Source organism: Kibdelosporangium philippinense (assembly GCF_021390435.2).
GTDB lineage: Bacteria > Actinomycetota > Actinomycetes > Mycobacteriales > Pseudonocardiaceae > Kibdelosporangium > Kibdelosporangium philippinense.
On the sequence record NZ_JAJVCN010000004.1, the window covers coordinates 1,037,349 to 1,095,019 of the forward strand.

Sequence of the window (57,671 nt, forward strand, 5' to 3'; positions counted from 1 at the left end):
AGCTCGACCAGCCTGAGCAGGCGTTGATGAGCGTCGCGCACGGTGTGCAATTCGGCGACCTGCCGATCGAACGCGAGCTTCACGTTGCGTCGCAACGCTTCGTTGAGAACTTCGGTTTTTGTTGGGAAATAATGGTGAATCGTGGCTGTGCTTGTTCCGCAGGCTTTGGCGATGTCGGCGACTCGCACGCGGTGGTAACCGCGTTCGGCGATCAACTGCCACGCCGTTTCCAGTATGCGGCGGCGTGGTTCGAGGTCGGTTGGCACTCGGATCGAGCGCGCGGCAGGCGCCGGGATCGCGGTCACCGTCTTGGCCTCGTCGCTGCGCTGCGCCGGACGCCTTCGGCCTGCCCACTCACCATCGATTTTCGGATCAGTTGGGCTGCCGTTGGCACGTCCGGAGTGCTGGCAGCGATCGTCGCGACAACGATGACAACCCGGTCGGAACCTGAACAGAACAACGGCAAGATTGTTGTGCCGCAAGCTGAAGAGATGAATGGCTACTTTCCGTCACGCGACGACGAGAAACGGCCGACCGTGTTCATCCCGGTCGTCCCGCCGGTTGCGGCGACGTCGGCGACATCGACGGTCCCGCCGCCGCCCAAGCAAACCCCGCCACCGCAGCCGAAGGAAACCCCGCCGCCGACGCAGCAGCCGACGCCGCCCAAGGCCGAACAACCGTCCTCTCAGGACTTTGACTGGGCCTACTGGTACTACTACAACAGCCAGCGCGACGGCGACCGCTACAACGACGGATACCGCAGGGATCGCGACCGGTACGACGGCAGGCGCCGCTAAGTCGGTTAGAGGTGTATCCGGACGGGGCGGCCGGTAGGCATCACGAAGCCCGCTGCGTGGGGGCGCCGGTCATGTCGGGGAGGATCCGACGCCACCACGCAGGGCACCGCCCATCGGGCGGCCACCTCTTGGCAGACAGACCATCGTCCCGGGTTCCGGAACGACGTCCGGCTGATTTCGGTGACGGTAGCACTGGCTGAATCGGGCTCCACACCGGCCCACGATTTCCACTTGGTGAAACGGTTTGCTGTGAGCGGGTAGCTTCTGCAGGTATGGAACAGGCCACGTGGACACGGGTGGAGGCGGGGCAGGGGGTTCCGCTCGACCTTATGACGGCACGGTTCGTCCGGCATGTCTTCGCGCCGCACGCGCACGAGGAGTTCGCGATCGGCGCGTGCACCAGCGGCCTCGAAGTGATCCAGATCGGCGCGCGGCAGTACGTTTCCGGTCCCGGTGACATCGTGGTGGTCGAGCCGGGTGAGACGCACACCGGCGGCGCCGCCACACCTGGCGGGTTCGCCTATCGCGTGCTTTATCCACAGTGGACAAGCTTGTCCGATACGCAAATCCCGCATTTCCCGGTACCGGTCATCCACGATCCCGAGCTGGCCGAGCAGATCCAGCGCACGCACGCGTTGATCACCCAGTGGCAGGACCCGTTGGAAGCCGAATCGCGTTTGTCCTGGGTACTGACCCAGCTCGTCCAGCGGCACGCGGGCGGCGCGAAGGAAATCAAGCACATCAAAGCGGGCAACGAGGTCGCGCGGGTCACCAAAGACCGCTTGGCCGATCGCTTGCTTGACCCGCCCGGCCTGCACGAAATCGCCGCCGAGCTGGGGTTGTCCCGATTTCAGGTGTTACGCGCGTTCCGTGAGACGGTCGGCATGCCGCCATTCGCCTGGCTCTCGCAGTACCGCGCCACGAGGGCAAGGGCACTGCTGGCCGCTGGTCACCGCCCCGCGCAGGCCGCGGCGCTGACGGGCTTTGCCGACCAGGCGCATCTGACGAGGTGGTTCCGCCGTGTTTTCGGCGTCACACCTGGCGCTTTTCGCAACAGCGTTCAAGACGTCACCGGGCTCAACCGGCGAAGCTTGCTCGGTGACACGTAAAGGGTGGATTCTTTTCGGCCTGATGGGCGTGATCTGGGGACTGCCGTACCTGATGATCAAGGTGGCGGTTGGCGGCGTGTCCGTGCCCATGATCGTGTTCGCCCGCACGGCCATCGGCGCGGCGGTGCTGTTGCCGCTGGCCGTGCGCCGAATCGACTGGGGTGTGCTGCGCAGGCACTGGAAACCGCTTCTCGCGTTCGCCGCGACCGAGATCATCGCGCCGTGGTACCTGCTTGCGGACGCCGAACGCCATTTGTCCAGTTCGTTCACGGGGTTGTTGATCGCGGCCGTGCCGACGATCGGCGCCCTGCTGGTGACCATGCGTGGCGAGCGGCTCAGCCCGGCGCAATGGGTGGGCCTCGCGGTCGGCTTCGGCGGCGTCGCGCTGCTCGCTGGCCCGAACCTGGGCGGCGGTGACGCTTGGTCAATCATCGAAGTCCTTTTGGTGACAGTGGGTTACGCCGTTGCGCCGATCATCGCCGCGCGCAAACTCCAGGAAGTTCCAGGACTCGTCCTGGCCACGGTTTCCCTGGGCATCGCGGCGATCGTGTACCTACCGCTGGCGATCGCGAGCTGGCCACACCAGATGCCGTCGACCGACGTGCTGCTCGCACTTGGCGGCCTTGCCTTGATATGCACGGCCGTCGCGTTCTTGTTCTTCTTCGAGCTGATCCGTGAAGTCGGGCCGTCGAAAGCATTGGTGATCACGTACGTCAACCCGCTCGTCGCGGTGGCCGCGGGCGTGCTCGTGCTGAACGAGCAGCTGACGACGATCACGATCGTCGCTTTTGTCCTGATCCTAAGTGGATCGGTACTGGCGACTTCGCGTGCGAAGAAACGAATACCGGCAGCCGTGACTCAGTAGAACCGCCGCAGCTGCGGCCAGATCACCGACCAGGGCGCCGTTGTTCTGTCGCACAACGTGATCGGTGTGCCCTGTTCCTCGTTCTGAAGGCCGATGCCGTTGTCGTTCTCCTCGACGACACGGCATCCGGCCAGCAACGACGACTGCGTCGGCTGTCCACCCACGACAAGAACGGCGCCAGTCATGCTGTCCGAAGGAGGTCCCCAGTCCCAATAGGACATATGACCGGAGTGTGGCTGTGGCAAAGTGTGTCGTGGTCCAAAGTGCTCGATCGCCCCGGCCTGACCATAGTTACTCGTGAAGATCACTGACGTGGCGCGCCGTTCAGCGGGGATCTGTGTCCACACTCGAGCGACGTTCGACGTCAACTCCGGCCAGCCGACCTGTTCGCCTTGTTCCTTGTTGATGGCCAGCACTGGACCGTTCAAACTGGACGGTGGCAATGCTGGCAATCCGGTGAGTAACGCCAAAGTCACGCTAGTAGCGGCGAGAACACCGACAACGGACCGTCGAAGTCCGTTTCGGAGCCAGTTCAATACAGGTTGGACACCCGCCGGAATCAACAACAGCAGCAACGGAATCGAGTAATACGGCTTCCCGCCGACAACCAGCAACACCACGCACACGACCGGATAACTCGCGGCCAACGCCCGCGCCCACCGTAACGAAGGATCACGCCACAACCGGACAAGCCCGGTGATCCACACCGCCGCGCCGACCGGTGTCAAGTAGACCAGCTGCATGGGGACGAACAAGATCCGGTTCTCACCGCCGTCGTCCTCGCTGATTCCAGATGCGACAGTGAGCATCGGGAATTCGTTTGCCGCCTGCCACACCATGATTGGCGCAACGATGACGAGCGCGACCCCGACACCCGCAGCCAGCCACCACGTCCGCAGCACAGCACGCGGCCCAAAGGTCAGAACGCCAACCGTCAAACCGAAGACCAGTAGCAAGATCAGCCATTTGTTGGCCATGCCGATCCCGATGACCGCGCCGATCGCAACCCACCAGCGCCCGTCACCAGTCCGCAACAGCCGTAAAACGAACAATCCCAGCAACGACCAGATCAGCATGTCGATGGTGGTCGTGGACAGCATATGGGACACCGCGACCACGAACGGCCCGAGTGCGGCCACTGCGGACGATACCCATTGGACAGTGCTGTTGCCGCCCAGTTCCCTTGCCACGTAAGCGATTACGATGATCGTGGCGACGGCCGCGAGTGTAGCGACGATCCGCAACCCAAACGGCGTTTCGCCGAAGATCGACGTGCTCAGCCGTGCCAACGAGGGCGTGATCGGCGGCTGGTCGGTGTATCCCCAGTCAAGATGCTTACCGGCAGCGACGAAGTACAGCTCGTCGCGGTGGAAGCCATACCGGCCGGACAGCGCGGTCAGCACGACGAGCTGCACCGCGGCGACCAGACCGACCTGCCGCCAAGCGAGCGTTTGTGTGGTCATGACTTTGTGAGTCATCAGAGACCTCCCCAGGTCCGCGCAGACTATCGGCGTGTCGCCGGAGTGCGGGATGTGTTGGCGGCTACTACCGTCGGATCGTTATCCAACGAGGGGAGCACCATGACCGACGTCGACATGACCGAGCTTGCCACGAAGAACGGTGGATCCCAGCCGCTGCGCGGTTACCTGGCCAAGCCGTCGGGCGACGGGCCGTGGCCGGGAGTGGTGGTGATCCATGAGGCCTTCGGACTCAACGACGTCGTGCGCAGGCAGGCAGACCGCCTGGCCGAGGCAGGTTTTCTGGCGTTGGCGGTCGACCTCTACAGCGCGGGCGGAATCCGTAAATGCCTGGTCTCGACGATGATGGCGCTGACAAAGGGCGAAGGCCGCCCGTTCGCCGACATCGAGTCCGCCCGCGAATGGCTGATCGCGTCATCGGACTGCGCAGGCAACGTCGGCGTGATCGGCTTCTGCATGGGCGGCGGGTTCGCACTGGCCACAGCCAACTCAGGATTCGACGCGTCCTCGGTGAACTATGCGTTCCTGCCGCGTGACCTGGACACCGCGCTGGCGGGCGCGTGCCCGATCGTCGCCAGCTATGGCGGCAAGGACCTGCCGTTGCGCAGCGCACCCGCCAAGTTGGAGCGCGCTTTGACCCGCGCTGGCGTGACACACGACGTCAAGCAGTACCCGACGGCCGGTCACTCGTTCCTGAACGACAGCGAGACCGGGCCGCGGCCGATCCGCGTGCTCATGCGAGTCACCGGAATGGGGCCGGAGCCAGCGGCCGCGGCGGACGCGTGGCAGCGGATCGAGACTTTCTTCGACGAGCACCTCCGGTGATGATGAGCCATGGCTGATTGGGAAGACGTACGCCGGATCGCGCTGGGCTTACCGTCGGTCGTCGAATCGACATCAGGATTCGGCCACATCCAGTGGCGCGTGAAGGACAAGTCGTTCATCTGGGAACGACCGCTGCGCAAATCCGACTACGAAGCTTTGGGCGACAGCGCGCCGGACGGGCCGATCCTGGGGGTGCGGGTCGCCGATGTCGGCGTGAAGGAGGCGCTGATCGCCGCAGACCCGGGCGTGTACTTCACAACGCCGCATTTCGACGGGTATCCGGCGATCTTGGTCCAGCTGGCGGAGATCCCGGTGCCGGAGCTGGACGAGCTGATCACGGAGGCCTGGTTGGATCGGGCGCCGAAACGGATGGCCAAGGAGTTCCTCGCCGAGCACTGACGAGGTCGACCGCTCCGGCGTGTCATTGAAACCAGGGGCACCAAGTCTCCCTGAGATGGCCGTGACCAGCGCAGACACCGAAACTGTCGTACCCCTTGGTAACGTAAAAATCAGGGGTCCCCCTGGCGAATTGCTGTTGCAGTCAGGGCTGCCCGTTGGAGGGCATTCGCGTGCACGGCCCGGGTGGGTCGCTCGCGCGCGAGGGCCGGTAGGTCGTTCGCACGCGCGGGCCAAACTGAGATGTCGGACCCCTGCGCTACCGTAAAAACAAGGGCTCCCCTGATGGCGGGCTTTGTCGGGTGGAAGATGGTGTTCGGGCGCCGGGAGCCGGGCGGTTTGCGGAGGTCGCGAACCGGACCTCTGGCTGGCGCGGGCGCCCTACCGGGACTGAGGCCTGACACAGTGCCAACCGGACCGATCGCCCGGATCTGGCCACCAATCGCACCTGAGTCCCTGGGACAGACTGGCGCTTGATCACCAGCGGGGTTCGCGGCGGCTGCGAACAGCCGATTCGCGCGCTGACCCGGCAGCGCGGCGGCAGATGGCGGATGGTGCTGATCCACATTGCGTGATAACCATCGAGTGTTGACAGACCGCGACGACCGGCGCACGATACGCCTGCGCTGCAATCGTTTGCTGTGGTTGGCTGGACAACGCTGCCGGATGCCCGCCCCCCGACAACGTCGAGGAGAACCCGCGATGCGAGACAAACCCGCCCGGCTCAGGCTCTTTGCCCTGATCGCGAGCGTGGCACTGGTGGTGGCCGGTTGTAGCGGCTCAAGCGACGGCGGCGGCGGCAGCGGCCCGATCGTGATCGGCACATCCTTGCCGCTGACCGGGCAATTCTCGCAGCCCGGCGGCGAGGCCAAGCGCGGTTACGAGATCTGGCGAGACAAAGTCAACGCCACCGGCGGCCTGCTCGGCAGGCAGATCGACCTGCGCGTCACCGACGATGCGAGCAGCCAGGACACGATCATCGCCGACTACACCAAGCTGATCACGCAGGACCGCGTCGACCTGCTGCTCGGCAGCTTCTCGTCCCTGCTCAACTACGCGGCCTCGGCTGTGGCCGAGCGTAACCAGATGCTCTACGTCGAGCCTGCGGGCGGCGCGCCGAACATGTTCACGCGCGGCTTCAAGATGCTGTTTTTCACGCAGCCCGCGACTGCACCGCATCACGCGGACGGCATCACGGCGTGGATCAAGTCGTTGCCTGAGGCGCAACGCCCGAAAACGGCCGCGTTCATGACGCAGGACGACCCATTCACGCGTCCGGCGATCGAATCCTTGCAGCAGCAACTGGAGGCGGCCGGGTTGCGGACCGTCTACTCGGAGATCTACCCGGCCAACACCACGAACTTCCAACCGATCGTCGCCCAGATCGCCGCGCAGCAGCCGGACATCGTCGCACAGGGCGCGCAGTTCGAGGACGGCATCGGCGCGGTGCGCGCGCTAAGGCAGGTCGGGTTCTCGCCCAAGATCCTGTTCCAGACCAATGCGCCGGGCAACGGCAATCAGTACAGCAGCGGTGTCGGGGAGAACGCGACCGAAGGCGTTTTCTACAGCACGAGCTGGAGCGAAACCGCAGCGACACCGCTGAATGGTGAGTTCGTCGCTGAGTATCGCAAGCGCTTCAACGCTCCGCCGACGGAGGACGCGGCGGACGCGTTCGCGGCGGGCCAGGTGTTGCAGGCGGCGGTGACCAATGTCGGCAAGATCGACCAGGTGGCGCTGGCGGACTGGCTGCGGGCCAACGAGGTGCCGACCATTCTCGGTCCGCTGAAGTGGGCTGCAAACGGCGAACCGCAAAGCACGTTCATGCTGGCTCAGTGGCAAAAGGGCAAGGTTGAGGTTGTGTCGCCGAAGGAGGCCGCGACCACGCAGAACATTGTGTTCCCTAAGCCGGCGTGGCCATGACCCAAGCTCTGCAAACGATCGCATTAGGTTTGCTGATCGGCGGGGTGTATGCCCTGATGACGGCGGGACTGACCCTGATGTTCGGCATCATGGGCATCGTCAACGTCGCCCAGGGCGCGTTCCTCGTACTCATCGCCATGCTGACGTGGAAAGCCTGGCAGCTGACCGGAATCGACCCGATCCTGCTCGCGTTGGCCACGACTCCGCTGATGTTCGGCGTCGGCTGGGTGCTGTACCGGCTGGTGATCGTGCGCGTCCGCGGCACGACACCGGCAATGTCCATGTTGCTCACGTTCGGTATCGCGCTGACCATCGAAGGTCTGCTGAACATCACCGCGGGCAACTACTTCCGGTCGGCGACACCGTCCTATTTCGCCGAATCGTTCCACATCGGATCGATCGTCCTGCCCAAGGCGCAGGTTTACGGCTGCCTCGCGGCATTGCTGGTCCTCGGCTTGCTGTACCTGGTGCTCAATCGCACGTGGACCGGACGCGCGATCCGGGCTACCGCACAAAACCCTTCAGGCGCAGCGCTTGTCGGAATCGGTGCCACCTCGGTCGCCTCGCTGTCGTTCGCGATCGGAGCGGCGACAGCGGGCACTGGCGGGTCCATTTTGGCCGTGCTGTATCCGTTTTTCCCGGCCTCGCACTATGAATGGATCGCGAAGCTACTTGGCATCATTGTCCTAGGTGGAATGGGTTCGCTGCGGGGTGCGTGGGTCGGCGCGATCATTCTCGGTCTCGCGGAGACTCTCACCGCGACCTACGGGTCGCCGCGATGGTCCACTTTGGTTTTCTACGCGGTGATCCTGCTTGTTTTGCTGGTCCGTCCACATGGGCTGTTCGGCACCCGGATGCGTGAGGATGTCGCCACGTGAATCGCCGTGTAGCGCAAGGGATTGCCGCAGTCGCTTTAGGAGCGATGATCGCGTTTCCCTTCATCGCGCCGGATGCCACGTACGAGCACACTGTCATGCTTCTTGCGTTCCTCGTGGCCATTCAGTCCATCAGCTGGAACAGCATCTCGGGGTTCGCCGGGTACGTCTCATTGGGACACAGTGTTTTCCTTGGCATTGGCGCGTACACTGCGGGAATTCTGTCCACCCAATGGGAAGTTCATCCGCTGCTGCTGGCGCCACTGTCCGGTGTGGTCGCTGTCGTGATCGCGCTGCTTGTTGGCAGCGTTGTGTTGCGCGCCAAAGGGCCCGCGTTCGTGATCATCACGATCGCCATGCTGCTGTTGTTCCAAGTGCTCACGGTCAACCTTCCGGCGCTGACCAACGGATCCGACGGCATCACGCTTGAGCTGCCGACGTGGGGCCGTGACGTCGGCAATATCCCGTTCTACTTTATGTTCCTCGGCCTGATGGTGATCACGTTCGCTTTCAGTGCGTGGATCCGGCGCACGAAGTTCGGCACCGGACTGGTCGCGATCCGTGAGGACGAAGGAAAAGCCGCAGCCATCGGAATTCCAACCACGCTCTACAAGAACCTCGCGTACGCGGCCAGCGCGTTCTTCATCGGCGTCGCGGGCGCCGTCTACGCGTACTTCTTGACCTTCCTGAACCCGTTGGGCGCCTTCAACATCCTGACGAGCGTCACGATCGTGCTCGCTGCGCTCGTCGGCGGCAGGGGAACGTTGTGGGGCCCGGTGATCGGCGCCTTCATCGTGTCGTTCGCCAGTGAAGCCGCGACTGTCTACGGTGGCGGGACGCAAAGTCGCCTGCTGCTCTTCGGTTTAGCGCTCGTAATCATCGTGCTTTTCCTGCCAGACGGACTTCTCCCGGTCCTGCAACGGCTGCTTACCAAGCGCCGCAAGGTCAAGTTCACCGATCACGCTGGCGCGTTGGAACGAGGCCCGGTCGAAGTTGTGACGCGCGAGCCGATCGAGCCGAAACCCGGGCCGTTGCTGGAAATCAGGAACGTCCACAAAGCATTCGGCGGCCTGAAAGCGGTCGACGGCGTCGATCTGACTGTCCCAGCAGGATCGATCACCGCCCTGATCGGACCGAACGGCTCCGGCAAGACAACGCTGTTCAACCTGATCACGGGAACGGGCGGCGCCCATACCGGCGAGATCTGGTTCGACGGGGAACGTATCGACAAACTCTCGCCGTGGACAAGGGCACATCGCGGTCTCGGTCGGACGTTCCAGGTGACCAGGCTGTTCAAGAGCATGACTGTGCTGGAGAACGTGGTCGCGCCGCTGGAATCCTTCTCGCCGCGCGTGCTCGCTTCGGGCGCGGTCTCGGGGCATGAGGCCGATCGTGCGCGTGAACTGTTGTCTTTTGTTGGTCTGGGGCGGTTTGAGGCCGAGCAAGCTGGGGCTTTGTCGTACGGCCAACAGAAACTGGTCGAACTGGCGCAGGTGCTGATGCTGGAGCCGCGGATGGTTCTTCTTGACGAACCCGCTGGCGGGATCAACCCTGGTTTGGTCGACCGGATGGCCGAGATCATCAGGGCGGCCAACCGGCAGGGCATCACGTTCCTCGTGGTGGAACACAACATCCCGATGGTGCTTGACTTGTGCGACCCGGTCTTCGTACTGGCCAGGGGGTCGGTGATCGCGTCAGGGCCGCCTGGCGTGATCCGCAACGACCCTGCCGTGCTGGACGCGTACCTCGGCGAGGTGACCAGCTGATGCTGACATTGGCAGGCGTTTACGCTGGTTACGGTGGGGGCGACGTCTTACAGGGGCTCGACCTGAGCGTCGTGCCCGAGTCGGTGACGTGCGTGCTCGGCCCGAACGGCGCCGGAAAATCGACGGTTTTGCGTGTGGTCAGCGGGTTGATCAAACCGCGCGAGGGAACGGTGTCGCTGGAGGAGCAGCGGATTGACGAACTGAGCGCGCCGGACATATTGGCCAAGGGGATCGCGCAGGTCCCTCAAGCGGGCGCGTTGTTCCCGCGCATGAGCGTGCGTGAGAACGTTCTGATGGGCGGTTATCTGATTCGTCGGCAACGGAAGTTGTTGGAGGAGCGGTATTCGGCGGTGGCCGAACTGGTTCCGTTGATCGCCGAACGGTCGAATGCGCCTGCGGGCAACTTGTCCGGCGGGCAACGGCGCATGGTCGAGATTGGACGCTCGCTGATGCTCGATCCCGCCGTGGTGCTGCTGGACGAGCCGTCACTCGGCCTGGATCCGAAAAGCATTTCCGCGGTGGCTGGGCTGATCAACGGCATGCGCGAGCGCGGCAAGACGGTGTTGCTGGTGGAGCAAAACGTCCGGCTAGGGTTGTCGCTGTCGACGCATGGGGTGGTCATGGAGGGCGGCCGGGTCCGGCTGCACGGGACCGCCGAAGAGATCACCAACCATCCGGAGATCGCTTCGCTGTACTTGGGCGCCTTGGAGCCCAACGGTTAGGAACGCGGCGCCGCCGTTGATTCCCTGAGAACCAGCGTCGCGGGCAGCGTGATCGACTTCGGCGGCAGATCCGGGTTCGCGAGGCGTTCCAGCAGCATTCGTGCCGCCTCCGCACCGATTTGGTAGTGCGGCACGTGCACTGTGCTCAGCGGCGGCGTCAGGCGATCGACGAACGGCATGTCGTTGAAGCCAACCAGGCTGATGTCGGTGGGGCACTGCATCCGGCGCTCGGAGAACACATCCAGACAGCCGAGCGCGATCATGTCGTTGGCCGCGACAATCGCCGTCGGGCGCTTGCCCGCCTCGAACATCGACCTCGTCGCCCTGGCGCCCTCGACCTCAGTGAACTCCTGCGCGGTCACCAGAAGACCCGGGTCGAGCTCAATGCCCGCGTCATCAAGCGCCTGCCGGTACGCGCGCTGACGCGTGCGCCCTGTGGACGTGTGCTGCGGACCGCCGACGTGCGCGATACGCGTGTGCCCGAGCTCAATCAAATGACGGACCGCCATAGCGATGCCGTCATGATCGTCGCCCGTGACCGACGGAATGTCCGACTGATCCACGCGCCGGTTGACCATGACCATCCGGACGCCCTGTTGGTGCGCCTCGACGAACACGTTGTCGTCACGGCGCGCGGTCGCGATGATGACGCCGTCGACCTGACGAGCGCGCAACGTGTCGAACAGCGTGCGCTGCCGTTCGAGGTCGTTGTCGGTGTTGGCGATCAGCGTGGTATAGCCGGAATTCGCCAGCACGTCCTCGATCCCGCGCACGATCGGCGGGAACAACGGGTTGGTCAGGTCAGGCAGCAACACGCCGACAGACATCGAGCGCGAGGTTTTCAGGCCGCGCGCCATGGCGTTGGGCTGGTAGCGCAGTTCACGCGCGGCGGCTTGGACACGACGCATCGTTGCGGGGTTCACCAGCGAGGACGTCGCGGGGTTGAGCGCTCTCGACGCCGTGGTGACGTGCACTCCAGCGCGTTGAGCGACCTCTTTGAGGGTAGGAGAGTTCGTCATACGGCAGCACCCGGCTTCGACGGAAAACGATTGCATAAGCAGATTAACACGACGAATGGCCATGCTGACCTGCCGTAATCGAGTGGCGTGCGATGGCACGATGGTGCTGTGGCTCAGATCGTGATGCGCGCGGCCCGGCCCGACGAGGCGGACGCGCTGGGGGAACTGGCACTGCGTTCGAAGGCGTACTGGGGGTACGACGAGGAATTCCTGGAGTCCTGCCGTGCCGAGCTGACGGTCAACCCCGGCGCCCAGCACGTCGTCGTCGCCGTCGATGGCGACCGGCTGCTGGGTTTCTACAGCATCGATGGTCGTGCGCCCGAAGGCGAACTCGCCCATATGTGGCTTGACCCGGACGTGATCGGCCAGGGTCTGGGCCGCAAATTGTGGGAGCACGCTCTCGATTCGGCGCGGGCGGCTGGATTCACGGTGCTGCTCATCGACGCCGAACCCAAGGCCGAGGGATTCTACCTGGCGATGGGCGCGGTCAAGGCCGGCGAGACGCCGTCCGGGTCGATCCCAGGCCGGATGCTGCCATTGCTGCGTATCGACCTGCTGACTCCGTTGCTGGAGGCATACGACCGGCATGTTCGTCCGTCGGAATGGGCCGACCTGGAGGACGAAGCCGAGGTGACGCCGGATGGCCCGATTGTGCGGATTGCCGGGCGGCGCCAAGGATTCATCAGCGTGCCGCGTGACGTATCCGATGTGGACGTGGACGCGTTGATCGCCCGCCAGCGCGACTTCTTCGCGGCCCGAAACCAAGGCGTGGAATGGAAAACCCGCGCACACGACCTGCCTGCCTCGATGCCTTCCCGGCTCCGCGCGGCCGGTTTTGTGCCGGAGGACAAGGAAACCGTGATGGTCGGGGCCGCGGCCAAGTTTGCCGTCGATCCGGTGTTGCCGCACGGCGTGACCATCCGGCAGACCTCTCTGGACTCCGACATGCGCCGGATCGAGGCTTTGAACGTCGGTGTGTGGGGCTCGGGCGTCGATTGGCTGGCCGATCTGCTGATCCAGCGCAAGAACCAGTTCACCGTGTTCGTGGCCGAAGCCGGCGGCGAGGTCGTCTCGGCCGGGTGGATGATGCCCAAGCCGGACAAGGAATTCGCCGGCCTGCTCGGCGGCACGACAACGGCCGCGTGGCGTGGCCGCGGGATCTATCGAGCGCTTGTTTCTTACCGAGCGCTTGCTGCTGTGCGCATGGGCATCCGGTATCTGTCGGTCGACGCGTCCGAGGACAGCCGCCCAATCCTGGAACTCCTCGGCTTCACGCCGATCACGACCACGACGCCGTACGTGTGGACCCCTCCGGCGTGAAATTGCCATGCGACGATCGGCTCGGCGCGAAAGACTGAAGCATGTTCAAAATCAAGCTCCCGATCCGCGTCGACGACATTGACCTCAATGGGCACGTCCGCGGGGCGGTGTATGTCGCTTACGCCGACCACGTCAGGTGGCAGTGCCTGGTCGAGGCCGGTGTCAACCCGCTGGACCTGCACACTGGCGGCATCGGGCCGATCAACCTGCGGACCGAGATCGACTTCCGCAGTGAACTGCTGATGGGTAGCGATGTCGAGGTGAGTTGCGAGTTCATGTGGGGCGAGGGCAAGACGTTCACCGTCGAGCAGCACATGCACGGCGAGGACGGCGCGCTGGCCGCGACCGTGCGCAGTGTGTCGGGACTGCTGGACCTGACGTCTCGGCGCCTGGTCGCCGACCCGGCCAAGCGTTTCCTGGAGTTGGCGGTCAAGCCGGAACTGATGGGTCTGCTGTGAAGAATTCGTAGCCGTGGCCGTCGGGATCAAGGACGTACACCCCGCGGCCGCCGCCAAGGTGGTTGATTTGGCGATCCCATCCACCCACATGACCGGATCCGTAGGCGATCTCGGGCGATCGAGCCAAGTGCGCCAGTAACGTGTTGAACTTCTCGTCGTCGACGAGGAACGCCCAATGGCCTGGGTGCGCGCCATGCCGGTCATCGAAGTCCAGCGTCAGACCGTCGTTCACCCGCAGCGGGATGAACGGCCCCACTGGCGCGCCAATCTCCAGTCCCAGCAGGTCAGCCAGGAATCGCGCGGCCGCCAGCTTGTCCGTGACCGGGATGATCGTGTGGTTCAGGACGATGCTCACGTGGCCTCCAATGCGTGTGATTCACACGTATTATAGGTGCGATTTGCACACGATGTAGGCTGTGGCATGGTGAGTGACGCCGATGGCGGGCCGGCGTTGTTCCGGCTCGTGCGATTTTGGTCTAGACGCTGGAGTGCGCGCGCGTCCGCGGAAGTGACCGGCGAGATGCGGCATGTGCAGCACATCCAGGCGGTCGAGGCCGTCCAGACCGCGAGTCAGGGCGGCGAAGCGACGGTGAACGCGATCGCGCACCAGCTCGGTCTCGACCACTCCGGTGCGAGCCGGATGGTCAGGGATGCCGCCGAAGCAGGGTATCTGGTGCGCACTGAGTCCGAAAAGGACAAACGACGAACGGTTGTGCGGCTTACCGAATCCGGTGAGCAGTTGCTTGCGGGCGCGCGGAATTGGCAGCGCCGCGTGTTCGATGAGTTGACCGAGAACTGGGAGGAACAGGACAGGGCCCAGTTCGCCGGCTATTTGCGGAGGTTGGCCGGCGAACTGGGTGTCTGAGGGTTACGGCCTAACAGTGACGCTCTGGCCGGGGCGCAGGCGAATGTTCTTGCGCCACGAGCCGAACTGCACCACGGTGTCGGTGCCGGTGGTGCTGTGGATGGTCGCGCTCGTGACCTTCCCGTCGCGCCAGGAGACGTCGACCGTGAAGCCGCCGCGTGCGCCGACACCGGTGATCTTGCCTGTCTTCGCCCACTGCGTTGGCAACGCTGGCAGCAGCTCGATCAGACCGGGCCGCGAGTACACCAGCATCTCGATCATCGCCGCGGCGCCGCCGAAGTTGGCGTCGATCTGGAAGATCGCGTAGCTACCCTGGCTGTACATGTCGAACAGGTTCGGCGCGGTGCCGTTCGAATTGCTGACCGACGGGCGCATCACGGTCTGGATCAACTGGTACGCGCGCTCAGAGTCCTTCAACCTTGCCCAGCACAGTGCACGCCACGCGCACGCCCAGCCGAAGCTGTCCATGCCGCGTGCGATCAGCTGCTGGCGCACGCCTTCCACCAGCTCCTTCGGGCTGGTGTCGTTCTTGATCCGGTCGCCGGGGAAGAAGCCGATCAGGCCGGACAGGTGCCGGTGGGTCGTCTCGCCGAGGTTGTCCGGGCTCATCCATTCCTGCAGCCAGCCGGACTTCGGGCTGACCTCGGGCATGTACAGCTTCTCCTGCAGCCCGGCGATGGTCTGCGCGTACGCCCGGTCCATGTTCAGGATCGTGCTCGCCGCACGGAAGTGCTCGAACAGGTCCCAGCACAGTTCCTGCGCGTAGGTGATGCCGATCGCGTCCTGCGGGCCGTGCTCCGGCGACCAGTCTTTGTCGGCGACCAGCTTCTGGCGCACCGGGTCCATGATCAGGCGGTGCTCCCAGAACTCGCACGCGCCCTTGAGCAGCGGGTAGATCTTCGCCAGGTACGCGCGGTCCTGCGTGTACTCGTAGTGCTCCCACAGCGAGTTGCAGATCCAGGCGTTGCCGCCGGAGTTCCACCACCAGCCGGAGCCGCCGTAGATGTTCGTCGAGTACGCCACCGCCCAGCCGCCGACTTTGCCGGAGCTGTTGCGGAACCTGTTGCGCGGATCGAGGAACAGTTCCTGCGTCGTCTTGGTCCAGCCGGGCAGCTGCGCGACGCAGTAGTCCGCGAATGGTTCGAAGCAGTCCGACAGACCCGCGCGGTCGGAGAGCCAGTAGTTCATCTGGACGTTGACGTCGGTGTGGTAGTCGGCCATCCAGTCGGGCGTGTTGTTGTGCACCCACAGGCCCTGCAGGTTCAGCGGCAGGTTGTCGCGTGAACCGGTGATCATCAGGTACCGGCCGAACTGGAGGTAGCTGGCTTCGAGCTCAGGGTCGGCGGCCGCGCCCGGCGTGCCGCGGACGACCAGTCGCGACCAGGTGTCCATCGACTTCTGCCGACGGGACGACTGTCCGAGGTTGACCGTCATGCGGTTGTACAACGACTGGTAGTCGCGGACGTGCGTGGCGAGCAACGCGTCACCGGACGCTTTGAGCGCCTTCGCCGCTTTGTCGCGCGCGATCGCCAATGGGTCGGCGGCCGCGTTCATATATCCGATTTCGTATCTGGGGATGTAGTTCGTTCCGCCGCTGATGACGATGACGACTTCGGCGCAGTCGGTGAACGTGACCTGGTCGTCCTTCAGCCCGATCTGGCCGCCCTTGCTCATCGCCTGGACTACTGCGGCGTACTTCAGGCCGTTGTCGAGTTTGCCGCTGATCGTGCCGTTGACGGTCGGCTCGTTGTGCGTGCCCGTGAGCGAGATGGTTCCGGTGTGCGTGCCGCGGCCGTTGCGCGTCAGGCGCATGACGATCACGTCGTCCGGGTGGCTCGAATAGACCTCGCGCCGATATTTCGTGCCTTTGTACTCGTAGGTCGAGGTCACGATGCCGTTGCTGATGTCCAGCGCGCGGCGGTACTTCGTGATCACGTTCGGCGTGTGCTCGGGGATGGACACAGCGGCCTGCGTCAGCACGTTGAACGTGCCGAAGTGGACACGTTCGTACGGGAACTGGCCGTCGTTGTCGAGCACGTCGTTCTTGTCACCGGCCCACAGCGAGACATCGGTGACGTAGAAGGAGTCGCTCGCGGGATTGCCTCCGACGAGCGCGCCTAACCGGCCGTTGCCGACGGGCAGGCCCTGCTCGATGATCCGGCTTTCGACCGCGGGCGCGAGGTGGAAGAAGGTGGTGGCGTCCTCATCGGACACCAGTTGGACCGAAGCCGGACGGTCGACGACCTCGGCCTGGGCGGTGAATGTCCGCAGCCCGCCGATCGCGGCTCCGGCGCCGAGCGCGCTGCCGGCTTTGAGAATGGTGCGGCGGGTGTGCGACATCGAACAACCCCAATCAGATATCGGATATCAGATACGATATGGATCGGATGATGTCACTGTGGTGATCGGGCCGTCAACGGTCAAACGTCGTAACTCTATGTCCCAATCTGGACAGATGTGATCGTAACCGATCACAACCGGTCTGTACTGGCTTGTTTGAGTCAAACCTGCCAAAGATCCAGGTAGATGGCTTGTTTTCGATGCATAAAAACCTCCGAGTCGGGCATCCGGAGTGTACAAGGCGGTTCCCTACCGACCGGTCGGTCATCGGGTCAATGTCGCCGAATCCAATACGCTTTGACTTATATAAGTGCGGGCCGTTTTAATGGACGGCATGCATGCGTTCGATGTGCTCGGAGACCCGGTGCGGCGCCGGATCCTCGAGCTGCTCGCCGACGGGGAACGGGCCGCCGGTGAGATCAGCGCGGTCGTGCAGGAGGAGTTCGGCATCTCGCAGCCGGGCGTCTCCCAGCATTTGCGAGTGCTCAGGGACAACGGCTTCGCGACCGTCCGCCCGGACGGCACTCGACGGCTCTACTCGGTGGATCCGGAACCGCTGAAGCAGATCGACGTCTGGCTCGACCGTTATCGACGGTTCTGGACCCAACGCCTCGACGCGCTGGGCACCGAGCTCGCGCGCGGCAAACGCGAACGCCGCGTTGCGGACGACAGGCAACGTCAGGCCGACAACTAGACTCCCGGCAGCCGTTCCAGGGAGGTACCGCCGTGCCACCGGTCAACCAGCAGCGCCGCGATGCCCTCGCGGACGCCGCCATCGCGATCGTCGCAAGTGAAGGCAGCCATGGGCTGTCGCATCGATCGGTTGACGAAACGGCCGCAGTGCCCCGCGGCACGACGTCGAACTACTTCCGGTCACGGGACGCGTTGCTCGAAGCGACCGTAAAACGCCTCGTCCATCTGCACTTCGCGTGGATCGAGGAGTTGCGCGCCAAACGCGAAGGCGAACTCGACCGCGTCGCGCTCATGGAGATCCTCGCGCAGGTCCTCGACGAGTCGGTGACCGTCCACAAGGACCGGTACCGCGCGATGATGGAACTTCTGCTGGAGGGCACAAGGCGGCCTGAGCTGCACGCGACTCTGGTCGAGACGTTCACGACCGGCGTGCAACTCGTGCACGACGCGCACCGCGCCGACGGTCTCGAATCGACCGACGAACAGATCCACCTGCTGCGGGTGATCTACGTCGGAACCCTGTTCAGCTTCATTGTGCTGCCGGAGACCCTGCAGACCATCGGTGCCGCCGAGACCACGATGACGTTGCTGAACACGGTCCTGAAGCAGTGACGGCTTTGACCGCTGACCCGTTCCGATATCAGATCCGATTTTAGTCGGCGACCGGGAACTCGGCCCGGACACCCAGCAGGCGCACCGGTTTGCGCAATTCGAACAAGTCGAGCACCTCAAGTGCGGCACGTTCGATCTCCGCCGGTTCACTACTTGGCGACGGCAGCGTAATGCTGCGCGTGTACGTCAGGAACGGCGCGAATCTAACCTTCACCGCGACGCGCGCCGCCGGGCGGCCCTCGTCGGCGACATCTTGGGCGACGCGTTTCGCCAGATAGGATATTTCAGATCTGATATTGGCGTAGTCGCTGATGTTCTCCTGGAACGTCACTTCGCGGCTGCGCGACTTGGCCACGTACGGCGTCGCTTCGACATTCGGGTCACCGGCGCCCAACGCGAGCGTCCGGTACCACGGGCCCATGTTCGGCCCGAACCGTTTGGCCAACGTGTCCGGATCCGAACGCGCCAACTGTTCGACCGTTTCCAACCCCAGTTCGAGCAGCTTCTTGGTCGTCTTCGGACCGATGCCCCACAGCGCGTCCACCGGCCGTTTGGCCATCACGGCCACCCAGTTGTCCCTGGTCAGCCGGTAAACGCCGGCTGGCTTCGCGAAACCGGTGGCGATCTTCGCGCGCAACTTGTTGTCGCCGATGCCGACCGAGCACGACATGCCGGTCTTCGCCGAGACCGCCTCGCGAATGTCAGCCGCCAGCAATTCCGGATCCTCGGTGCGCGCGCCGACGAACGCTTCATCCCAGCCGATGACCTCGACGATCACGGGAAACTCGCGCAATGTGGCCATCACGCGTTCGGACACTTCTTCATACGCGGGAGCGTCACTGGGCAGGAAGATCGCGTCCGGGCACTTTTTGGCAGCCGTCCGCAACGGCATCCCCGAATGCACGCCGAACTCCCTGGCCTCGTAGGACGCCGTGGCCACGACTCCGCGTTGCGTCGGGTCGCCCGTCCCGCCGACCACGACCGGCTTGCCCTTCAGTTCAGGGTGGCGCGCGATCTCGACCGCCGCGAGGAACTGGTCGAGATCGACGTGCAGTACCCAGTCAGCCATGGGCATGCGGTCAGTATCGCGTGATCACCCCGCGTGCCGCAGGAACAGCTGGCCCATCGCGCGGACGTAGTCCTTCAGTTCTGGCGGCTGGACCACCTCGAACTCGGCGCCGATCACGCCGACGACCATCGTCGGCCACTCGAACGAGTCGACCTTCATGATCAAGCGGCATGTCTCGTCGGTGATCGGCTCGACGGTTCCCCAATGCGCCACGTTTTCCTTGACCGTGCTGGCCGGAGCCTTGATTTCGAAGATCGCCTCGTACTGCGTCGGCCGCTGGTTCAATCGATCGCGGACGAACGCACCCGCGTCGCCGCCCGGCAGGTCGCGTTGCCGGAACCGCGCACCGGTCGGTTTCGGGTCGACCATCCGATCGGCTCGGAACGTTCGCCAGTCGTGCCGTTCCACATCCCACGCGACCAGGTACCACCGGCGCCCCAACGAAACCAGCCGATGCGGTTCGACGTGCCGCTTGGACTCGTCGCCGTCATACGTGGTGTAGCCGAATCGCAGACGTTCGTCATCACGGCAGGACGACGCGATCACCGTCAACGACATCGCGTCGACGGTCGCGTTCGTGTTGGCCCCGCCCCAGAACGTCGGCACGGTATAGCTGCGCAGCGCCTCGACCCTGCGCCGCAGCCGTGGCGGCATCACCTGGATAACCTTGGTCAACGCCCGCATGGACGTCTCTTCGATGCCGTCGACCGCGCCGCCCGCGGCTGTCCGCAATCCGACCGCGATCGCCACCGCTTCTTCGTCGTCGAGCAGCAACGGCGGCATGGCCGCGCCTGACTGAAGTTGGTATCCACCCGCGACGCCCCGGTTGGCGTCGACTGGGTAACCCAGCTCCCGCAACCGGTCGACGTCGCGTCTGAGTGTTCGTTGACTGACCTCGAGCCGGTCAGCCAGTTCGCTGCCCGGCCAGAACCGATGGGTCTGCAACAGGGACAGCAGTCGCAGCATCCGTGCACTTGTGTTCGCCATGGATTCAGATTCCCATCCGTTGCGGTCAGAAACTGACCTGAATGGATTCTAGCGTTGTCCCCATGACCGAAGCGATGATCGAGACAAGCGGACTGACCAGGCACTTCGCCGTTCGCAACGAGACGGTCGAGGCCGTCAAAGGGCTCGACCTGCGCGTCGAGACCGGAGAGATGGTGGCGCTGCTCGGGCCGAACGGCGCGGGCAAGTCAACCACCCTGCGGATGCTCACCACGCTGCTGGCGCCCACGTCGGGCACCGCGCGGGTGGCGGGTTTCGACGTCGCGACCGAGCAGCGCGGCGTGCGCAGCCGGATCGGGTACATCGGCCAGGGCAACGGCGCCGGGCACACCCAGCGCGGCCGTGACGAACTGGTCAGCCAAGGCCGCGCGTACGGCATGAGCGCTTCCGCGGCGCGAGCCCGAGCGGCCGAGCTGATCGAGTCGCTGGACCTGGCCGCGGTCGCCGATCGCGTGGTGTCCAACCTATCCGGTGGTCAGCGCCGTAGGCTCGACATCGCGATGGGCCTGATCCACGCGCCTGCGTTGCTGTTCCTCGACGAACCGTCGACCGGTCTCGACCCGCAGAACCGCGCGAACCTGCAGGAACACATTCAGCGCCTGCGTGCCGACCACGGCACGACGATCGTGCTGACCACGCACTACCTCGACGAGGCCGACTCGTTGGCCGAGCGGGTGATCGTGATCGACCACGGCCGCGTGATCGCCGACGACACACCCGCGCGACTCAAAGCCGAGCACGCCAGCGACCGCATCACCTTGACGTTCGACAACGCCGAGCAGGCCCATCGTGTGACCAAGCACCACGCACTCGGCATAGCCGAAGGCGCGACCGTGACCCAATTCGGTACTCAGGTTCTGCTCGAAGTGGACGGTGGCGCGCAGATCGCGCCAAAACTGCTGCGCAGCCTCGACGACGCGTTGATCGACGTTGCCAGCATCGAGGTCACCCGGCCGACGCTCGACGACGTGTTCCTCACCCTGACCGGCCGCAGCCTGCGTGAAGACGTTTCTGTGAAGGAGAACAAGGCATGACCACCATGACCATGAAGACCAGCCTCGTCACCGACGTTTTCACGGTGTTCGCCCGTGAGTTGCGGCCGGTGCTGCGCAACCCGTTCTCGGTGATCTTCACGATGGTCCAGCCGCTGTTCTTCCTGGCCCTGTTCGCGCCATTGCTACCAGGAGACTCGTCGCTGCAGTGGTTCGTGCCCGGCATTGTCGTGATGTCGTGCCTGTTCGGCGCCTCGGCAACCGGCTCGAACCTGCTGTATGAGATGCAAACCGGTTCGCACGAACGAATGCTGGTCTCGCCGTTGCGCAGGCCCGCGCTGATCATCGGCCGGGCGCTGAAGGAGATCGTGCCGATGCTGGCGCAGACGACGCTGCTCGTGCTGGTGACGATCCCGTTCGGATTCACGCTGAATATCGCGGGAGCCTTGATCGGCTTGGTGATCTTGGCGATCTTCTGCGTCGGCCTCGGTGCGCTGTCGTACACCTTGGCGTTGGCGTCGAAGGACCAGGAGTGGATGTTCTGGGGCGTGCAGCAGACATTGTTGTTCCCGCTGTTGCTGCTGGCCGGGATGATGCTGCCCATCGACAACGGACCGGAATGGCTGCAGACCATGGCGAAGTTCAACCCGCTGACCTACGTGGTCCAAGCGGAACGCCTGCTGTTCAACGGAACCATCGCGTCGGGAACGGTGCTGGCCGGTTTGGTCGCCGCGGTGGTTGTCGCGGTCGTCGGTCTGCTCGTCGGTACCCGCGCGATGCGCAAGGCCTGATGGAAAACGCGCCTGTCCTGGGGGTCAGGCGCGCTTTCTCATGACCACATTCCGCGATGCAGCGCCCACCGGGAAGCGGCGCTGCGCAGCGCCATTGTCATCCGGTTCGTGTGCGCGTCCACTTTGGCCTGCCAATACCGCGTCTGCGCGACCGCGAAAAGGTCTATCGCCTCGGGACTTGCCAGCGCCCAACTCGGCACTTTGGCCGCCCACTGCTCCGCGACGTGCGGTGGGTGTCCGCTGTAGACAAGCCACACCACCCAGCACGCCGCGTCGAGCCACGCCGCGCCGCGCGTCGCCCACGGCCAGTCCACCACGTGCACGCCGTTGGCGTCGGTGAGCAAGAAGTTGCTCGGGTTCATATCCGAATGCACCAGCGCGTCACCAACGAACGCCGCGGCATCAGACGGATCGTCCAGAAACCGGCACCACCGCGCTCGCGCCGTCTTGAGCTTGACGCCGTCGGGGCACGCAAGCCGTCCCATCGCCGTGATGCCGTCGACGATCAACGGCAAATCTCGCGAACTTGGGCCGTAATCGGCGGCACGTCCGGCGATGTGGTCGAACCCGATCAGATCCCAGCCGCCCGCCACGATTCGCCAGCGAACGCTCGGCGCCAGGGGAGCGAGGTGCGGGCCGATCGCGGCTTCGACGTCCTGCGTCCACCGTTCCTGGTGATCCAGCCGCATGCCTTTGACGAAAATCCGGCCGCTCGCGGTGTCGAGGGTCGCGGCCAGTTGACAGCTGTATCCCTCGGGCGAGCACATCACGCGGCCGACTGGTCCGGTGCGCTCGGCGACGGCAGCGACTACGTCGTCGGGCAGGTCATCCCACTCGTAACGTGTCCCCGGTTTCGGCGCGCCCATGGTCGCGCAACATACCGGACCGACGCCAACTTGTAACGCTCTGTCCCGACAGTTGGTGAACCCTTGGCCGATTTGGAACCAGGTATCCGATATCAGATATCGGATATACCCCGCATTCTGTCATGGTCCGCGGCTGTGGAGTCGGACTGGTAGTCGAGGGCTGCGGCGCCGTTGCTGTCCTCGCCAGATGCAACTGGCGCTCAAACTGCGGTCCTGAATGTCGGCGCTTGCGCATCCTCATGTGTTTGCCAGCCTCGACCTGTGGTCCCCATGTCTCAGTTCGGCCGCGCGATTTGCGCGTCTTGAAATGCGGTTTCGTGCTCTCCTTCGGGCGTCTCGCCGTTTGCGCTTCGCGTGTCCGGGCGTTCGCCGCGTTGTTGGCAACCGCGCCGCCTCTTGACTCCCGCCCTCTCTGCCTCTGTGTCAGACCCGTTGACAGAACTGATCTGGTAGTTGGCTGCGTACGGCCATGCGGTTCTGCTGATCACAAGCGACCTCGTTGAGATGGTCACCCTGGCGGATCGCATCGCGGTGATGTGCGGCTTCCATGTGTGCGGCGAAGTCGCGAACGACCACGTCTACGACTCGGTCGGCCGCAAGGTGATGGGCCTGATTCACGCGGACGCGCCGACATGATCCTTCGCGTCGACCTGACGGGTGGGCTGTCCACGACAACCGACGGCTCACTCGGAGTTCGTCTGCTGCTTGAGGAAACACACCCAAAGGTGTCGGCTTACCATCCAGCTCAACCAATCGTGTTCGGCATCGGACACCGCGCGTTGGCCATGCCCCGCTTCACCCTGACCGCGAAATCACCCCAATCGGGCGGAGTCGCGGAGTCCAGAGTGGAGGGACCATTCGGGCCTGCGCTCGGCCACACCGGTTTCGACGGCATCGTGCTGACGGGTCGGGCCGCTCGGCCCTGTTACGTCCTGATCGAAACGGTCAGGCAAAGGTGATCGACGCCGCGGATCTCTGGGGCCTCACCACCAGTAAGGCGACCGATCTGCTTGCGGCCCGGCACGGTCCGAAAACGCACGTGGCCGCGATCGGCCCGGCGGGAGAGAACCTCGTCCGGTTCGCGAGCCTGGTCACCGATCGCGGATACCCCGCAGCGCGGATGGGCGCGATATTCGGCGCGAAGCGTTGTAAGGCGGTCGCCATCGTCAACGACGACGAGCGCCCGATCGTCAACCCCGATGTCACCAACGACTACATGGCGCGCGTCACGACCAATCCGTTGACACGAAGCCAACTCGAGCCACCCGGTTTTGGCACGTGGCCTGCCGAAGGCGTAGTGAGGCCTCGCCTCGGACCGTCGAGCGGGTGGCTGGTCTGGTATAGCCGCTGCGGGTAGGAGCATCCTCACCTCCGTAGTTGTGGTGATGGAGGCGGGTTATGAGCGCGCATGTGGTGACGGTCAACGATGTGCTCGACGGGCATGTCGCGTTGGACATCCAGTGTCTGGACCGGATCTATCTCAATGCCTACGTGCCGAAGTTGCAGACCAGTGCGCAGGTGGTGGCGTTCCTGTCGGGTCACTTGGGGTATCCGTTCCCGTCTCCGGCGTTGTTCAAGCAGTTGGGTGACCGGTTCCGTCGTGCGGTGTCGGATTTCGCCGAGGCCAACGACATCCCGTGGGTGAAGTTCGGCAAGAACGACGTGGGTGGCAAGTTGGAGTTGATGCGTCCGCACCTGGACCGTCAGGCCGCGACTGGCCGGTCCGGTGTCGCGGCGATCGGGGTGGCACAGGAGTTCCAGCGAGTCTGGACCGCCTACGAGCGCCAAAGCCCGGTCGGGGCGGTGCAGTGGTGGTTCACCAAGGCCGGCCGGCGGGTGTCCTGTTACTACTTTTACCTGTGGGACATCGATTTCGGTCCGGCGTTCATCAAGGTGTGTACCTACTTTCCTTATCCGGCCAAGGTATGGCTCAACGGGCATGAGTGGGCCGAATGTCAGGCCGAGCGGGCCGGGATCGGGTTCACCGCACTGTCCAACGGCTTCGCGGCCACCGACGATCCGGTGGTGCTGCAAGCGATCTGTGACCGGCTCGGCCCCGGCGTGATCAATGTCTTCCTGCAACGCTGGTTCGCGCGGCTGCCACTGCCGTTCACCACCACCGATCGGGACGCCGGGTACTGGTGGGAGACCTCGATGCGGCAGATCGAGACCTCCCGCACGATCGTGTTCGACGCACCCCGGCATGCCCGCGGGTTCTTCGAGGCGCTCATCGCCGACAACCTCGATCTCGGTCGCCCGCACAACATCGAGATCATCTTCAACCGGCGTATCCGGCGCGACACCCAGGGGACGTTTCGCACCGCGATCGACCGCCGGGACAACGGCGGGGTGCTGGTGAACGTGTTCTCCAAGCACTCCCGGATCAAGCAGTACCTCAAAGACGGCCGGGCGATGCGCATCGAGACGGTCGTCAACGCCCCACGGGATCTGGGCTGCAATGCCCGGCTGCCCAATCTGGAGGAACTCTCGACGAAGGCGCGTGCCTGCAACCAGCGAATCCTGGATGCTGAACGTGTCGGTCAGGGTTGCGTCCTTGCGAGTCCAGCCTTTGAGCGGATCGCGCACCCCTCCGTGGACGCGGAGGGGCGCAGGACCCCGGCCCTGCGGTTCGGTGATCCTCGGGTCATGGCCCTGACCGGCGCGCTGTGTCACACCCTGCTCGCGGCAACCGGCTTCACCAACAAGAACCTGCGTGTCTTGATCGCCGGGCTGCTCGGCAGCGACTACCGCCCCGGACAGATGACCTACGACCTGCGCCGGCTGCGCCTGGCCGGGCTCATCCGCCGCCTGCCACACAGCAACCGCTATGTCCTCACCGAGGACGGCCTGCGCATCGCCGTGTTCTACACCAAGATCTACAACCGGCTGCTCGTTCCGCTCACCGCTGCCGACCAACCCCAGGCCCCGCCCGAATTACGCCAGGCCCTACGCATACTTGACCGCCACGTGGACGGCTATGCCGACCGGGCCCGGCTCACACCCGCAGCCTGAAACTTGACACGGATGTGAAGAAGCCTGCGACCAAAGATCACTAGGTGCAGATAAGCACATCGGATCAAAAGCGAGGCCCAGCAAGGAAACTCGTCACCGAGCTTGGCGATCTGGGCCGTCCGGCTCACGTGCTGAATTGTATGGGCCTCCGTGCCGAGGAATCGCGGGCACGGCTGAAGAAGTCGCGACTGTGTCGCGACGAGGCCGCCAGCACTGGCCGTCGCGCCATCGATACCTGGCTGCCGATTCACGACTGGACCGAAACCCAGGTATAGCAACGCATTCGCGCATCGGGTGTCCCATATCACCCGGCACGCGACCAGGGTATGAGCTGCCTGTCGTGCTCGCTGTGTGTGTTGACGAGCCGCAAGGATCTCGTGCGCGCCGCGCAACTGCGCCCGGAACTGGCCGCCGAGTACGCTGAACTGGAAACCGAGATCGGTCACCGGTTTCGCAACGATATGTCCATGGCGGACATCATTACGGCTGCGGAGCAGGCCGACACGGTGACGGTCTCCGACGACCAGCACCAACCACGCTGCCTGAAGCCCGCTCAGTGACAGGCCCGGCTAGCCACTCATGCGGAACCTGCGCCTTCAAACTTCTGCTCTGGAGCCGAACCCCGAAGTCGCATCAACTATCAAAGAAAGGGGTTTTGTCATACCCGAAACAGCCAACAACAACACCGTGCTGGACCTGTGGCACGAGGTGAAGCACCTCCTCGAAGGCATCTCGCGCGGACTGAAGTGGGCCGCGCACGAGAACCGCCAAGCAATGGAGCGACACCCCACCGAGCGTGACGTTCGGTACCACAGCTTTCCTTTGCTTCAGGCAACACACAACCTCATGGCCACGGAGTTCGTGTACCGATCCCACTGCCGCGAGATCTTGGAACGTCTGGCCAACAGCGCGGACACACGGCCGGGCACGGCCGCAGAGGTGTGCTGCATGTGCTGCCAGATCAGCCTCCGGACTCCGCTGAGGTCAGAGGCCGCCGGCCAGTACCTGCGCCTGCGCATGTGGACCGCTGCGTTCCCAGAACAACCAATGTTCGTCGAGCCCAGTGAGCATCACCTTGGAGGCTCCACAATCGACGAACTCGAAGCAACCGTGCGCCGCAAGCTGACCGTCAAGGACCGAGCTCTCACCGACGTCACCTGCACCGGTGAACACGACGGCGAGATCGTCCAGTGCAAATACGCCGGAGCCTGACCATCACGGTTCCCGGCCCGCCGGCCTGACCACACCCATGCTGACCGGACTTTCCCTTAACAGAAGCATAAATCAACCATGGAGGATGACATGGAAAGGAGCGCACCTGACGCCTCCCCGCACGTCGACACAACACAGACGCGCAGCGAGTCCATGAAAACCGTTCTGCTGCCCTGCGTTTGGTCGTACGGCATGGCTGCCGATTCAACGGTTATGGTGGCACCTCTCTGCTGTCGCAGGAATCCGTAACCCCCGTCGGCTCGGCGCGTGCGCCGTGTGCCCTTTTCTGGAGGATCTCGACTTTGCTCATGTACAAGACGTCACCGATCAGGGCGCTTGGCGCGCCGGGACTTGGCGGTGATGAAGCCCAGGTGCTGCGTCGTGCTGGTGTGGGTGACGGGCTGCCGTTCGTGCTCGGCCCTGACGGTTCGTACGACCTGGAGTTGAATCGGTTCGTGCGCGAGTTGGAGGGGTGGGGTGTGCGTTCGGAGCACTCGAAGGAGGCGTACGCGCGGGATTTGATGCTGTTCGGTCGTTTCCTCCACGAGCACCGTGGCGGGCGGTCCATTTGGGACGCTGAACAGGATGATCTGCGCGCCTACAAGCGGGCGCGGCGGCGGACGAAGGGCTTCACGGTGTCCGCGTCGACGTGGAACAGGTTCATCGTGGCGCTGGACAAGTGGGTCAAGTGGGCGATGCACGAGCAGCTGATCGACGCTCAGCCGTTCCGCATGGTGGAGAAGACGGTGCTGACGCCCCGCGGGCTGGCGCGGTGCATTTCAACGCCGAGCGTGAGGTCGAGGACGGGACCGGGCGGCTGCGGTTCCTGGCCTACGAGGACTACCTGGTGTGGCGGGACGTGTGGTTGCGGGGCAGCTGCCCGACGGCTCGCCGGATCCGAGTTGGCGTGGTCGGCACGGGCGAGCGCAACGGGGTCTTCGCTGACCTGTTGGTGTGCACCGGGATGCGGTTGCGGGAGGGGCCAGCCTTCTGGTCGGTGAGGTGGGGCCGCTGGCGGCGTGGCGTCCGACCGGAAACTTGAATCTCCCGGGGACGATCACCTAGCGCAGTCGGCCCCGGACGTTGTTCGTGTCGCGGCAGGGTCCTGCGCGATTTACACCATTACGTCGATATCGAACGCGACGAGTTGGTCGCACGCCGCCGCGCTGCCGGGCCTACGTTCGTGGGGACGGCTGGATCGCTGTTCGTGCCGCGGGCAGGTCGGCGCTTGACCTTCGTCGATGATGCAGAACTGCGACATTGTCAGGACGTATCGGAGACAGTCGTGCAGGAGTCTCGGTATTGCGCGCCGACGCGGAAGATGTCGCGAGACTCAGTACGTGCCCTCGCCATCGTCGTCGAGGCGTTTGGGTCCAAGGTGGATTGAGTTCGCTCCGTCGGCCTGGGTGATGCCGTTCGCGGCGGTGATTTCCCGGTGGTGTTGTCCGTTTCCGGCTGTTGAAGCGCTGGGGATGGGCGCAGCGAGGGGTGGTGGCACAGGTGATCGAGATATAGGTGCGGATCCGTAACTGCGGCGAGGTGCGGCTGTCAAAGGAGGGAATTAAAGTGAACGTACGCACGGTGACAGCGGCGGATCTTGGGCGCGTCCATGTTGTCGGGTGCGGCGGGGTGGGGATGAGCGGCCTCACGGAGATACTGCTGCGTAGGGGTTTCTCGGTGTCCGGTAGTGAACGATGCGACTGGCCATCGGTGGCGCGTCTGCGTGCATTGGGCTGCGTTGTCCGTTCGAGTCACGGCGAGTCTGCTGTGGACGATGCGGATACCGTGGTGTACTCCACGGCCATTCCTGACGATCATGTAGAACTTGTCGCTGCCAGGCGGCGCGGCTTGCGCGTGCTGCACCGCGCCGAAGCGCTCGCGGCCGTCATGACCGGCTATCGGAGTGTTGCCGTCACGGGGACACACGGCAAGACCAGTACCACTGGCATGTTGGTCACCGCGCTGCGGTACAGCGGGATCGATCTGTCCTTCGTGATCGGTGGCGACTTGGTCGGTCGCGGGTCGGCCGCGCACGGGCGAAGCGATCTGTTCGTGGCCGAAGCCGACGAGAGCGATCGGTCGTTTCTCCAATACACCCCGCACGCTGCGGTCGTGACCAATATCGACTCCGACCACCTGGATACCTACGGCGACATGGCCGGCCTGCAGGCTGCGTTCCTCCAGTTCTGCGGTCAGGTCCAGCCGGACGGTTTCGTAGTGACTAGTGCCGACGACCCGCACTGTCGCGCGCTGACCATGCTCGCACGGACGGAGGGGTTGACCGTGTACACCTATGGGCAGCGTGAGGACGCGGACCTGCGGGTGTCGGGCCTGTCGTCATCAGCGACCAGAACTCGCTACCGCGCAGATCTCGACGGCACACCGTTGGGCGAGGTCACCGTGCCGGTTCCCGGCACGCACCTCGGTCTCAACTCAGCCGCCGCGTTGTTGACCGCCGCCCGGTTGGGCCTCTCCGCGGAGAAAGCGATGGAGGGCTTGCGGACCTACCCGGGTGTGGGCAGGAGGTTCGAGCTCAAGGGCGTCGCTGGTGGTGTGAGGGTTTACGACGATTACGCCGGCCACCACGCGGCGCTGGCCGCCTCTCTGCGCACACTGCGTCACGTGGCGGGCAGCGGCCAGCTGATCGCTGTGTGCCAACCCTGTGGCACCTTCCGGACCCAGCACTTTCAGGCCGAGTTGGCTGCGGCGCTCGCCCTGGCTGACCAAGCGATCGTCATGGAGGTGTTCGACCGTACCGCGGCCAACGAACGAGGTCACCACGGAGCTGAACTGGCACAAGCAGTCCCCCTCGCAGCCGAGGCGAAGGCATTCACTGGTGACTGGTCCGACACGCTCGGGGAAGTGGCACGCCGGGCGCGCCCCGGCGACTTGGTCGTCACTCTCGGGGCGGCCCCGATGTCGGTCATGGCCGACCAGGTGCTCGACGCCCTTCGCGTGCGTGGGCCGGGAGGGTACCAATGACGTGTTGGTGGAACAGGGCTGGACAGGCGAGGACCAGCTGGGAGGATCGGCGGGCTCAGTCCTCGACCGAGTTGAGGCGCAGCCTCGCGGCCGACGCGGCATCTGTCCGGGACTTTCCGGTCGCATGCCGGTCAGCTTCTACCCCTGTGGTGTACGAAGTACGGCGGCCGGATCAGGCGGTGCGCTGTGTCAGCAGAGGCTGTGCCGCTGTCAGCGTGGTGACCGAAAAGCGTTGGTATCACGGCAGCCGTGAGGATCTTGCTGCGGTCCGCGCCGCAGTGGAGGTACCGGTCCTGCGACGGGACCTCGTCTTCTGCGAGTACCAGCTGTTGGAAGCCAGGGCCTACGGCGCGGACGCGATCTCACTGGTGCATGCCGCCCTGACCTCCGAACGGCTGGCCGAACTGTATGGGCTGGCCCTGCGGTTGAGCATGACACCGCTGGTGGAAGTGCACGATGAACGTGGCGCACGGCTCGCGGCCGAGCTGGGCGCGCGGGCGGTCTATCTCGACTTCACCGACCCTGCAGCCCAGGCCAGGGCAGCGGCGTTGCTGCCTCCCACGACGGTCACTCTGGCCGAGGCGGGAGCCGAAGTGGTCCTGCTCGGTGGAAGCATGATCGGCGATATTGTAAGGAGGGAGCCGTGAAACAGGAGCCCCGCTTACATGCGGTTACCTCTACAGAGCGCATCGCCGGACCAGCGGAGAGTCCGACGGAAGCCCTGGAGGTGGCCGAGCGGACGGTACTGGTGGCCGGTGCGGGGATCACGGGCTGTTCGGTCGCCCGTGTCCTGGGCGCAGCCGGTGCCCGGGTCACCGTTACCGACGATGTCGCCGACCGGCTCACCGTCCTCGCGGACGTCCCTGGTGTCACGCTTGCCGTCGGGCTCACCGAACCGCCGGAGAATACCGACTTGGTGGTCACCAGCACGGGCTGGCGGCTCGACAGCCAGCTATTCGTCGCTGCTGCTGCGCGCGGGATCGAGACGATCGGTGAGGTCGAACTGGCCTGGCGTATGGCGGCCGAACTAGCTGACCCGCCGACGTGGTTGGTGGTCACTGGCACCAACGGCAAGACCACCACTGTAGGCATGCTGGAAGCGATCCTGCGGACTGCCGGGGTGGACTCGATTGCGTGCGGCAACATCGGGCTGCCGGTAGTGGAGGTGCTCGGCGCCGGGTATCGAGTGCTGGCGGTGGAACTGTCCAGTCACCAGTTGCATTGGTCGCCCTCAGTGCGGCCAGCGGTCGGCGCGCTGCTCAACCTGGCCGAGGATCACCTGGATTGGCACGGCGACATGGCCGCCTACACTGCGGCCAAAGCGCGTGCGCTGACCGGTGCCATCGCCGTCGGCGGAGTCGACGATGACGCGGTGGCTGGTCTACTGGCCCAGGCACCCGCTGGCCGGAAGGTCGGGTTCACGCTCGCCGAGCCCGCACCGGGACAACTCGGTATATGCGACGGCGTGCTGGTGGATCGTGCCTTCGGTGTGGATGAGCAACTTGCCGAGGCCGCCGAAATCCGCCCACGTGGTCCTGCCGGGTGGGCCGACGCGCTCGCCGCCGCCGCACTTGCCCGCGCCTACGGCGTGCCGGCCCAGGCTGTGCGCGAGGGCCTGGCAACGTTCCGGCCAGCAGCGCACCGTGCAGAGGTGGTCGCCGAGGTCGACGGTGTGCGGTACATCGATGACTCCAAGGCAACCAATCCGCACGCAGCGTTGGTCTCCCTGCGAGCTCACGAGCATGTAGTCTGGCTGGCCGGCGGTCAGCTAAAAGGCACATCGGTGGACGCCCTGGTCGCGCAGACCGCTTACCGGCTGCGCGGAGCAGTGCTGATCGGGGCGGATCGAGACATGTTCGCGACAGCCTTGGCACGATACGCACCCGACACCCCAGTGCGGATATTCGACGCGGGAAACGATAGAGATATGACTGCCGCAGTGCGAGCGGCCAGCACAATGGCACAACCCGGCGACGTGGTGCTGCTAGCACCTGCAGCAGCATCGCGGGACATGTTCGCAAACTATGCGCAGCGTGGCGAGATGTTCCGCGATGCCGTTCTGGCATTATCCGGGCCAAGCCGAAATCGGAAATCTTCGTAGCCCAAGAGTTGTCGGGCGGCCCCGACTTCGAAGACGCGCAAGCGCTTGTTCGCCTCGCCGAAGACGTCGTCTGGCGTGCGGGTGAAGGAGCGCTCCTCGCCGACGGTGTCGCCAGGGCAACCCGCGTCTTTGGACCCATGACCGGGCGCTTCGCATTGTATTGCAAAGGGATCGAGATGCCCGTGTTCGATCCACGTGGCAATCAAGGGCTTGCGTTGGCGTTCGCGGTGCACCCATTGGGCCCACGCTACGACGCAGTGGAGCACGACATCGACTTCGACCCCGAATAGGGGAACGAACTATTCATCGCGAACGCGCCGGATTGTCCCGCCGAAGGGCCGCCGATGGATTCGTTGAGCGAAGCGAAGGTGCGGCTGGTAGCCAATTTGATGCAGCTGTGGAGCGGTTACGACGCACTAGGTATCTGCTTGTTCGCCGCGCCGCCCACGCGCAATCTGAGCGAAGCCTCGGCGGCGGAACTCGTTTCGGCCGTCACTGGGCGAAATGTCACTCCTGCCGGAATTCGTGCCGCTGGCAGGGAAAGGCTTTTCCTGATGCGGCAGTACAACCGGCGTGAAGGGCTGACTTCGGCAGACGACACTTTACCTGACCGTTTCTTCACGTTGGCTGTCGACAGTGGACGGCTGAAGGGCGCCGTGCTGGACCGGCGGGCGTTCACCGACGCCGTCGAACGATTGCGGGAGTTGCTCGGATGGCCGCCTGGTTAGGCTTGCAGTTCCTTGTATACCGCTGCGAGGCGATCGTTGGAAGCCTTGATGTGGCGAATCATCGCCTCCCCTGCCGCATCGGCGTTGCGGGCGGCGATGGCCTCGACTATCTGTTGGTGTTCCTGGTTCGTCTCCTCGGCAATGCCGACCTTGAAGTAGAGGCGGTAGCTGTGAGTGTGGGCGTGCAGGCGAGTGAGCGCGTCGACGATGAGCGGATTGCCGGACGCCTCGGCGATCAGCCGGTGCAGGTGCGCGTCGCGGATGGCGAAGTCCCGATATCCCTCGTAGTTCTCGCCTGCCGGGTGGACGGTCATGGTTTCGAGCACAGCGCGCATTTCCGCGATCTGTTCTTCGGTCGCGTACACCGTCGCGAGCTTGGCGGCGGGCGGTTCGAGAAGGATCCGCATCTCGACGAGGTGCGCGAGGCTCATCTCGTCCATCAGTGGCGCGACGACGTAGCCCGCGTGCGGTCGTTTCGCGACGAGGCCGTCGGATTCCAGCTTGGTCATAGCTTCGCGCACGGGCGTCGGCGAGACGTCGAGTTCCCTTGCGATGCCGTCGATCGACAGCCTCGCTCCGGGCGCCAGGTCGTGGTCCATCAGCATCTGTTTGATGGACTCGTAGACGGTGTCACGCAGCATGGTTCGTGGCGGCGGGGTCAACCGCGGCACGGGTACCGAGGCCACTGTGGATCCTCCCCAAATCAGTCGGCTTCTGCTGAATCTCCTGGCGCAGCAGCTGCCGAACAGCCGTTGACGATGATCAATCCGCACGGTATGAAGATTCAGGTTTCGTATCTGATATCTGATCCTACCGCACATCCCTGCACCGAGGAGCGACGATGACGTCGAAGTGGATCACGGCTGTCCTGGGGGCCGCGTTGGCGTTGCTCTCCGCGACACCGGCTGTGGCGGACCCTAGTGGTGCATCGCCGCCGATGGTGTTTGCCGCGTCCAACGGTTCGGGTGACAGATGCACGTATCAACGGCCCTGCTCGCTGACGCAGGCCCAGGTCAATGTGCGTGAATTAGCACCCCGTATGCGCTCTGACATCGTTGTCACCCTTGCCGGTGGTACGTACCAGCTCAACGCGCCGCTTACCTTCACCGAAGCGGACTCCGGTCGTAATGGTTACCAGATCCGGTGGTGGGCGCTGCCCGGCAAGCCAGCGGTCATCAGTGGTGGCATCCCCGTCGACGGATGGACGAAATCAGGGAACCTCTGGAGCGCCAAGGTGCCGCGCGACTTGGTGACTCGCCAGTTGTACGCCGACGGCGTGCGCTTGCCGCGCGCGACCGGTTCGCTGCCAGTCGGTCTGACCCAGACGCCGACCGGATTCACCGCATCGAATGACTCGCTTGCCTCCTGGCGCAACCCGGACAACATCGAGTTCGTCCTAGGCGACGGGCACGGCTCGTGGAGCGAGCCGCGCTGTGGTGTGAAGTCGATCGCGGGAACGGCGATCACAATGGACCAGCCGTGCTGGGACAACATGAAGTTGCCCATCGAACCGCGCGGTCCGTACGGCGACAACCCCCACGGCGGATTCCCTTCGTACCCGTCTGACGCTGTGCCAACCCGCGTCGAGAACGCCTACGAGTTGCTCAGCGAAGGCGAGTGGTACCTGGACGAAGCCGCGGATCGTATTTTCTATTTCCCACACGAAAACGAGGATGTCCGCAAGAAGCGTTTCGTGGCCGCCAAGCTCGAGCGGTTGGTCGGTACGTCGACCACCGCGGCCAAGCCGCTGCACGACGTGTCCTTCGAAGGGCTGGAGTTCGCGTACGCGACCTGGCTGCAGCCCAGCAGCGACGAGGGTTTCGTTGAGATGCAGGCCAACTTCACGCTGACCGGCGTCGGCGCGTCGAAGTCCCAGGGGCTGTGCAGTTACTCCGAGCCCAAGGGCACTTGCCCGTTCGCGTCGTGGACTCGTCCCTCCGCGGCGGTCGACTTGGTGGGGACCCGCAACGTCAAGTTCGTCCGCAACACCTTCCAGCACCTCGGCGGCGCTGGACTCGGCTTCCAGCACGGCGTGCAAAACAACTTGGTGCAGGGCAACGTGGTTACCGACGTATCGGGCATCGGCATCCTGCTTGGCGCGGTCGACGATCCGTTGCCGAAGAACGATTACGAGATCGCGACCGGCAACACGATCGACAGCAACTACGTGCACCACACTGGCGTCGACTTCACGGGCGCGCCCGCGATCGTGAACGGGTACTCCCGCAAGACCTCGATCACCCACAACGAGATCACCGATGTCCCGTATTCAGGGATCTCCTCGGGCTGGGGTGGTTGGCGAACGAACTCGGCGTTTCCCGACGAGAACCCGAATATCAACGCGGACAACGACATCTCGTACAACCTGGTCTACCGCAATATGCTCGTTCGCTGGGACGGCGGCGCCGTCTACACCAACGGCCCGCAGGGACGCAGCTACGAGCATGGCCTCACTATTCGCGGCAACGTCAACTTCAGCGGACTGAAGACCGCCAACAGCATCTACAACGATGAAGGCGGCGACTACGTCACCGTCACCGGCAACGTCCAGTACAACGACAACGGTGGGTTCAACGGTGGCTGCTCGACCACTGGACACATGCGACGCAAGGACAACTATCGCGTCGGCACGATGAACTCGTTCCCGTGCGCACCGGCGCCGGTCGGCGTCGAGGACCTCGGCGGCAACAAGCTGGTCGCGCAGAACCCGCAGGCCAGGGATATATCCAATACGATATTGGCTGCCGCTGGTTTGCGGCCGGAGTTCCGCGATCTGACGACGCGCACGGCGCCCAAGGTCGCGCTGGTCAGCCCGACCTGCACGGACGACATCCTGATCTCGGGATCCGGGTTTACCGACCGGGCGCGTGTGTCTCTTGGCGGACGGCCGGTAGAGCCCGTCACGTTCATTTCGTCGAACTACTTGAGCGTCAAACTGCCGCGCGGTTCGTCGGGCGGCGCAGTGACGGTCACGACCAAGTCCGGGACGAGCGCCGCGGACGTGGACGCGAACGCGACTTTGTGCCGAAGCCTGAGCACCACGTTCAGCAACGCGGGCATTACGTCGGATGGCAACACCCGAGCGGGCAATGTGGACGGTTTCGGCTACAGCTACTCCGCTGAGGCGTTGGCCGTTCGTGGAGTTACCCCTGGCGCACCGGTGCGCACGCATGGCGTCACCTTTGCGTGGCCCACCGCGTCGCCCGGTTCGCCGAGCAACACTTTGGCCGCCGGTCAGACGGTCGGCGTGTACGGCTCGTCGTCCACTTTGGGCTTCCTGCTGACGAGCACATATCCAACATCCGGTAGGGGAACGGTCAACTACACCGACGGCTCGACACAGGAGTACACGATCGGCAGCCCGAACTGGGCAGGTGACTTGCCAGCAGGGGTGTTCCCGGCGATCACGACGCCGTACCGCAACGGGCCGAACGGGCGGGATGACCGTCCGGTGCACATCTTCTACGCCGGGGTGCAGCTGGACGCGTCGAAGACGGTGAAGAGCGTCCGGCTACCCAATATCGGATCTGAAATAGGACCGGACGTTCCGGCGATGCACATTTTCGCCGTCGCACTCGGCGGCAAGCCGAACCTGGCGCAAGGCAAGATCGCCACGCAGTCAGCGGACGCGTGGGGCGGCCCAGCCGCGCGCGTCGTCGACGGCGACAGCAACGGCACGTGGAACAACAACTCGGTCAGCCACACCGAGATTCAGGACCACGCGTGGTGGCAGGTCGACCTCGGGGTGACGAGCCAGCTGAGCCAGGTCAACGTGTGGAACCGTGTCGATTGCTGCCCGGAACGTCTCGACGACTTCTGGGTTTTCGTGTCCGCGACGCCGTTCGACACGTCGCTAACCCCGGCGCAGCAAGCCGCGAAACCCGGAGTGTGGTCGGCGCACCAGACCGGACGGGCACCCGTCGTGACAACGCTCAAGCCGAACGTGCCGGGGCGCTATGTGATGGTCCAGTTGGCGGGCCGCAACTACCTGTCGCTGGCCGAGGTCGAGGTCTTCGGTGCGCAGCCAGCCGCCGAGGACTGGGTAGGCACCTGGGGAGCGGCTCAGGGCGGCCCGGCGACCTGGGCGAGTAGCGGCTTTCCGGACTGCGCGTTGCGCAACATCGTGCACACGAGCGTCGGCGGGACCGAAGCACGGATTCGGTTCTCCAACCGGTTCGGCACCGGACCGCTGGAGTTGCGGACGACATCTGTGGCCATTCGGAGCGAAACCGGAAGATCGGATGCGATATCTGGAACGATGCGGCAGTTGACGTTCGCGGGCCGCAAATCGGTCACGATCCCAGCCGGTGGCGAAGTGGTCAGCGACCCGGTGGCGATGGCGATCCCGGCCGACACGGACCTCTTGGTCACCACGTACACGCCGCGTGGCGCGCAAGGGCCGGCGACCTATCACCCATCGGCGAACCAGATCTCCTGGCTGACCGAGCCGGGGGAGGACTACACGCTGGAGGAGTCCGGCGCCCGATTCACCCGCGAGATGGGATCGTGGCTCTACGTCGAAGAGGTCGATGTCCGAGGTTCCGGTGCGAAGGGGACGGTGCTGGCGTTCGGCGACTCGATCACCGACGGCGGGTACACGACCACCAACTCCAACCACCGCTGGCCGGACTACCTGGCCGACCGGACGAAGGAGTTCGGCATCGTCAATTCCGGTCTGTCGGCGAACCGGCTGATGCGTGACGGTGAGGACCCCGCATGGGGCCGTGCCGGAATCGCCAGGATCGACGACGACATCATCAACCGCACCGGCGTGCGGACGGTGATCTTGTTGCAGGGCATCAACGACATGATCCACGACCCGCGCACGAAGGATCCCGCCCTGTTCGCCGCGGGGTACCGCGAGTTCGTGGCGCGCATGCACGCCAAGGGAATCAAGGTGATCGGCGCGACGGTCACCCCCATCAAGGGTTGGGGCGGATACGACGACCAGTTGGAAGCGACCAGGCAGGGCATCAACGAGTTCGTGCGCACCAGCGGCGTGTTCGACGCGGTGGTGGACTTCGACAAGGCCATTCAGGACCCGGCCGACCCGTTGAAGATCAAGCCGGAGTTTGACGCGGGCGACCACCTGCACCCGTCGGACGCCGGGAACGCGGCGCTTGCTGCGGCTGTCGACCTGAGCAAGTTGTAACCCCAGGGAAAATCGGCCCGTCGTACCTGCGCGCAGATCCCACGGGCCGATTTTCGTTTGCTGCAACTGTGGATTATTAACCGGACCTCAGATCATGTCCGCAGGGCCGACCGGCTTGCCGAGCAACGAGAGCAAGTTGTTGATGATCACGATCCCGAAGGTCGCCAGCGCTTTCGGCGTCGCGATCGACGAAATCACGGTCTTCGTGCTGCACCCGTTTGAAACCGGCTGCCCGCCAAGGCGGTCCTTCAACCAGTTCAGCGCGTCCGGCGCACCCGTGATGACCAAAGCGATGTGTTCGCTGACGATATCGCGTTGATACGTCACCCGGCTCCCGCCCGCGCAGTACTTCTTGACCACCGCGTCCGTGTCCACGCTCGGCACCAGTTCGTCATTGACGGAGTGGTACACGAACACGGGCGCCGTCGGATTGTGCTGCCCCATCGTGACTTCGGCGAGGACCTTCTGTGGCACCGGACGGCTCAGCGGATCCGGAATGCTGAAGTACTTGAACAGATCCTTGAACGCGAACTCGCCCGCGTTCGCGTGATTGCACTGTGTCCGCGCCTTCGCGAACGCGGCTTTCCCCTCGGCCGTCAGATACGTGTCCATGAACTCGGCCAGTTCTGGATACGCGTGGCTCAATCCGGCGATACCGCTCATCGCGATTCCGGCGAATGGCCCGCGGTTCGCTCCGAGCAGCACGTTCTTCGGGCTGACCGGCAAGCCGCCCTCCGCGATGCCCTTGATGGTCAACTCGGGCGCGTAGCTCGGCTGCAGTTCGGCGGCCCACCCAGACGCCAGCGCGCCACCCGAGTAACCCCAGAGTCCGATGTTCGTCTGCGGCCCCAAACCCAATGGGGTGAAGTTCTTCGCGGCCCGGATGCCGTCCAGTGTTGCCTGACCGGCCTGCTTTCCGGCGACGTACGCGCTGCGCGGGCCCTCGTAGTCCGGGACCGAGACCGCCCATCCCTGCTGCACGGCCGCGTTGATGAGCAAGATCTCCGCCTGGGCGACGATGTTGTCGTTTCCTGCGCCCTGTCGCAATTGGTAGGAGATCGCGCATTGCGGCGCCGCGCTGTCCTCGGCTACTTGATACGACAACAGCGGCCTTGTCGCTGACGGTCGAGCGCCCCACGGCAACAAGACTGTCGTCACGGTTGCCTGCGGATTGTTCTTCTGGTCCGTGGTTCGGTAGAGAAGCTGCCACGCCTGAACCTTTTGCGGCAAAGCGCCAAACGCTGCGATGGAGACCGACCGGGAACGCAGGACGGTGCCCGGTGCGGTCGATTCATAGCCGCTTGGCGGCTGGTAGAACGGGTCGCTCTGCGGTGGAGGCGGGGCCGCGGCGGCCGACGAAGTGCCGACCGCCATGGTCGTCAACGCGGTCAACAGCGTGGCGCTGACCAGTGCGGCGACCCTGCCTCTCCGTGCACCGGTGAACGTCGTTGTCATTGCCGGTCACCCTCTCAGTAGATCTGAAAAGACCTCTGATCGAAATGAACGACCGACGACCCTGCTGGTTACGAAAGATCTTGAAAGGCGCCTTACCGGTTTACCGGTACCTCTGCCCGGTCAAGTACGGATCGCAGCGCGTCAGCCAGGTTGGCCTCGGCGTCGACCGGCGACTCCTGTCGCCACGAGATGTAGCCGTCCGGTCGGACCAGGAGACAACCGTCCTCCGGGAACTGCGCCATCCGATGCCAGTTGCCGTACGAGTCGCGAGCGCCGGAGGCGCCAATCCGAGCGATGTTCAGGTCTATCCCCAGTGAGGCAGCCACTTTACCGGCGGCCTCGACCCATGCGGCTCCGGCGAGCCCTGTGACAAGGGTGAACTTGCCGCGGCCGACCAAGTCGAGTGTGGACACCCGCTTGCCGTCCGCCCCGACCAGCCATACGTGCGGCAACCGCGCGCCCGGCCGGATGCTTGGCTGGTGGAACAGCTCGCTGTCCTTGTCCCACATCTCCTGCTCGGAACCGTCGTCAAGCACCGCGGAGGAGACGTATCGCTGATTCATCTCGACGCCGTGCGCGTTGAACTCGTAGTTCTTGAGCCGGATCGCGGCTTCCAGCTCGCGTCGTTTCTCGGCGCCTTCCGGGGTCTCGGCCAGGCATGCGGCCAGCCCTTGCTCGATGCCTTCCGAACTCGTGTCGCCACCGATCCCGAGCACCTGGAAGATCGGCCCGAACTGGTCACGACTCAGGTTCGCCCGGTCGACCACTTGCTTGCCGATCGGCGCGCGCTCGGCGCTGTAGGAATCCAGCAGCGCAGGACCAGCTTCACCGCGGATGACCATCGACAGCTTCCACGCCAGGTTGTACGAGTCCTGAATGGACGTGTTCGAACCGAGTCCGTTCGACGGCGGGTGGCGGTGCACGGCGTCGCCCGCGCAGAACACGCGACCGTTCGAATACGTTGTCGCGTAGTTGTGGTTGACCGTCCACAGTGAAGTGGAGTCGATCTCGACCGCGAGGTCCGGGTCGCCGACCAGGTCCCGCACGATCGCGGTCGCTTCCTCGTCGGTGACCTCCGGCGGTGGCTGCTCGACGTCGTAACCCCAGACCAGCAGCCATTCGTTCCACGGCCGCACCATCCGGACCAGGCCCATGCCGATCCCGCCCATGTGCGCGCCCGGCCGCATCACCCAGTACAGGACGCTCGGCCGATGTGCGACGTAGCGGCTCAGGTCCGCCTTGAACACGATGTTCATGCTGCCCGCTTTGCCGGTCTGACCGGCGATCGGCAGGCCGGCCAGTTCGGCCACCTGGCTACGGCCGCCGTCGGCACCGATCAGATATCGGGTACGAACGCTGTATTCGTCACCGCGCACGCGGTCACGCAAACGCACGGTCACCCCGTCCTCGTCTTGGGTGAAATCGAGGAACTCGGTGTCCATCCGGATCTTCGCGCCGCGGGCCGCGGCGTTGGAGATCAGGATCGGCTCGAGATAGGTCTGCGGCAGGTCGATCATGTGGCACGGACTGGCCGCGGTGTACTCGGTCGCCGAGTGGTCGCCCGTTCCCCAGGTGGCGATCCGGCCGATTTCCGCGCCCGCCAGCGACGTACACAGCACCGTGTCGCCCATCAGGTTCGGCGGCGTACCGCTGACCAGCGCGTCCCGCTCCACGCCGAGGTCGCGCAAAACCTCCATAGTCCGCTGGTTAGTGATGTGCGACCGGGGCGTGTTGGCCAGCCAGCCGTACTTGTTCACGAGCAGCGTGCGCGTGCCATACGTCGCTAAGGCCAACGCGGCAGCGCCGCCCGCCGGGCCGCTGCCCACAACGACGACATCGGTGTCGTAACTCATTGTCCCTCCGTGACCCGGAATACGAAGTCAAGCCGGGACCAGCGGGAGACCTCCCGGCCGTCCGGAGTGGGGCCGTGCTGTTCGGGGAAATCGACGATGAGGTCGTCCTTGACGCCGAAGACCGCGTCGGAGTCCAAATAGTCGCCGCCCCTGACGAACAGCTGGGTGATGAGCTTGTGGAACCCCGGCTTGGCGATCATGAAGTGCATGTGCGGCGCACGGTGGGGGTGCCTGGCGGCCGCGCGGAGCATCTCGCCGACCGGTCCGTCATCAGGTATCGGATACGAAACAGGAACGATGGACCAGTACCGCAGCCGTCCGTCGGCGTCGGTCCGGAACCGGGCACGCAACACCGGGCCGTCCAGGTCGGGCAGTTGCACGTCGTAGAAGCCGTCCTCATTGGATTGCCACACGTCCACAATGGCGTCGGCGACCGGTTTGCCGTGCGTGTCGACGACCTGGACATCCGCCCATACCGGCATGCCCGGCAGGCCTTCGGCGATGTCGTAACCGTGCTCGCGCTCAGGCGGGCCTTCGGTGTAGAACGGGCCGAGCACCGCGGACGGCGTGGTGTCGGGTGTGCGCGAGTTGCTGAGCACATCCACGACGCTGGAAATCCCGAGCGTGTCCGACAGCAGAATGAACTCCTGGCGCGTTTCTGTCGTGATCTGGCCTGTCCTGGTCAGGAACGAAATGGCGTGCATCCACTCCGACTCGGTCAGATCGTTGCGCACCACATACGCGTGCAACGTACGAACCAGATCCTGCAGCAGCTCACGGGTGCGTGGATTGTCGCCCTGCATAGTGTTGACGACCTGCTGGGTCAGTTTGCCGACGTCCGGCACGCCAGTCTGCTGTGGACGGTCGCCACGCCACGCCTCGTCAAGCACCTGCCGGTATTCGTCCACTGTGTCCAGCTGCTGCTCGGTCATTCCCAACTCTTTCAACGAAGTAGGGCCGCCGAGGTCGACGACCAGGTCATAGACGCCGGTCGGCGCATCGCCGACGCCCAGCGCGTCGGCGATCCGGTCCATCGCCGCTGGCGCCATGTAAGCCATGACGTGGGGGAGGAGAACGGTGTGCGTCTCGCTGTGCGGCAGGCCGAACGTGCCTCCGAGCATATGTGCGAGTTTGTGGTGCAGTCCCATGCTGACCGAGCCGAGACACGTTCCTGCCAACCACGCGGCCTGTAGCAAGTCTTCGCGCGCCGCACGGTCTTTCGGATCGGATACGATATTGGGAAGAGCGCGCGCCAATCGGCGAATCGCGTCGAGCGCCAATTGGTCGACGATCGGGTTGGCGTCCGGCGAGTACAGCGCCTCCACGGCGTGCGCCATCGCGTTGATGCCACTCGTGACCGACAGGTTCGCCGGAAGGCCCATCGTCAGGTCGACGTCATAGACGATCGTCTCGGGCAGTACGGCAGGATTTCGGATCGTCGTCTTCTTGCCATCAGCCGTCTGACCAAGGACAGGCGTCGCCTCGGATCCGGCGTAAGTCGTCGGCACGACGATCTGCGGTAGATCGGTGCGCAACGCCAATGCCTTGGCGAGGCCTATCGCCGAACCGCCGCCGACCGCGACCAGACAGTCCACATTGTGCTCACGCAGCACCGCCAAGGCCTTTTCGGTCACCTCGACGGGAGTGTGCATCGTCGGGTTCTCGAACCGCGCGACCGCCAACGGGCCAAGTGCGGCGTACGCGGGTTCCGTTCTGCGTGTGCCGATGAACAGTGCGCGGGACGCGTCGAGCCTGGCCACCTCGTCAGGTAGCGCGGCGATCGTGCCGGATCCGAACACCACCCGGGCTGGGCCCGCCGAGTAGGTGAATGACGTCATTGGCCGAGTATCAGGGTCGGATTGTCATCATTCCTGCACAATCCTGCTGTGTCGGCTGCACAAAACGCTCAGCCGGTGCGCAGCGCTCCTGGCGTTGTACCCAGATGGGTACGCATGACCCTGGTCATATGCTCCTGATGGGTGAATCCGCACGCCGCGGCGACGTCCGCGATGGGCGCGGATCCGGTCCGCAGGAGCAATTCGGCTTGTTTCAGCCGCATCTTGAGCAGGAACCGATGGGGTGCGAACCCCGTCGTGACCTTGAACTGGCGGGAGAACTGGCTGACCGAAAGCCCGGCGACGGCGGCCATGTCCTTCAATGGAACCGGTTCATTCAACCGTTCGGCCAACAGGTCACGCACTTGGTCGAACTGCCGTTGGGAAAGCCCGGTGGCCCTTGGTTCCGGTGCCGGACGGCTGACGCTGTGCTGCCGGATCAGTTGACTGGCAATCAATGCGGTGATTTGGTCCACATAGGTCCGTGCGCTCGGTTCCCAGTCACGGATGGTCGTGTCCAAAGCCAATGCCAACTGCTCGAGCAACGGATCGGTCGTGCCCAGTTCCTCGGCTAACCGCACCGGCCGGTCGTGACCTGCCTGCAAGGCCTCGTCCGCGACGTAGACGTGCAGGGTCTCGAGCTCACCGCCCACCTCGACGGACAGCTCGCCATGCGCGGGCTGCAGGAACATTTCGCCAGGAAGGATGTTCTTCGGCCGCGACGACCCACGCCGGACCTTGACCGGCTTGACCAGATGAATGATCAGCTGATGGCTCGCGGCGGCCTTGAAGGTCGCCATATAGGGCACTTCGCGCTGCTTGGAGACGTAAACGTGTTCCCAGCCCAGGTCCGCGCTTGTCCGCTCCGGCTTGATCCACGGCATCGCCAGAATGCCGTTGGTGTCGGCAACTCCCAGCTCAGCCATTGGAACACCTCCACACTTCAGAATAGTGCAACTGCGTTGAGGACTACTGCCGCAATTAATGTTGATGTGACGAAATGGCGATGAACAACCACGCCAGGAAGTCACGGACATCGATCCTCGCGACGGTCCAATCCGCCGGCCCGTCGGACCACGCCTGGGCGGCAATCCGGTGGCTGAAGGGGCCTGGCGGAACCGTCGCGCCTTTGCAATGCCAGAGCGTTGATGGGTCTTCGCGCGGTACTTCGATGAAGGCAGCCTGGAAACCATCCCACGCGTTGTGCGGCAGGGGCAGTGGCCGGTGCGAGAAATGTGCGGTCGGCGGCGCCGCGGATCAGCGCAGGCCGCGGATGATCAGGTTGGTGATCGGGACCAGCAGCCACATCGCCAAAGCCACGGCTGGAGCTGCGATGATCGCGTGGGTCACCCATGCTCCGGCGAGCGTCGGTCCGCCCCACGCGCCAGCCTCGTGCCCTTCGCGCCAAAACACGCCGTAGGTGGCGATTCTGCCGATCAGGTAGCCGACGAACAGCGACAGGAAGATCGAGAGGAAGCCCGCGAACGCGGTCAGCACGGGCGGTGTCCGGCGGCCTGGTCGGCCGAGACGGGTGGCCCACTGGCGGCGTTTGCCAGGGCCGACGTACATGAAAACTATTCGGCGCCAACCGTTTGCGCCGAGCGGGTCCAGGGCTTTTGTTGCCATACCTGAAAAGTAAGAGACCGGGTGGTTGGATACCACCCGGTCTCCTGGTGGGGGATAACCCCCAAGACTTCAGCTCGTCTCACCCGTCAGAGCGAAGGAACGAAGCCGTTGCGTGGCGATGACCGTGCCGATCGCGATGAACGCGGCGGCCAGGATCGATGCCGTGATGGTCGACAGGTTCGAGTTGAGCAGCGGCGTGTTGCCTGCCAAGCCGTCGGCGAGCGTGACCGAGTACTGCTGGATGCTCAGCGCCCGTGCCCCGGACACGAACTGCACCAGCAAGTTCTCCCACAGCATGATGTAGATCAGGCCAACCGCGACCGGCCTGCGCGACATCAGGCTCAGCGCCAAGAAGAACGCCGTGTACGCCAGCGCACCCACGGCCGCGCCGAGCGCGAGGCCGATGCCCGTCGGGCCTGAGTCCGTGATCAAGCCCGCGATACCGAGCGGAACCGCGGTCGTCACCGCGGTGACCGCCCACGCCACCACGAGCTTCGCCACGATGATCTCGCTGCGTGGCAACGGCTTCGCCAGGATGTGCGTGATCGTGCCGTCTTCGATCTCCAGACCGAGCACGCTGCTGCCGACGATCAACGCCGTCAGCGGCAGGATCACGCCGAGGCCCAGTTGGCCCAGCACGATCGGTCCCCACTCGTCTGGCGAGGCCGGTGAACTGTTGGCGATCAGGGTCAAGCCGATCAGCAACGCGGGCATCGGCAGCAACAACAGGACCCGCCGCCTGCCCAGCAGGGCCCGTGCGGTCAGACCGGCGATCGTGAGGTTCATGACGCCACCAGGTAGGAGAAGACGTTTTCAAGGGACTCGTCGGACGGCAGCACCGCGGTCAGCCGGATGTTCTTGTCCCGCGCGACCTTCGTCAACGTGCGGGTGAAGGTTCCGTAGTCGTTCGCGCGGACCTGTAGGCCGGATGGCTCAAGCTCCACTCCGGACACCGACGTGAGCTCCATCAGCGCCGCCGCCAGCGTGCGGTCGTCGGACGACTGGATGGTGAACACGTGCGGCCGGTTGGTCATCAGCCGCCGGATGTGCCGGTAGTCGCCGGACGCGGCCAGCCGTCCCGCGACGATAACTTGCACGGTCCCGGAGAGTTGCTCGACTTCTTCCAAGATGTGCGAGCTGAACAGGATCGTGCGGCCCTCGCCTGCCATGGTGTGCAGCAGGTCCATCATGTGCAGGCGCTGGCGTGGGTCCATTCCGTTGAATGGCTCGTCCAGCAGCAAGACCGACGGGTCGTGCACGAGCGCTGCGGCGACCCGCGTGCGCAGGGCAATAGCAAAGTCGTTGTTGCTGTTCAGGGGGTAGATGCGGCCAGGAGCGGGAGGATTCTCATGCGGTCGGCGGCGATCCATTCCAGGGTGCGTTTGATCTCGGTGAGTCCAGCCAGGCGGATCAGGCCGATGGCCAGATTGCGGAGCATGGCCATGGCGTGAGCACCGTTGCCGGTGTAGGCGTGCTGGTGGTCCTCAGCGAACACGACGTCGCGGACCCAGTGGATTTTGTTCTCGATGCCCCACTGACCCCGTACCAGGCCACCAATGTCCCGAGCGGACGCTCGCTCGGTGTTCAGGCTGGTCACGCCGTATGCGATCTCTTTGTGGACGCGTTGCCCGGCGAGGTTGAACACGTCCCGGCGGATGCGGAAGACCTGGGCGGCATGAGGGAAATCGACGCCCTCGGCGACGGTCGCCCAGATGGCCCGGCGGGTGATCCGCCCGTGGCTGCGCTCGTCGTCCACATGGTCCTCCGACCCTGGGGCAGCAGGCGGCAGCAGGGCTTGGACCTGGGCCAACAGGGTCGGCTGGTTGCCTTTGACAGCAAGCACGTAGTCCGCCTGCTTGTCGGACACCAGGTGCCGCGCGGTGTCGCGCTGGGTGTGCGCGGCATCGGCCGTGACCACCGCACCCGCCAGATCCATACCCGTGAGCAACGACTTGACCTGCGTGGTCTCGGTCGTCTCGTCGGGGACCCGGATCTGCGAGATGACCACCGCCTGGCCGTGACGCATCGCCGAGAACAGGCGCACACCACCGGAATTACGCACGGCCTTGCCGTCGATGGCCACCCCGTCGAAGCCAGCACAGCCGTCGTCGCCGGCCAGGGCCATCGCTCGATCAGCCAGCCAGTGGCACACCAGCCTGTCGGCGGCCTCGGCGTCCACCGACTCGACCACCCGGCGGATCGTGTCCGCGCTCGGCGCCACACGCCGTCCCGATAGGACGCTCCGCCGCGCCCCGACCAGCTCCAGCAACTCCTGCGGCAAGTCCTCGGCCCGGTCACCGGCCTCCCGGTAGTTCTTCGCCCCCGCCAATACCGCCAGCACCGTCACGGCCAGCACCGTGGCGATGTGATGCCGAATCCCCCGGCGTTTACGGGGATCGGCGACCTTGCCCAGCAACGCGACCAAGTCGGCTAGCTCAGCCGAGCCCATCATGACCGACGCATCGACGGGTACGCAGACGGCATGCGACACTGACACCAGCGGCCTTTCGACAGACGATCAAGAGCGTGAGAACTCACATCGTCCCATCGAAGGGCCGCATCTCCTTACCCACCAGGGAAAACCTCACCCCGCCCCACCACTCCCAAGATCAACCGACTTTGCTTTAGCCCTGCCCGCGTGCGCTGGCGCATGCCTTTTGAGTAGGTGGAGATGCGGCGGTCCTTGGCGTCGTTCATCTCGACGATGCCAAGCGCTTTGGCTGTCGCGGCTGCGGGGTCGCGCAGGCCGTGGAGCTTCGCGCTGGCGTAGACGAACTCTTGCGCGGTCAGGTAGCCTGGCACGCTTTCGCGTTCGGTGACCAGCCCGAGTTCTTTGTACACGTCAGGATTGCGCCAGGACGGGCGTCCGCCGACGGTGACGGTTCCCTGCGATGGCGGGAGGAAACCGGCCATCATGTGCAGCACTGTTGTTTTGCCTGCGCCGTTGGGACCAAGCAGGCCGGTGACGCCGGGGCCGATTGTCAGCGTGACGTCGTTGACCGCGACGACATTGCCGTACCAGTGCGAAACCCCGGTCAGCTCCACTGTGGCCATTTTCGTGGTCGCCCCTGGTTCGATTGCGGTGGCGGTCATGCTTTCACCTTCTTGTAGCGCCACATGAGCACTGCCGTGCCCAGCACCGCGAGCAGCAGCGCGGCGACGCCGTAGACGGGGCCGTACGGGCCGATCAGAGTGAGGTCGTCGGTAGTGCCGAACAGCCACTCGTCGACGCCGTTCAGAAGGTTCACCGGGTTGAGCAAGCCAGCCAGGTATGCCGCGTCACCCGAGCTGAACGACTGCAGCGCGCCGGAAACCGGTGCGCTGAGCAGGAAAACGGCGATGATGAGACCGGTCGCGAACACTCGCCTGCCGGTCAACGACGCCAGCGGCAACGCGATCGCCGCGACCACGATGGCGTGAATCAAGGCGACAATCACGCCGGGGATCAGGTCGCCGAGTTCGCCGAAGACCTCACCGAGCCCGCCGGTGCTGAACGCGAGCCCGATGAACATGATCAGCAGGGGACCGGCGTACATGAGGAAGACAGCGGAGATCAGCGCGCCGAATTTTGCCAACGCGTACTGCGTCCGGTGCGGCGGGCGCGAGAAGTACAGCGGCAGCAAGCTGTTGCGCAGATCGCGGGATACCAGTTCGGGAGCGACGATCGCGGCGAACGCGGTGATTCCGTACGAGAACGTCGACACGAGTCCGACGTACGTCAGCACCGGTTCGGGCAGTTGGCTGCTGACGACGACGATGATCAGCGACGCCATGCTGGCGATCGTGAGCATGCCCAGCGGCAGGATCTTCGCCTTCGCCGTTCGGCCAAGCCCGAACGCGCTGCGCAGGCTGTGCACGTAGATCGACCACGCCGAATAACGGCGGCTCAGCCGCGGGCCTTCGTATCTCTGATATCCAATGTCGTGTATGACACCCGATTCAGGCATGGCTGACCTCCTCCCGGAACAGGTCGGCGACCTGGTGACGGTGCTGTTCAAGACGGTGCAACGACAGGTCGAGGTCCGCGACCGCGTCGCGGATCGTGTCGAATGTGGCGTCACCGTTGAGCGTCACCATCAGCACGCGGTCTTTGCGGCGCACCGCGAGACCGCTGCTCGCCAGCCGGTCGGTCAGCGCGTCCTCGCCGTCGTCGACCTCGATCATCAAGATGTCGCTGTGTTGCGTCATTGACGACAAGCTCGCCGACCGCAGCAGTCGTCCGTTTTCGATGGCGACGAGTGACGTGCAGATCCGCTCGATCTCGCCGAGCAGGTGCGAGCAGACGACCACGGAGATGCCGAACTCGCTGCCGATCCGGTGCACCAGGGTGAGCATCGCCCTGCGGCCTTCCGGATCGAGCCCGTTCGTCGGCTCGTCCAGCAGCAGCAACTCGGGATCGTGCACAAGCGCTTGGGCAAGCTTGACCCGCTGTTTCATGCCGGTCGAGTAGCCGCCGATCTGGCGGTAGCGCTCTTCGTACAACCCGACGTGCCGCAACGTCTCCGACGCCCGCTCGCGAGCAGCGGCGGGCGGAAGCCCGCTGACGCGTCCCATGTGGGTGACGAACTCGGCCGCGGACACGTCCGGCGGAAGGCAGTCGTGCTCGGGCATGTAGCCCACACGTGCACGGACGGCGTCACCATCAGTGAGCGGGTCCAACCCCAGTACCCGGATCTTGCCGCCGGTCGGTTCGAGCAACCCCAGCGACAGTTTGATCAGCGTGCTCTTGCCTGCACCGTTGGCGCCGACCAGCCCCACGATGCCCGGTTCGATGGTCACCGTGAGGTCGGCGAGCGCGGTGACCGTGCCGCCGTACCGCTTCTCCAGTGACTCGGTCTCGATCAGGTTCACGCGGAGCACGTTACGGAGCCCGGCCGATCAAGGCATCCGGCACCGTCCCTGGAAAAAGCGGCCGTGCCCCTAGGGGATATGCCCGAAAAAGGCCGAAGCCGGTGCGACTCGTCGTCGCACCGGCTTCGGTGGAAGGAAAGTCAGATCACCAGAAATGCGTCTGGGTCTGCGCGTTGAATTCCCTCATGTTCACGAACTTCGCCGAGAGAACCCGGGGATCGACGATCTCGAGGACCTCGAAGCCCTTCTCGATGTCCGACGAGTAGATGTGCCCGTTGTAGTAGTACGTCGACCACGGTCCCGCGGTGGTCAGCGTGTTGGAGACCGGGCCGCGCTCCCAGTAGCCGATCTCCTTCGGCCGCTTGGAGTCGGTGAAGTCCCACACCGAGATCCCGCCCTGGTACCAGGCCTGGACCATGATGTCCTTGCCGAGCACAGGGATCAGCGAGCCGTTGTGCGCGACGCACACCTCGGACTCCGCGTTGGGCCTCGGGATCTTGAAGTAGCTGCGGAACTCCAGCTTGCGGTTGTCACCACGACCGGTGATGTCGTAGACGCCGTCCGCGCCGCGCTCCGGGCCGATCTGCTCGTTGCAGGTCGCACGGCCGCCACCACCGAGCTCGTCGGTGAACACGACCTTGGTGCCCTCGTTGTTGAAGGTCGCCGAGTGCCAGAACGCGAAGTTCTTGTTGTCCTGCACCTGGTTGATCACACGCGGCTTCTCGCGGTTCTTGATGTCGAACAGGATGCCGTCACCCATGCAGGCACCGGCCGCGAGATCCTTCGACGGGTACACGGTGATGTCGTGGCAGCCGGAGGTCGGCGTCACGAACCGGTCCGGGAAGGTGCCGGGGACACCGGCGTTACCGCCGTCCGGGAACAGCACCGGCTTGGCCACGATCGCCGCGGCTGCCGGGTTTTTGACCGGCACCTTGATGATCGAGATCAGGTCGTGCGGCGGTGAGCAGTCAGGGAACTCCGCGCGCGGGCTGTAGGAGGAGACGTAGAGGTAGAGGTCCTTGGACTTGTTGTCAGGGACCAGCGTGTGGGTGTGCGAACCGCAGTTCGTCTCCACCGCCGCGACGTACTTCGGCGCACGCACGTCGCTGATGTCGAAGATCTTGATGCCTTCCCATGCCGTCTTCTCCGACGCGGGCTTGCTCACGCTGTTGCAGGAGTCGTCACTGCGTGAGGAGTCGGTGGACAGGAAGAGCAGGTTGCCGGAGACCGAGATGTCGTTCTGACCGCCGGGGCAGGAGACCTGGCTGATCAGCTTCGGCTTCCGTGGGTTACGGATGTCGTAGATGGTGAATCCGTTGTAGTTGCCGACAAACGCCTTGTCGCCACTGAATGCCATGTCGGTGTTCAACGCTTCAGGGACGTTGAACGGCGCTTGTTTCGGCAGGCTGGCAAGCTGGCGGATGTTCCAGCTGTGCCGGACTTCGTCGATGCTGGGGATGCCGCTCTGCTCAGCAGCCGCTGCCGGCGTGCTGATGATCACCGGTAGTGCTATGGCCGCGGCTGAAAGCAGCGCGAGCGATCTACCTTTCGCCCCCATGTCAGCTCCTCTCGCCCGACGCTGGACACGCCGGGTGGGAGACAGTATTCCGTATCAGTTAGCTACTGAAAGCATCCGAAAGTAGGAAACCAACCTGATTGGTGTCCTGTACTTTTACGCACTGTGAGGAGCGCGTGGATAGTTGGTTTCGCTGTGACACTTACGGTTGTCGGGTGTACGGCCGAGCCGAATCCGGTGAGTGACACCCCAGGGGTGATCGTGCCGGGCAAACCAGGCGAGCCCGCGAAGACGCTGGAGCCCGGGCAAACCCCCGCGGACATGCCGCGAAACCAGCCGAACGACGCCGACTTCCGGTACATCCGGATGATGATCAAACATCACCAGCAGGCGCTGGAGATGACCGGCCTGGTGCCGGAGCGTGGCGCGAACCCGACGCTGAAGTCGTTCGCGAGCCGCATCGCCGACACGCAGGGCCCCGACATCAAGTCGATGGAAGCCTGGCTGTCCAAGAATGGCAGCGGCGGCGGAGCGGCGCACGGCGGTCACGAGCAGATGGTGGGCATGGTGACGCCCGAACAGCTCGCCACGTTGCGCGCGGCGAGCGGCCCGGATTTCGACAAGTTGTTCCTGCAGTTGATGACCGCGCATCACGAAGGCGCGCTGTCGATGGCGACCGACGTGCTGCAGACGGGGTCGGACGTGTTCGTCGAGGAGATGGCCCAGGACGTGATCGTCACCCAGGAGAAGGAGATCGCCCAGATGAAGGCGATGACCGCGCCCTGATCCTGTTTCCTCTTTCCTCGATCAGATCTCGTATCCGATCGCTCTGCTGGATGGCGGCCGCGTCTGCCTCGGCCGGTCGGACCGCGGGTTTCCGGTCGCAGAACCAGGTTTCCTATCTGATCTAGGGCCTGTTTTAGAAGTTGATCTAGATTTGAAACGATCTTGGGGTGGGCCGTGGCGATCTGACGGACGAGCAGTGGACGAAGCTGGAGGCGGTGCTACCCAAGGGCAAGAAGCCCGGTCGGCCACCCAAGCATCCGAAACGACAGCTCATCGACGGGATCCGTTTTCGGGTCCGCACCGGCATCCAGTGGCGTGATCTGCCCGGTCGCTACGGCCCCTGGCAGACAGTGTATGGGCTGTTCCGGCGCTGGCAACGAGACGGAACCTGGAAGCAAATCCTGTCCCAGTTTCAGGCCCAGGCCGACGCGGCCGGATTAATCACCTGGGACATCAGCGTGGACTCCACGGTCGCACGCGTGCACCAGCACGCCGCTGGCGCACGAAATCAGGGAGATCTGCAGCGGGAATCGCCGGGCGGGGTGGACATCGAGCCGGCTGATCACGGGATCGGCCGGTCACGAGGTGGGCGGACCACGAAGCTGCATCTGGCAACCGAACAGGGACAAAAGCCGTTGTCAGTGGTGGTCACCGCTGGGCAACGGGGCGACTCACCGCAGTTCCAGCCGGTCCTGGAACAGATCAGTGTGCCGCGGATCGGTCCGGGCAGGCCGCGGACCCGTCCAGACCAAGTGTTAGCCGACAAGGCGTACGGCTCTCGCGCCAACCGCGCCTACCTGCGCCGCCGAGGGATTCGATGCACCATCCCGGAGAAGGCCGACCAGATCCGCCACCGCAAGAATCGAGGTAGGCACGGCGGTCGCCCTCCCGCGTTCGACCACGAGGTCTACAAGCAACGGCACTCGGTCGAGTGCGGCATCAACCGGCTCAAACGCAACCGGGCCGTGGCCACTCGCTACGACAAGCTGGCCGTTCGCTACGAGGCCACCGTCACCGTTGCCGCGATCAACGAGTGGCTCTGACCAGCGCCACGCCAGCGTGCGATCCTGGCGTCCCACTGGTTCGCACATCGGGAGAGACCTGGGGATGACCGCCGACTACTACATCGCCGACACCGAGAACGGCGACCACATCGAGGACCCCTCCGAAGACGCTCTGTTCATGCTCATCACCGACCTCGCCCACCCCGAGAACACCTTCCTGACGGTCAACCCCGCTGACATGGACGCGGGCTGGTACGCCTCCGTGTCCCTGCTCGACGACGACACCTACGAGGTCGAACGACACCACCCCGACCAACAGGAACCCACGCGGACCACCAGTGCTGACCGCAACCAGATCGCCAAAGACCTCACCATCTGGCTGGCTGGCCAGTTCCCTTCACCGTGACCAGCCAGACCTAACCAACGAGATTTCCAAAACAGGCCCTAGTCGGAACGCCAGGTGCCCTATTCGGTCGCCGGGCCAGGCGCCGATCGGATTGCCGTGTCAGGCCCCTGTCGGATTGCAGCATCAGGTTTCCTATCCGATCAAAGGGCCTAGATGCCTACCGGGGCGCGGCGCCAGGGTTTCTCTGGCGCCCGACCAGGTTTCGTATCCGATCAGCGCGGTGGGGTCCTCCCATCCGACCGCCGGACCAGACCAGGTTTCCTATCTGATGTCTGATGTAGGTCAGCCGGGCACGTTCGTGGGCGGCGTAGTTGGCGTGCTCGGTGCCGTCGTCGGTGGCTGCGGTTGCGGTGCTTGGCGGGGAGGCCGCGGGGCGTCCCGGAAATCGCGGTAGTCGCGGTAGTCGCGATACGGACGCTGCTCCCAGTTCGGGCCGTTGCCGCGCGGGCCACGGTCGAACTGGTGATAACCGTAGTAACTACGGCCGCGCGGACCGTCCCTGTCGATAAGGGCGACCACGCCACCGCCGATCACCAGGCCGACAAGGCCCGCGGCCACGACCTGAGTGGCCCGGCGCCGGACGAACCTGCCGAACCCACCTGGCGTCCGAGCGGCAGTTGGCGGAACCGGAGGCGTTGGCGGCGGGGGAGGCGGCGGCGCTTCGGCGCCGAGGGCCGAGGTCTGGTCAGACTGCTCGGCCTGAGGCTGGGCGTTCTGTTGGGCAGCAGCTTCCGAGCCAGCAGCCTCGGAGCCCCCACCATCAGGGCCAGCCGCCGCCGTTGGGGCTGCCTGGTCTGCGGGCTCCGGCTGGTTCAGTGGAGTGGTGGCCTGGGCGGGAGCTTCGGGCTGCGCGTCCTGGTCGTTCGGTTGAGCCTGCGGTCGTGGGTCATTGGGTTGGTCGGACACTGGTCGCTCCCCGTGACGTGCGAAAAATCGATGACGTCTCCAGGTTCACCCGGGTTACTGTGCGTGAGCTGAGTGATAGCTGTCGAATCGGTAACTGCCAGGGGCGACCCAGGGCAGAACCGGCTGGTCGGCCACTCGATACGATGCCAACCCACACCGAAAACCGTCGTGAAGGAGCAATACCGTGTCCCAGTCTCCCGCCGTCCAGGCCGTACCCGCCAAGCGCGTGGTGGTACCGGCAGGGACTACGGCGAGCACCGCCGTGCGGGAGGCAGAACTGCCGACCAAAGGCCCGGACGCCATCGTGGTGGTCCGCGACCCGGAAGGCAAGCTGCGCGACCTGTCATGGGCGCCGGACGCGGATGTCGAGGTCGAAGCGGTCGCGGCGGACACCGAGGACGGCCGCTCGGTTATCCGGCACTCGACCGCGCACGTGCTCGCCCAGGCCGTCCAGCAGATGTTCCCTGAAGCCAAGCTCGGCATCGGACCGTTCATCAAGGACGGCTTCTACTACGACTTCGACGTCGAGAAGCCGTTCACCCCTGAGGACCTGCAGGCGCTGGAGAAGCGCATGAAGCAGATCATCAAGGGCGCCCAGCGGTTCTCCCGGCGGGTCGTCGAGTCGATCGACGCGGCGAAGGACGAACTCAAGGCCGAGCCGTACAAGCTGGAACTGGTGGACATCAAGTCCGATGTGGACACGAGCGAGGTGATGGAGGTCGGCGGCGGCGAGCTGACGATCTACGACAACCTCGACCCGCGCTCGGGCGACAAGGTCTGGGGCGACCTTTGCCGCGGTCCGCACGTGCCGACCACCAAGTACATCCCGGCCTTCAAGCTGACCCGTTCGGCGGCGGCGTACTGGCGCGGCAGCGAGAAGAACCCGCAGCTGCAGCGGATCTACGGCACCGCATGGGAATCCCAGGAAGCGCAGGATCACTACCTGGAGATGCTGGCCGAGGCCGAGAAGCGCGACCACCGCAAGCTCGGCAACGAGCTCGACCTGTTCAGCTTCCCCGACGAGATCGGCTCCGGCCTCGCGGTGTTCCACCCCAAGGGCGGCGTGATCCGCAAGGCCATGGAGGACTACTCCCGGCGGCGGCACGAGGAAGAGGACTACGAGTTCGTCTACTCGCCGCACATCACCAAGGGCACGCTGTTCGAGGTCTCCGGGCACCTGGACTGGTACAAGGACGGCATGTACCCGGCGATGCACCTCGACGCCGAGCTCAACGAGGACGGTTCGGTCCGCAAGCCTGGGCAGGACTACTACCTCAAGCCGATGAACTGCCCGTTCCACGACCTGATCTTCCGGTCGCGCGGCCGGTCGTACCGCGAACTGCCGCTGCGGATGTTCGAGTTCGGCTCGGTCTACCGGTACGAGAAGTCCGGTGTGGTCCACGGCCTGACCCGCGTGCGCGGCATGACGCAGGACGACGCGCACATCTTCTGCACCCCCGAGCAGGTCCGCGACGAGCTGAAGTCGCTGCTGACCTTCGTGCTGAACCTGCTGCGCGACTACGGTCTCGACGACTTCTACCTCGAACTGTCCACAAAGAACGAGGAGAAGTACGTCGGCTCGGACGAGATCTGGGAGCAGGCAACCGAAACGCTGCGTTCAGTGGCCGAGGAGTCCGGCCTCGAGCTGGTTCCTGACCCGGGCGGCGCGGCGTTCTACGGCCCGAAGATCTCGGTGCAGGCAAGGGACGCGCTTGGCCGGACCTGGCAGATGTCGACCATCCAGCTGGACTTCAACCTGCCGGAGCGTTTCGAGCTGGAGTACACCTCGGCGGACGGTTCACGCCAGCGCCCAGTGATGATCCACCGCGCGCTGTTCGGGTCGATCGAGCGCTTCTTCGGCGTGCTCACCGAGCACTACGCGGGGGCGTTCCCGGCCTGGCTGTCGCCGGTGCAGGTGGTCGGGATCCCGATCGCCGACGAGCACGCGGAGCACCTGCAGCAGGTGTCGAAGGCGTTGAAGGCCCGTGGTGTGCGGGTGGAGCTGGACTTCTCCGACGACCGGATGCAGAAGAAGATCCGTAACCACACCATGCAGAAGGTGCCGTTCATGCTGCTCGCGGGCGGCAAGGACGTCGAGGCGGGCGCGGTGTCGTTCCGGTTCCGCGACGGCACCCAGATCAACGGTGTCCCGGTCGATCGGGCGGTTGACGTGATCACCGCGTGGACCGAGCGGCGCGAGAACAGCTCGCCGACGGCCGAAACGGTCCAGGCGACGCTGTGACCGATCCCGAACTGGTCGAGCAGCAGGGCGTCGGCGAGCCCGACGCCCTGCAACGGCTCTGGACGCCGCACCGGATGGCGTACATCAAGGGCGAGAACAAGCCGGACCACGACCAGTCCGAGGGCTGCCCGTTCTGCCGCGTGGTCGAACTGGACGACGTCGACGCCCTGATCATCGCGCGCGGCGAACTGGTGTACGCGCTGCTGAACCTTTACCCGTACAACCCAGGGCACCTGATGGTCGTGCCGTATCGGCATGTTGCGGACTACACCGACCTGACAGTTCAGGAAACCCTTGAGCTCGCCGAGTTCACGCAGCAGGCGATGCGCGTCGGCCGGACCGTCGCGGCGCCACACGGGTTCAACATCGGCATGAACCAGGGCGTGATCGCGGGCGCGGGGATCGCGGCGCACCTGCATCAGCATTTGGTGCCCCGGTGGGGCGGCGACGCGAATTTCATGCCGGTGATCGGGCACACGAAGGTTCTGCCGCAGTTGCTCGCCGAAACCCGTCAGCTGCTCGCGGACGCGTGGAAGACCACGTGAGCGTCGAGCGGTTACGGGCGGTCTTGGCTTCATTCCCCGATGGACTCGCCTACGAGATGTCCGAACTGGCGTACGACCCATCGAGCCATGTCTATGAATGGCCGGATGCCCTGCCGACGGACTACAAGCGGCTGATGGAAGGCTTCGGCCCGCTCGTGCTCGCCACGGTTCCAACGCCACGTGGTGATCATCGCGAGCACGAGGCTCTGGCACGCGCGCGAGAACTCTGATGCTTGCATCGCCGACTGGCCCTCCCCAAGCGATCTTGGGGCACGCTATCAAGGCCTGTGCCCCCGACCAGGGAGTGTCGGGGGCACAACAGCCGGTGTATCTACTTGCGTTGGCACGCAATTAGCCGGTTTTTGACGAAGTCACTCGGACTTCAGGCCGGCCTCGATCTCCAGTGTGATCTGGATCTTGTCGCTGACCGCCGCGCCGGCCGCGCCACCGTGCACGCCGAAGTCCTTGCGGCTGATCTGCGTCGTTGCCGAGATGCCGACAAGCGGCTTGCCGTCCGGGCCCTGGCCGAAGCCGTTGATCTCCAGCGCGAGGGTGACCGGCTTGCTCTCGCCGCGGATGGTCAGCGTGCCGTCGAGCAGGAAGTTCTCGCCGCCGTCCTGGCGAATGCCCGAGGACACGAACTTGATCTCCGGGTGGTCGGCGACGTGCAGGAAGT

General features: G+C 64.7%; 53 protein-coding genes and 4 pseudogenes (2 of these 57 cut by a window edge). 34 read left to right on the plus strand and 23 right to left on the minus strand.

The annotated features are described in order from the left end of the window. Positions 1-320: pseudogene (locus tag LWC34_RS47735) on the minus strand (TetR/AcrR family transcriptional regulator) (its annotated part extends 337 nt beyond the left edge of the window); the annotation flags it as partial. 171 nt (positions 321-491) lie between these two features. Here LWC34_RS47735 and LWC34_RS47740 point away from each other — a divergent pair. The 3 genes from LWC34_RS47740 to LWC34_RS47750 all read left to right on the plus strand — a co-directional run bounded on the left by LWC34_RS47740 (position 492) and on the right by LWC34_RS47750 (position 2,771). Continuing rightward, positions 492-797 (plus strand): hypothetical protein, encoded by a 306-nt coding sequence (locus tag LWC34_RS47740; protein WP_233732287.1) that lies wholly within the window; start codon positions 492-494, stop codon positions 795-797. Between the two features lie 329 nt (positions 798-1,126). Next, complete coding sequence (locus LWC34_RS47745) at positions 1,127-1,906, plus strand: AraC family transcriptional regulator (protein WP_233732290.1); 780 nt, start codon at positions 1,127-1,129, stop codon at positions 1,904-1,906. After that, positions 1,896-2,771 carry a DMT family transporter gene (locus LWC34_RS47750; protein ID WP_233732294.1) on the plus strand — a complete coding sequence of 292 codons (876 nt, stop codon included), beginning with the start codon at positions 1,896-1,898 and terminating at the stop codon, positions 2,769-2,771. Before LWC34_RS47745 ends, LWC34_RS47750 begins: the two co-directional genes overlap by 11 nt. Here the strand turns inward: LWC34_RS47750 and LWC34_RS47755 are convergent. Next, positions 2,765-4,249: an ArnT family glycosyltransferase gene (locus tag LWC34_RS47755; RefSeq protein WP_233732296.1), complete on the minus strand. Its 1,485-nt coding sequence runs from the start codon at positions 4,247-4,249 to the stop codon at positions 2,765-2,767. The two genes, LWC34_RS47750 and LWC34_RS47755, sit on opposite strands and share 7 nt — an antisense overlap. A gap of 102 nt (positions 4,250-4,351) precedes the next feature. On the opposite strand from LWC34_RS47755, the gene LWC34_RS47760 reads away from it, so the two are divergent. From LWC34_RS47760 to LWC34_RS47785, 6 genes are all read left to right on the plus strand, one after another. Then, the gene (locus tag LWC34_RS47760) at positions 4,352-5,074 is read left to right on the plus strand and encodes a dienelactone hydrolase family protein (RefSeq protein ID WP_233732298.1); all 723 of its coding nucleotides are present in this window, start codon (positions 4,352-4,354) and stop codon (positions 5,072-5,074) included. Positions 5,075-5,083: 9 nt separating this feature from the next. Then, positions 5,084-5,473 (plus strand): MmcQ/YjbR family DNA-binding protein, encoded by a 390-nt coding sequence (locus LWC34_RS47765; protein ID WP_233732299.1) that lies wholly within the window; start codon positions 5,084-5,086, stop codon positions 5,471-5,473. Positions 5,474-6,172: 699 nt separating this feature from the next. Beyond that, on the plus strand, positions 6,173-7,390 hold the full coding sequence (locus LWC34_RS47770; protein ID WP_233732302.1) for an amino acid ABC transporter substrate-binding protein: 1,218 nt from the start codon (positions 6,173-6,175) through the stop codon (positions 7,388-7,390). Then, positions 7,387-8,268, plus strand: a complete 882-nt coding sequence (locus tag LWC34_RS47775) for a branched-chain amino acid ABC transporter permease (RefSeq protein ID WP_233732304.1) — start codon at positions 7,387-7,389, stop codon at positions 8,266-8,268. The genes LWC34_RS47770 and LWC34_RS47775 overlap by 4 nt, the downstream gene beginning before the upstream one ends. 44 nt (positions 8,269-8,312) lie before the next feature. Beyond that, the gene (locus tag LWC34_RS47780) at positions 8,313-10,031 is read left to right on the plus strand and encodes a branched-chain amino acid ABC transporter ATP-binding protein/permease (RefSeq protein WP_233732307.1); all 1,719 of its coding nucleotides are present in this window, start codon (positions 8,313-8,315) and stop codon (positions 10,029-10,031) included. Beyond that, positions 10,031-10,753: an ABC transporter ATP-binding protein gene (locus LWC34_RS47785; protein ID WP_233732310.1), complete on the plus strand. Its 723-nt coding sequence runs from the start codon at positions 10,031-10,033 to the stop codon at positions 10,751-10,753. Before LWC34_RS47780 ends, LWC34_RS47785 begins: the two co-directional genes overlap by 1 nt. Here the strand turns inward: LWC34_RS47785 and LWC34_RS47790 are convergent. Next, positions 10,750-11,772: a LacI family DNA-binding transcriptional regulator gene (locus LWC34_RS47790; protein ID WP_233732312.1), complete on the minus strand. Its 1,023-nt coding sequence runs from the start codon at positions 11,770-11,772 to the stop codon at positions 10,750-10,752. The genes LWC34_RS47785 and LWC34_RS47790 overlap by 4 nt on opposite strands. 108 nt (positions 11,773-11,880) lie before the next feature. Between LWC34_RS47790 and LWC34_RS47795 the strand changes: the two genes are divergently transcribed. After that, positions 11,881-13,092, plus strand: coding sequence for a GNAT family N-acetyltransferase (locus LWC34_RS47795; RefSeq protein ID WP_233732314.1), 1,212 nt, complete (start codon positions 11,881-11,883; stop codon positions 13,090-13,092). A 41-nt stretch (positions 13,093-13,133) separates the two neighbouring features. After that, positions 13,134-13,550, plus strand: a complete 417-nt coding sequence (locus LWC34_RS47800) for an acyl-CoA thioesterase (protein ID WP_233732316.1) — start codon at positions 13,134-13,136, stop codon at positions 13,548-13,550. On the opposite strand, the gene LWC34_RS47805 is transcribed toward LWC34_RS47800, so the two are convergent. Continuing rightward, positions 13,522-13,905 carry a VOC family protein gene (locus tag LWC34_RS47805; RefSeq protein ID WP_233732323.1) on the minus strand — a complete coding sequence of 128 codons (384 nt, stop codon included), beginning with the start codon at positions 13,903-13,905 and terminating at the stop codon, positions 13,522-13,524. The genes LWC34_RS47800 and LWC34_RS47805 overlap by 29 nt on opposite strands. A 69-nt stretch (positions 13,906-13,974) precedes the next feature. Here LWC34_RS47805 and LWC34_RS47810 point away from each other — a divergent pair, with 69 nt between their 5' ends. Then, the gene (locus tag LWC34_RS47810) at positions 13,975-14,415 is read left to right on the plus strand and encodes a MarR family winged helix-turn-helix transcriptional regulator (RefSeq protein WP_233732326.1); all 441 of its coding nucleotides are present in this window, start codon (positions 13,975-13,977) and stop codon (positions 14,413-14,415) included. 3 nt (positions 14,416-14,418) lie between these two features. Here LWC34_RS47810 and LWC34_RS47815 read toward each other — a convergent pair whose 3' ends face one another. After that, the gene (locus LWC34_RS47815; RefSeq protein ID WP_233732328.1) at positions 14,419-16,755 is read right to left on the minus strand and encodes a glycosyl hydrolase family 95 catalytic domain-containing protein; all 2,337 of its coding nucleotides are present in this window, start codon (positions 16,753-16,755) and stop codon (positions 14,419-14,421) included. A 334-nt stretch (positions 16,756-17,089) separates the two neighbouring features. Here LWC34_RS47815 and LWC34_RS47820 point away from each other — a divergent pair, with 334 nt between their 5' ends. Next, entirely contained in the window at positions 17,090-17,449 is a 360-nt protein-coding gene (locus LWC34_RS47820; RefSeq protein WP_233732336.1) for an ArsR/SmtB family transcription factor, read from the plus strand. 32 nt (positions 17,450-17,481) lie between these two features. Then, entirely contained in the window at positions 17,482-18,060 is a 579-nt protein-coding gene (locus tag LWC34_RS58450) for a TetR/AcrR family transcriptional regulator (protein ID WP_233732339.1), read from the plus strand. Between the two features lie 40 nt (positions 18,061-18,100). Here the strand turns inward: LWC34_RS58450 and LWC34_RS47830 are convergent, their stop codons facing one another. Together LWC34_RS47830 and LWC34_RS47835 are read right to left on the minus strand one after the other, a co-directional pair. Beyond that, the gene (locus tag LWC34_RS47830) at positions 18,101-19,135 is read right to left on the minus strand and encodes a DNA polymerase IV (RefSeq protein ID WP_233732341.1); all 1,035 of its coding nucleotides are present in this window, start codon (positions 19,133-19,135) and stop codon (positions 18,101-18,103) included. Positions 19,136-19,153: 18 nt separating this feature from the next. Further along, a complete protein-coding gene (locus LWC34_RS47835; protein ID WP_233732343.1) occupies positions 19,154-20,116 on the minus strand; it encodes a helix-turn-helix transcriptional regulator in 963 nt (320 codons plus the stop codon). A gap of 74 nt (positions 20,117-20,190) precedes the next feature. Here LWC34_RS47835 and LWC34_RS47840 point away from each other — a divergent pair, with 74 nt between their 5' ends. Next, on the plus strand, positions 20,191-21,168 hold the full coding sequence (locus LWC34_RS47840; protein ID WP_233734106.1) for an ATP-binding cassette domain-containing protein: 978 nt from the start codon (positions 20,191-20,193) through the stop codon (positions 21,166-21,168). Continuing rightward, positions 21,165-21,917: an ABC transporter permease gene (locus LWC34_RS47845; RefSeq protein WP_233732345.1), complete on the plus strand. Its 753-nt coding sequence runs from the start codon at positions 21,165-21,167 to the stop codon at positions 21,915-21,917. Before LWC34_RS47840 ends, LWC34_RS47845 begins: the two co-directional genes overlap by 4 nt. A gap of 38 nt (positions 21,918-21,955) precedes the next feature. Here LWC34_RS47845 and LWC34_RS47850 read toward each other — a convergent pair whose 3' ends face one another. Further along, entirely contained in the window at positions 21,956-22,783 is an 828-nt protein-coding gene (locus tag LWC34_RS47850) for a hypothetical protein (RefSeq protein ID WP_233732347.1), read from the minus strand. A gap of 453 nt (positions 22,784-23,236) precedes the next feature. Between LWC34_RS47850 and LWC34_RS47855 the strand changes: the two genes are divergently transcribed. The 11 genes and pseudogenes from LWC34_RS47855 (at position 23,237) to LWC34_RS47900 (ending at position 32,818) form a co-directional block, all read left to right on the plus strand. Beyond that, positions 23,237-23,419, plus strand: a complete 183-nt coding sequence (locus tag LWC34_RS47855; protein ID WP_233732350.1) for a hypothetical protein — start codon at positions 23,237-23,239, stop codon at positions 23,417-23,419. Then, positions 23,416-24,140: pseudogene (locus LWC34_RS47860) on the plus strand (aldehyde ferredoxin oxidoreductase N-terminal domain-containing protein). Before LWC34_RS47855 ends, LWC34_RS47860 begins: the two are co-directional and overlap by 4 nt. 41 nt (positions 24,141-24,181) lie before the next feature. Continuing rightward, on the plus strand, positions 24,182-25,795 hold the full coding sequence (locus LWC34_RS47865) for a hypothetical protein (RefSeq protein WP_233732352.1): 1,614 nt from the start codon (positions 24,182-24,184) through the stop codon (positions 25,793-25,795). A gap of 356 nt (positions 25,796-26,151) precedes the next feature. After that, complete coding sequence (locus LWC34_RS47870) at positions 26,152-26,355, plus strand: hypothetical protein (protein WP_233732355.1); 204 nt, start codon at positions 26,152-26,154, stop codon at positions 26,353-26,355. 127 nt (positions 26,356-26,482) lie between these two features. After that, positions 26,483-27,007, plus strand: coding sequence for a hypothetical protein (locus tag LWC34_RS47875; protein ID WP_233732358.1), 525 nt, complete (start codon positions 26,483-26,485; stop codon positions 27,005-27,007). Positions 27,008-27,315: 308 nt separating this feature from the next. Beyond that, positions 27,316-27,702, plus strand: a pseudogene (locus tag LWC34_RS59210) (site-specific integrase); the annotation flags it as partial. A 77-nt stretch (positions 27,703-27,779) separates the two neighbouring features. Then, positions 27,780-28,049: a hypothetical protein gene (locus tag LWC34_RS47880; RefSeq protein WP_233732361.1), complete on the plus strand. Its 270-nt coding sequence runs from the start codon at positions 27,780-27,782 to the stop codon at positions 28,047-28,049. A gap of 539 nt (positions 28,050-28,588) precedes the next feature. Then, entirely contained in the window at positions 28,589-29,989 is a 1,401-nt protein-coding gene (gene murC, locus LWC34_RS47885; RefSeq protein WP_308200294.1) for a UDP-N-acetylmuramate--L-alanine ligase, read from the plus strand. Next, positions 29,986-30,636, plus strand: a complete 651-nt coding sequence (locus LWC34_RS47890) for a beta/alpha barrel domain-containing protein (protein ID WP_233732364.1) — start codon at positions 29,986-29,988, stop codon at positions 30,634-30,636. Before murC ends, LWC34_RS47890 begins: the two co-directional genes overlap by 4 nt. A 74-nt stretch (positions 30,637-30,710) precedes the next feature. Beyond that, positions 30,711-32,090, plus strand: a complete 1,380-nt coding sequence (murD, locus tag LWC34_RS47895; RefSeq protein WP_233734109.1) for a UDP-N-acetylmuramoyl-L-alanine--D-glutamate ligase — start codon at positions 30,711-30,713, stop codon at positions 32,088-32,090. 8 nt (positions 32,091-32,098) lie between these two features. After that, positions 32,099-32,818: pseudogene (locus LWC34_RS47900) on the plus strand (aldehyde ferredoxin oxidoreductase C-terminal domain-containing protein). On the opposite strand, the gene LWC34_RS57565 reads toward LWC34_RS47900, so the two are convergent. Further along, on the minus strand, positions 32,815-33,504 hold the full coding sequence (locus LWC34_RS57565; protein ID WP_308200257.1) for a GntR family transcriptional regulator: 690 nt from the start codon (positions 33,502-33,504) through the stop codon (positions 32,815-32,817). The pseudogene LWC34_RS47900 and the gene LWC34_RS57565 overlap by 4 nt on opposite strands. 155 nt (positions 33,505-33,659) lie before the next feature. Between LWC34_RS57565 and LWC34_RS47915 the strand changes: the two genes are divergently transcribed. Continuing rightward, positions 33,660-37,970 carry a GDSL-type esterase/lipase family protein gene (locus LWC34_RS47915; RefSeq protein WP_233732373.1) on the plus strand — a complete coding sequence of 1,437 codons (4,311 nt, stop codon included), beginning with the start codon at positions 33,660-33,662 and terminating at the stop codon, positions 37,968-37,970. Positions 37,971-38,057: 87 nt separating this feature from the next. Here the strand turns inward: LWC34_RS47915 and LWC34_RS47920 are convergent, their stop codons facing one another. The 12 genes from LWC34_RS47920 to LWC34_RS47975 form a co-directional block, all read right to left on the minus strand. Continuing rightward, a complete protein-coding gene (locus LWC34_RS47920) occupies positions 38,058-39,425 on the minus strand; it encodes a lipase family protein (protein ID WP_233732379.1) in 1,368 nt (455 codons plus the stop codon). Between the two features lie 92 nt (positions 39,426-39,517). Continuing rightward, positions 39,518-41,278: an FAD-dependent oxidoreductase gene (locus LWC34_RS47925; protein ID WP_233732382.1), complete on the minus strand. Its 1,761-nt coding sequence runs from the start codon at positions 41,276-41,278 to the stop codon at positions 39,518-39,520. After that, positions 41,275-43,116: a maleylacetate reductase and hydroxyquinol 1,2-dioxygenase domain-containing protein gene (locus LWC34_RS47930; RefSeq protein ID WP_233732384.1), complete on the minus strand. Its 1,842-nt coding sequence runs from the start codon at positions 43,114-43,116 to the stop codon at positions 41,275-41,277. The genes LWC34_RS47925 and LWC34_RS47930 overlap by 4 nt, the downstream gene beginning before the upstream one ends. A 68-nt stretch (positions 43,117-43,184) precedes the next feature. Further along, complete coding sequence (locus LWC34_RS47935) at positions 43,185-44,039, minus strand: helix-turn-helix domain-containing protein (protein ID WP_233732387.1); 855 nt, start codon at positions 44,037-44,039, stop codon at positions 43,185-43,187. Positions 44,040-44,370: 331 nt separating this feature from the next. Then, positions 44,371-44,739, minus strand: coding sequence for a hypothetical protein (locus LWC34_RS47940; protein WP_233732390.1), 369 nt, complete (start codon positions 44,737-44,739; stop codon positions 44,371-44,373). Between the two features lie 69 nt (positions 44,740-44,808). Beyond that, entirely contained in the window at positions 44,809-45,525 is a 717-nt protein-coding gene (locus LWC34_RS47945) for a DUF2705 family protein (protein ID WP_233732393.1), read from the minus strand. Next, the gene (locus LWC34_RS47950) at positions 45,522-46,109 is read right to left on the minus strand and encodes an ATP-binding cassette domain-containing protein (protein WP_233732395.1); all 588 of its coding nucleotides are present in this window, start codon (positions 46,107-46,109) and stop codon (positions 45,522-45,524) included. The genes LWC34_RS47945 and LWC34_RS47950 overlap by 4 nt, the downstream gene beginning before the upstream one ends. Continuing rightward, positions 46,052-47,236, minus strand: a complete 1,185-nt coding sequence (locus LWC34_RS47955) for an ISAs1 family transposase (RefSeq protein WP_233722717.1) — start codon at positions 47,234-47,236, stop codon at positions 46,052-46,054. Before LWC34_RS47955 ends, LWC34_RS47950 begins: the two co-directional genes overlap by 58 nt. Positions 47,237-47,304: 68 nt before the next feature. Next, positions 47,305-47,832: an ATP-binding cassette domain-containing protein gene (locus LWC34_RS47960; RefSeq protein WP_233732398.1), complete on the minus strand. Its 528-nt coding sequence runs from the start codon at positions 47,830-47,832 to the stop codon at positions 47,305-47,307. Then, positions 47,829-48,686, minus strand: a complete 858-nt coding sequence (locus LWC34_RS47965) for an ABC transporter permease (RefSeq protein ID WP_233732400.1) — start codon at positions 48,684-48,686, stop codon at positions 47,829-47,831. The genes LWC34_RS47960 and LWC34_RS47965 overlap by 4 nt, the downstream gene beginning before the upstream one ends. Then, on the minus strand, positions 48,679-49,590 hold the full coding sequence (locus LWC34_RS47970; RefSeq protein WP_233732411.1) for an ABC transporter ATP-binding protein: 912 nt from the start codon (positions 49,588-49,590) through the stop codon (positions 48,679-48,681). Before LWC34_RS47970 ends, LWC34_RS47965 begins: the two co-directional genes overlap by 8 nt. Before the next feature lie 145 nt (positions 49,591-49,735). Beyond that, on the minus strand, positions 49,736-51,148 hold the full coding sequence (locus LWC34_RS47975; protein WP_233732414.1) for an LVIVD repeat-containing protein: 1,413 nt from the start codon (positions 51,146-51,148) through the stop codon (positions 49,736-49,738). A gap of 153 nt (positions 51,149-51,301) precedes the next feature. On the opposite strand from LWC34_RS47975, the gene LWC34_RS47980 reads away from it, so the two are divergent. The 3 genes from LWC34_RS47980 (at position 51,302) to LWC34_RS47990 (ending at position 53,302) form a co-directional block, all read left to right on the plus strand. Then, complete coding sequence (locus tag LWC34_RS47980) at positions 51,302-51,892, plus strand: DUF305 domain-containing protein (RefSeq protein WP_250109477.1); 591 nt, start codon at positions 51,302-51,304, stop codon at positions 51,890-51,892. 167 nt (positions 51,893-52,059) lie between these two features. Beyond that, a complete protein-coding gene (locus LWC34_RS47985) occupies positions 52,060-52,935 on the plus strand; it encodes an IS5 family transposase (protein WP_233731282.1) in 876 nt (291 codons plus the stop codon). A gap of 64 nt (positions 52,936-52,999) precedes the next feature. Continuing rightward, on the plus strand, positions 53,000-53,302 hold the full coding sequence (locus LWC34_RS47990; RefSeq protein WP_233731281.1) for a hypothetical protein: 303 nt from the start codon (positions 53,000-53,002) through the stop codon (positions 53,300-53,302). 282 nt (positions 53,303-53,584) lie between these two features. Here LWC34_RS47990 and LWC34_RS47995 read toward each other — a convergent pair whose 3' ends face one another. Continuing rightward, positions 53,585-54,208 (minus strand): hypothetical protein, encoded by a 624-nt coding sequence (locus LWC34_RS47995; protein ID WP_233732419.1) that lies wholly within the window; start codon positions 54,206-54,208, stop codon positions 53,585-53,587. A 226-nt stretch (positions 54,209-54,434) separates the two neighbouring features. On the opposite strand from LWC34_RS47995, the gene thrS reads away from it, so the two are divergent. Genes thrS through LWC34_RS48010 form a run of 3 tightly spaced genes read left to right on the plus strand, consistent with a single transcriptional unit; the run spans position 54,435 to position 57,225 of the window. Then, positions 54,435-56,450, plus strand: a complete 2,016-nt coding sequence (thrS, locus tag LWC34_RS48000; RefSeq protein WP_233734111.1) for a threonine--tRNA ligase — start codon at positions 54,435-54,437, stop codon at positions 56,448-56,450. Beyond that, a complete protein-coding gene (locus LWC34_RS48005) occupies positions 56,447-56,995 on the plus strand; it encodes an HIT family protein (protein ID WP_233732421.1) in 549 nt (182 codons plus the stop codon). Before thrS ends, LWC34_RS48005 begins: the two co-directional genes overlap by 4 nt. Then, a complete protein-coding gene (locus LWC34_RS48010) occupies positions 56,992-57,225 on the plus strand; it encodes a hypothetical protein (RefSeq protein ID WP_233732423.1) in 234 nt (77 codons plus the stop codon). Before LWC34_RS48005 ends, LWC34_RS48010 begins: the two co-directional genes overlap by 4 nt. Positions 57,226-57,366: 141 nt before the next feature. Here the strand turns inward: LWC34_RS48010 and LWC34_RS48015 are convergent, their stop codons facing one another. Next, positions 57,367-57,671 carry the 3' portion of a YceI family protein gene (locus LWC34_RS48015; protein ID WP_233732438.1) on the minus strand. 247 nt of this gene lie beyond the right edge of the window, so only the last 305 of its 552 coding nucleotides appear in the window; the start codon falls outside the window, past its right edge; its stop codon occupies positions 57,367-57,369.

Bases quoted from the DNA above. Each gene is read 5' to 3' on its own strand.
- LWC34_RS47745 (WP_233732290.1), top strand. From the start codon at position 1,127: ATGACGGCACGGTTCGTCCGGCATGTCTTCGCGCCGCACGCGCACGAG.
- LWC34_RS47820 (WP_233732336.1), top strand. From the start codon at position 17,090: ATGCATGCGTTCGATGTGCTCGGAGACCCGGTGCGGCGCCGGATCCTC.
- LWC34_RS47965 (WP_233732400.1), bottom strand. From the start codon at position 48,686: ATGCCTGAATCGGGTGTCATACACGACATTGGATATCAGAGATACGAA.
- LWC34_RS47740 (WP_233732287.1), top strand. From the start codon at position 492: ATGAATGGCTACTTTCCGTCACGCGACGACGAGAAACGGCCGACCGTG.
- LWC34_RS47945 (WP_233732393.1), bottom strand. From the start codon at position 45,525: ATGAACCTCACGATCGCCGGTCTGACCGCACGGGCCCTGCTGGGCAGG.
- LWC34_RS47915 (WP_233732373.1), top strand. From the start codon at position 33,660: ATGACGTCGAAGTGGATCACGGCTGTCCTGGGGGCCGCGTTGGCGTTG.
- LWC34_RS47930 (WP_233732384.1), bottom strand. From the start codon at position 43,116: ATGACGTCATTCACCTACTCGGCGGGCCCAGCCCGGGTGGTGTTCGGA.
- LWC34_RS47940 (WP_233732390.1), bottom strand. From the start codon at position 44,739: ATGGCAACAAAAGCCCTGGACCCGCTCGGCGCAAACGGTTGGCGCCGA.
- LWC34_RS47800 (WP_233732316.1), top strand. From the start codon at position 13,134: ATGTTCAAAATCAAGCTCCCGATCCGCGTCGACGACATTGACCTCAAT.
- LWC34_RS47830 (WP_233732341.1), bottom strand. From the start codon at position 19,135: ATGCCCATGGCTGACTGGGTACTGCACGTCGATCTCGACCAGTTCCTC.
- LWC34_RS47950 (WP_233732395.1), bottom strand. From the start codon at position 46,109: ATGGATCGCCGCCGACCGCATGAGAATCCTCCCGCTCCTGGCCGCATC.
- LWC34_RS47760 (WP_233732298.1), top strand. From the start codon at position 4,352: ATGACCGACGTCGACATGACCGAGCTTGCCACGAAGAACGGTGGATCC.
- LWC34_RS47960 (WP_233732398.1), bottom strand. From the start codon at position 47,832: ATGACCGCCACCGCAATCGAACCAGGGGCGACCACGAAAATGGCCACA.
- LWC34_RS47790 (WP_233732312.1), bottom strand. From the start codon at position 11,772: ATGACGAACTCTCCTACCCTCAAAGAGGTCGCTCAACGCGCTGGAGTG.
- LWC34_RS47775 (WP_233732304.1), top strand. From the start codon at position 7,387: ATGACCCAAGCTCTGCAAACGATCGCATTAGGTTTGCTGATCGGCGGG.
- LWC34_RS47865 (WP_233732352.1), top strand. From the start codon at position 24,182: ATGAGCGCGCATGTGGTGACGGTCAACGATGTGCTCGACGGGCATGTC.
- LWC34_RS47990 (WP_233731281.1), top strand. From the start codon at position 53,000: ATGACCGCCGACTACTACATCGCCGACACCGAGAACGGCGACCACATC.
- LWC34_RS47845 (WP_233732345.1), top strand. From the start codon at position 21,165: ATGACCACCATGACCATGAAGACCAGCCTCGTCACCGACGTTTTCACG.
- LWC34_RS47780 (WP_233732307.1), top strand. From the start codon at position 8,313: ATGATCGCGTTTCCCTTCATCGCGCCGGATGCCACGTACGAGCACACT.
- LWC34_RS47765 (WP_233732299.1), top strand. From the start codon at position 5,084: ATGGCTGATTGGGAAGACGTACGCCGGATCGCGCTGGGCTTACCGTCG.
- LWC34_RS47920 (WP_233732379.1), bottom strand. From the start codon at position 39,425: ATGACAACGACGTTCACCGGTGCACGGAGAGGCAGGGTCGCCGCACTG.
- LWC34_RS47835 (WP_233732343.1), bottom strand. From the start codon at position 20,116: ATGGCGAACACAAGTGCACGGATGCTGCGACTGCTGTCCCTGTTGCAG.
- LWC34_RS47935 (WP_233732387.1), bottom strand. From the start codon at position 44,039: ATGGCTGAGCTGGGAGTTGCCGACACCAACGGCATTCTGGCGATGCCG.
- LWC34_RS47770 (WP_233732302.1), top strand. From the start codon at position 6,173: ATGCGAGACAAACCCGCCCGGCTCAGGCTCTTTGCCCTGATCGCGAGC.
- LWC34_RS47840 (WP_233734106.1), top strand. From the start codon at position 20,191: ATGATCGAGACAAGCGGACTGACCAGGCACTTCGCCGTTCGCAACGAG.
- LWC34_RS47755 (WP_233732296.1), bottom strand. From the start codon at position 4,249: ATGACTCACAAAGTCATGACCACACAAACGCTCGCTTGGCGGCAGGTC.
- LWC34_RS47815 (WP_233732328.1), bottom strand. From the start codon at position 16,755: ATGTCGCACACCCGCCGCACCATTCTCAAAGCCGGCAGCGCGCTCGGC.
- LWC34_RS47850 (WP_233732347.1), bottom strand. From the start codon at position 22,783: ATGGGCGCGCCGAAACCGGGGACACGTTACGAGTGGGATGACCTGCCC.
- LWC34_RS47975 (WP_233732414.1), bottom strand. From the start codon at position 51,148: ATGGGGGCGAAAGGTAGATCGCTCGCGCTGCTTTCAGCCGCGGCCATA.
- LWC34_RS47785 (WP_233732310.1), top strand. From the start codon at position 10,031: ATGCTGACATTGGCAGGCGTTTACGCTGGTTACGGTGGGGGCGACGTC.
- LWC34_RS47890 (WP_233732364.1), top strand. From the start codon at position 29,986: ATGACGTGTTGGTGGAACAGGGCTGGACAGGCGAGGACCAGCTGGGAG.
- LWC34_RS47925 (WP_233732382.1), bottom strand. From the start codon at position 41,278: ATGAGTTACGACACCGATGTCGTCGTTGTGGGCAGCGGCCCGGCGGGC.